The following is a 56,334-nucleotide window of genomic DNA, read 5'->3' on the forward strand; positions in this document are numbered from 1 at the left end:
AGCAGCTCATGGATCGGGATGCCAAACAGCTGCAACTGCCAGCAACGCAGGGGACGCCCTTGATAGGTGGGGTCGGCGCGTTCGGCACACAGGCCATGCAACGCGAGAGCGCCGGGGGCGCTGAGGTGGCCTTTGCAGCCAGCGATACGGGTTTGCACACGAAACTCGTCACGCCGTGCGTTGATGGCCAGCGCTTGCAGTTCGGTTCTGTTTGGCCCGGCGAAGATTTGGTCAAGGTGCAGCTGGTAGCGCTGACCCAGGTTTAGCGCCCGGCATTGCTCAATGAAGCCTGTCAACGTCAGACCAGCCATGGCCCTGATGTCCTGCCGGCTGTGCTGCAGGCGACTGAACCGCGTGGTGTCGGCAGTGCCTTCGAAGTTGTGCAGGGCCGCTTCGAGCAGGCTGCGGTACTGCGGGGCCCCCTTGGCAACGATCTCGCCCTGCTCATGGGGCACTGCCGGACCCGTGGGCAGCCCGACGGGTTGCTTGACCGTGGTCGCTTGATAAACGTATTGCGCCTGGGTGACCGGGGTGTCGATGTTCAGCTGCTTTTGCAGCAAAGGGGCGCAGAACTCGGTGACGCCCTGCAAGTTGCCGAGCGCTGCCTGCAAGGCCCTGCTGCTTGCATCGCGTTTGGCGATGGCGCGCTGCAGGGCTTGGCGGGTAGCTTCGTCTGCCTGTTGATACCAGGCGTAGGTATTGCCCTGGCCGTCCTGGTAGTCCTTGTGCAAGCGCGCCGTGATCTGGCGGGCATGCTCGCCATGCAATGCCTTGCTCCAGCCGGGCAGGGTACGCGCCATTTGCGCGTGGTGATAAGGGGTGTGGCTCATGTCGGCACTCCGTGTACGGGAGCCGCTATGGGGCCGCATACGCGGGCGCACTGTGCGGTAGATAATTGCCTGCCCAGGGCGCTCATGCGTATGCGGGTGTTGCGTGCGTTCTGTCAGGCAGGTGGCCGGCAGGCCTTACTTGAAGGCTTGCGCGGCCAATGACTGCGGGTTAACTGCCCATTGTCTGCGTCTGGCGAGTGAGGCTTGTCAGCAGGCCGTGTTCCACCTGCTGCTGCTCGGCAGTCAGCAAGTCCACGCCTTGACGGTACTGCTGCTCGGTGATCGCCACGCGATGCAGAACACCCCGAGCATCCAAGGGGTTTTCCGGCATGACGCTGGTCAATGCTCGTAGCACAGAGTTGTCCAGGGACGTTACCGGGTCGGCGGTTTCATCCAGGCAGTAGTAGAGGTAGTCCAGGCCTGGCCGCCAAAAATCGGTTATCAGGCTGAACTGTGCCGCATGCTCCCGTTTCAGGTACTCCACCCAGCCCGGCTGCTGGTTTAACCATTGCTCCCGGGCTGTGGCGTCTGTATCAAGTGCCACGACTGCTGCTTTCACACGGTTGATGATTGTCTGGTTGACCCTGGCCGTGTCGCGATACAGCATGCCTCGGCTCGGCTCAGGGTAATCCAGCGCAGTCGCCAAGGACTGGCGCAAGGCCAGGCGCAGCTCGATATCGTCCACCAGCCCCGTTTCAAGGTCGATGTCTGGAAAGGCTGAGGGGTCGTCGAGCTCGTCGTATGGGGGGAGGTCGCCGTTAAAGACGCCATCGAGCAGTGCCTGTTTGCGCACGGACCTTTTCAAGCTGATACGGTCGGCCAGTTGGTTGACCTGATCGCGTCGATACAACTTGCAATACAGGTTCAGCAGATCGGCCGCTCGGCTACCGGCCTGGCCTGCAGCTTCGTGGGCCAGCACTTCTATCTCCAAGGCACTGAAAGCGTCGGCACCTGCATCGCCACAGGTTGGCGGGAAATCGCCGGCCACTGTGGCCAGGCGTTCGCGCAGCACGGTGTCCTGGGCAGCGTTCTCCAGCAAGCTCCAGACACGCTCCCTCAACGCCACGGCATCGCGCCGCGCTTCTGCCGACTGGGCAAGCCGCTCCAGCACCCCAAGCACCGCCGCATTCTCACCTTGGTCGAACAGGTCGCGCCACAGTTGCTCTTCGGCACTGCTCGCCTGGCCACGGTACAGGCCTTGCCACTGCGGCATGTCGCCAGCGTGCTCGAATACGTTGACGCCACTGCTGCCCAGGCGTGCGCGTGTTTGGGCTTCCAAGGTGTTGTAGTTGAACAGCCAGCGGCGCTCCGGCAAGCGCGCCGCGACATCGCGGGCGAACGGGGTTCGCAGCACACCTGGCAAATCTGTCAGGGTACGAATGCGGTTGAAGGAGAGGTTCAGATAGCGCAGCTGATACTGCGGCTGGCTCATCAGGATTGTCAGGCTGTCCGGCCACTGCTGCAGTTGGCAACCCTCGAGGTCCAGATGGCTCAGGCGGGCCATGAAGCGCAGGTCTGGCGCCAGCCGCAGGGGGTTGCCCGACAGGTGCAGCACCCTGGGGTGGATCATGTCCTGAAACTGGGCGGCCAGGCTTTCATCAAGTGTGATCTGGTTGCTGCTCAGGCCAAGTCCATCCAGGGGTAAACGCGTCAGGAAGGCCAGGCTGGCAGTATCGAGCCGTAGCCGATTACGGCTGAGGATCAGTACCCTCAGGCCGGGCATCGCCCCGATGGCCTGTCGGGCAGTGGCTGAAAGGCTGGTCAAGCCATTGTCTGTCAGGGCCAGTTCGCGTAGCCGTGGCGCAGACTTGAGTGCCTCGAACAATGTTTCGGCGTCCATATCCGGGTTGCCGATGATTTCCAGGGTTTCCAGGTTAGGGAAGTTTGGCAAAAAACCGCTTTCCAGGCGCCGCATCTGCAGCCCATCAACTACCAGTTGCCGGATATGCGGCATAGGGGCAGTGAACGGTGGCAGCGCTTCCATGTGCATATGGTTCAGCACAAGTGCTGCGCGTTGCGTGCCGCCTTCTCGGCGCGAAGCACTCAGCAGTCGCGCCGTGCACCGCTGCCGATCAAAGCGTTCGTCAAGGGTGGCTGAGGTGTTAATCCAGCGATTGAGATCTCGGTTGAGGGTGCGTTGCTCTACTTCAAGCCGACTGATCACGCTGCCCAGGTCGCCTCCCAAGGCAAGTTCGGTTTGCAGTGCGCTGATCTGCTGGCCGCTGAGCTCGGGGTACAGTGCCCGAAGCCGGCGCGCGGCTGGCAAGGCGCGCCCTTGGGAGCCTCGGCCGCTCAGGGGATAGCCAAGCTGGCCGCTGGCCAATCGCAAGGGGGAGCGGAATCTGGGGTTGATCGGTTGCTGGCCGAGCAGTGAGGCGCAGTGCTGGCGATCGCCCAGGGCGAGTTGCAGCAACTGGGCCGAGTCGGCCTGTGGGTGCTCAGCTTGCAGCGCTTGTATCAGGCGCTGGCTGTCGTCATTAGCCAGGCTGGGCCTGAAGATGCCAAGGATGGCGCGGTCAAGCCGCCCCCGTGCTTGCAGAAGGCGGGCTTCCTCGGCAATGCGAAGAGGCACACGTCCGTTTGCCAGGCGTTCCTGCTCCACGGTGCTGATGTTGGCCAGCAATGCTTCGAGCGCGCTGTCCGGCAGGCCGGGAAACTGCCGGGCGAGAGGTTGTACGGTGGGGGGGAGGGTGGGCCGGTGACTTTGTTGCAGGCTGCTCAACAGAGCCTCGCGATGTTGTTCAAGGCGTTGTGCGAGTTTATGGTTCAGGGTAGATGATCTGTGCTCGGTCGGCGTGTCACCGAGCAACTGCAGAATGGCTTCTTCATCCAGCTGAGCCAACACGGTCTGGCTCAGCTGGCCATTGTCCAGATCACTACGGGTAACCTCGATTTCTACCTGGCCAACCGTGTCGATAGCGCCGTAGCGCACCGATTCGCCCCAAGGTTCTGGCCCTTGGTAAACCTTGATCACGTTCCCCTCAGGCCAGCCCGGCAGGCGCAGCAACTCGGGTAAGGCAAAGTTCTCGTGCGCAGCCAGCGGTAGCCCATGGCGTACGCGGGTGATGATGTGTTGTGCCTGGTTATCCAGTTGCAGGCGCAGTAGCGTGTCGAGCAACAAGGCAGGTGGACGCACGCCGGCAGCGTGGGTGCGGCGCAACACGGTTTGATCAGTACCGGTAATGCGCATGGCGTTTTCCAGTTCGCTGTCGTCCAGGCCTGTGCTATAGCTGCCGAGGCGGCGCATGAGTTGTGCGCCGTCCCATTCCAGAGGCTGTTCATGTGCCAGTTGCCAGCGAGCGTTACCATGATGCAGCAGGGGTGGGGCATAGGCCTGCGCGTCATCGGGGTGGCGAACGCGCCATTGTTGTGCTGCGTCCTGAAACACTTCGTACAGCGTGCCGTCCAGTTTGAGAAAGGTCTTCCCACCGACGTGCACATGGCCGAGCGAATCGGGTTGAGCCTGATCAGGGATGGGCGCTGTGCTCGCGTATGGCTTCATGTCGGGGTGCCAGAGCACTTCTTTGTCTTCATGCCACACACTGGTCAGCGCATCGACAAAGCCTGATGCCTGGACGATCTTGGCACCCGTGGCAAAGCCGGCAATCACTGCCGCATTGACGGCCAACGATTCCAGTTGCGCCAGTGCTTGCCGGGTATCACCTTCTTCCCACGCCTCGAACCCGGTGAACACCGAGCTCATCAGATCGTATGCGCAAACGCCCAGCATGACCGTGTTCAACCCCGGCACAAAAAAGGCGGCGACGTTGAGGACATTCATACCCCAGTCGAGCCAGTGCTTCAGGCGCTTGTCACGGGCTCTGGCGTCGACCTCAGCGGTAGGGACTGCAATGGTTTTTGCGTCGGCCTTCATGCGCGCAAGGTGTGCGTTGTACAAGGTCGTCCAAGGGTCGGTTCGGATGGGCGAGGGCGTGAAACGGAGGACGGGGGTGCTTCTGGGTGTGCGTCTGCCGGCTTCATCCTGTTCGAACAGCGCATGTTCCAGTGCTTCGGCCAGTTCCTTTTGCCTGTCCTTGTAGGCGCATTGCACCAGGGCTCGGCGAAACCCGCTTTGCAATAGCCGGCTGCGCAGGTGCTTGCCCGCGTCCTGACGAGAAGCAAACTCCCTTACCGGGTGCTCGCTGTCGCCAGGTATGTACACGATACAGGGGTTTTGCCGGTCCGGATCGTCTGGCCCCATGAACAGCACGTCGTGAACGGGGATCTCGAACAGGCTGAAGTTCCAGCAATGCAATGGCTGGTTTTCATAGGTGGGCTGAGGCTGGCCGTTGCACAGCTGCATAAGCGCCTCGAGCCCAGGTCTGCTCAACAGGCCTTTGAGCTTTGCCATCAGTGCCTGGACCCTGAGGGATTCACGATTTGCTGCTATCGACAGGTGCTGGATTTCGGCGCGATTGGCGCCTTCGTGGGTGGCAAGCAAATGCGCTTGATAGCGTTCGCCAAGGTCCAGCGCCCGACAATGGTTGACGAAGTCCGCCATCGTCAGGCCAGGCAGGGGCGTATCGCTGCCAGCAGCGCTGGTGAGCCTGCTGTACGCACCGACTTCGTCCAGGCCCTCGAAGTTGTGCAGGGCAGCCTCCAGCAAACTGCGGGTTTGCGGCTCGCCCACGGGGCGAGTGGCAAGGACGTCCACCTCAAGGTCCGGGACCAAGGGCGTTTCTACAGCGGGTACGCCGACCCAGATGTTGGCTGTGGGTTCGAAGGGCTGGAAGACATATTGCGCCCTGTCTACGGGCACGCTTACCTGCAACTGCCGGGTCAGCAGAGGGGTGCAGAAGTCGATGATGTCCTTGAAACCCGCCAAGGCCTGCCGGACTTGCGCTAGGTATTTGTCCCGCGTTTCGATAGCGCTGTGCAACTGCTCACGCGCTTGCTCATCGGCAGTGGCGTACCACGAGTAAGGGGTGCCATCTTCAGCCAGGTATTCCTTGCGCAGGCTTTGCAGCACGGTACGCGTATGTGCGGGGTGCAGCGCCTTGCTCCATTTCGGCAGTGTTCGGGTTATCTGGCTTTGATGTAAGGGCGTGGGGTGGGTCATGGCAACGATCTCTTGCGTTGGGGGGTGAATAGTCCACGCTGATGAAGGCGCCATGGTGCGGTAGATAGATGTCGGCACCGGTCGGTCCTGCGCATGCACGGGTCGGTGAGGGGCTAGCAGCGAGGGGGCATCTGCGAGAGGGTGAAGCAGGCCATGGCGCAGGCTTCAGCCAAGGAGAATTGCAATGCGTTCGCTGTGCAGTCCGAAAGATCATCTGCTTGACCTCGATGGTATTGAAATAGCGGTGCGTACCTGGGGGGCCGAAGACGGTATCCCGGTGCTGGCCTTGCATGGCTGGCTGGACAACGCTGCCTCGTTCGAACGCCTGGCACCGATGCTGGACGGCTGCTTCGTTGTGGCCCCCGACCTGGTCGGTCATGGCCGTTCGGACCATCGCCGGCATGACAGCGGCTACTACCTGTGGGAGCACGCCGAAGATATGTTGGCGGTGACCGACAGCCTGGGCCTGTCACAGTTTCATGTGCTGGCCCATGGCATGGGCACCGGTGTTGCATCGTTGCTGGCGGCCATGACCAGTGGCATCGTCAGCATGACCTTCCTCGACGGCATGGGTGCACCGTTCACGGTGGCCGAGGATGACCGCGTGCAGCACCTGGCGCGGGCCTATCGGCTCAAGCGCATGGTGCAGCGCAGCCAGCTGCCGGGTTTCGCCGAGCCGGACGTTGGCCGCTTCGAAGACCTGGACATTGCCCTGGCGCAACGCCGCGAGCGCCTCGACACCGAACTGTCGGAAGGTGCCGCACGGCTGCTGGCATTGCGCGACCTGCTGCAACTGGGTGATGGCTATTGCTGGCGCCACGACCCGCGCCTGGTGTTGCCCGAACCCATGCCGCTGACCGAGCGCGACGCCTGCGACCTGCTCAACCAGATCCGCTGCCCGTTGTACCTGCTGTTCGGCCGGCAGGGTGCATTCACCGGTGAGGCTTTTACCCGGCGTCAGGCGGCCTTGCCCAGCCAGGCGAAGGTCTCCTGGCACCCGGGTGGGCACCACTTCCACCTGGATGCCCCGGACCGGGCGCTGGTCGACCAACTGTTGCGAATACTCGCGCAGCATGAAGGCGGCGTGCTGCAACGGTTGGTGAATGAGTAGCTGATTCTGGTCACGCTCCAGCGACCTGGGCTAAGGTGGCCAACGTCATTGCGTAAAACGCCAAAGGGAGCCCAGGCATGCGACCGTTCACCATCAAGCACATCGATCACCTTGTGTTGCGCGTCAGCGACCTGCCGCGCAGCGTTGCTTTCTACACCGGGTTGCTCGGCTGCCATGTGAGCCGCGTACGGGAAGACCTGGGCATGGTGCACCTGGCCACGGGTACGGCGATGATCGACCTGGTAACCCTGGACGGCCCGTTGGGGCGGCCAGGCGGGGCGGCGCCGGGGGTGGAGGGGCGCAACCTGCACCATTTCTGCCTGCGGATCGAGCCGTTCGACGAGGCCGCATTGACCGCCTACCTGGAAGCCGCCGGGGTAACGGTCGAGCCCGCAGAACAGCGTTATGGCGCCGAAGGCGAGGGGCTGTCCCTGTACTGCTACGACCCGGATGGCAACCAGGTGGAGTTGAAGGGGCCAGTCGCGGAGGCGATATGAGCGACCTGTGCATTCGCGAGCACTGGATCGAACGTTTTTCTCGACTTTGACGCGGCCCCTGTGGAAACAGGCTTGGCCCGCGAACACCGGCAAAGCCCGCTCCCACAAGACCACTGTCTCTGTGTGGCAGCAGAACCCAAGGGGGCATTCATCCCCGATTCAGCGGCTGTGCATGCGCCGTTCTTTCAAGCGCCTACCTGGCCTCAGGCCCGACACTGGTGGCTCCTGACAAACTGGAGTCACCCATGCGCACCCTCTACGCCCCGCTATTTTTCTTCGGTTACATTGCCGCGGCACTGTCATTGGCAGACCACCCGTTGTGGCTGCTGCCACTGCTGGCCAGTGCGGTGTTGCTGTCATTCACCTGCGAACGACTCATCCCCTACAAGGCCGCCTGGAACCAGACACAAGGCGATGGCCGCCGCGACCTTTGCCACGCACTGATTAACGAATGCCTGACCCTCTGCAGTGTGGCGGGCATCCCGCTACTTGCCCACTGGCTGCCGGGAGCAGGGTTTTGGCCTGATCAGTGGCCGTTGGCCTTGCAGTTGCTGCTGGCCATTGCGTTGGCCGACCTGGGCATCACCCTGGTGCATTACGCCAGCCACCGTAGCCCGCTGCTGTGGCGGCTGCATGCGGTGCACCACAGTGTCACCCGCTTGTACGGCTTCAATGGGTTGATGAAACACCCTCTTCACCAGTTGCTCGAAACCTTGGGCGGCACCTTGCCGCTGCTACTGCTCGGCTTACCCGTGGATGTGGCAGCGTTGCTGGCATTCAGTGTGTCTATCCAGCTGTTGTTACAGCACAGTAATGTGGACATGCGCATCGGCGGCTTGCGCCATGTGTTTGCCTGGGCGCCGGTGCATCGCCTGCATCACCTGAAGTACGGCCGCACCGGCGACGTCAACTTTGCGCTGTTCTTTCCGCTCTGGGACCGCCTGCTTGGCACGCTACTGTACTTGCCAGGCTATGCGCTGGCGGATGACGACATGGGCATCGGTGATCGGCCTGACTACCCGCAGGCGTACCTGGCGCAATTGCGTGAGCCGTGGGTGAGCGGGGAGTTTCACCCACCTGCGCTATTGCCGGTCGGACTGCGCCAGGCTTTAGCCGAGCGTACGGAGGCGCAAGTGACGCAAAACTGACCCGGGGCTGAGGCCGAACTGGTGGCGAACGCTGCGGGTGAAATGCGCCGAGTCGGCAAACCCCGCCGCCAATGCCGCTTCGGTCAGGCTGGCGCCGCCCAGCGCCCGTTGCAGGGCCACGCGCAAGCGCTGCCACAGCACCAGCCGGCGCACTGACAGTTTCAGTGAGCCGCTGAACAGGCGTTCCAGCTGGCTGATCGACAGCGCTGCAGTGCTGGCCAGTTCCTGGGCCGGCAATGTCTTGTGGTCGAGTGCGCGAATTCGCTCGAGGGCTTTTTCCAGTCGCGGGTCGAGCGGGCGACGCGGCCAGCGCCCCAGGCTCTCAGCCAGAAGCTCTGCGCTGTTGCCGGCTTGCTCGCAGGCCTGGGCAAGGTCTGCCAGGTCGAACGCCAGCGGTTCGGCGAACAGGGTAAGGCAGGGTACGCCATGACTGAGGATGGCATGGGGTTGCCGCGACGCGATCAGCACCTGCGGGCCGCTGCAGATCTGCTCGCCCAGGCGCACCTCGACATCCGCACCGAGGCCGACAAGTATCTGATGCGCGTAGTGCACGTGGCTGTCGGTCCTGCCGAGCGTAGATCGCAGCAGGCAGTAATCGTCAGCCAACCAGATGTCGCCCTGCCAGCCCGGTGTTGCCTTGTCGTTCATGCCGCCCTCTTGTGTAGCGCCAGGCGGGTGGATATCCCGGCAAAGCCGATTATGCTTCATTTACCTTGCTGCGATCCGAGGCGGCCCGCCTCGTCGTGCTTCGCGCAACCAAAGCAAGCCCTAGGGCCTGGGTGCGACGGTGAAAGGGATGTGACTCACTCCCTGTGAGGTGCTCCGGCCTGCATGACGACAAGACGGAGGCAACCCATGGCGGTTATCGACAGCGCATCCACGGGCAGTAGCGCGCCCCAACGCGGCATTACCAAGGAGGAGCGCAAGGTCATCTTCGCCTCGTCTCTGGGCACGGTGTTCGAATGGTACGACTTCTACCTGTATGGTTCACTGGCCGCGATCATCGCCAAGCACTTCTTTGCCGGTGTCAATGAAACCACCTCGTTCATCTTCGCCTTGATGGCCTTTGCCGCCGGTTTTGCCGTACGGCCATTCGGGGCTATCGTGTTCGGTCGCCTGGGCGACATGATCGGGCGCAAGCACACCTTCCTCATCACCATTGTGATCATGGGCCTGTCCACGGCACTGGTGGGCCTGCTACCGAGCTACAGCGCGATCGGCGTGGCAGCGCCGATCATCCTCGTGACCTTGCGCTTGCTGCAGGGCCTGGCCCTCGGTGGCGAGTACGGCGGGGCGGCCACCTATGTGGCTGAACATGCGCCGAAGGGCCGACGCGGCTTCTTTACCGCCTGGATCCAGACCACCGCGACCTTGGGGCTGTTCCTGTCGCTGCTGGTCATCATGACCTGCCGCACGGTCATGGGTACCGAGGTGTTCGAGGCCTGGGGCTGGCGGGTACCGTTCCTGCTGTCGATCCTGCTGCTGGCAATCTCGGTGTACATCCGCATGCAGCTCAACGAGTCGCCGGTGTTCCTTAAGATGAAGGCCGAGGGCAAGGCATCCAAGGCACCGCTGACCGAGTCGTTCGCCCGCTGGGACAACCTCAAGGTGGTGATCATGTCGCTGCTGGGCGGCACCGCCGGGCAGGCCGTGGTCTGGTACACCGGGCAGTTCTATGCACTGTTCTTCCTGTTGCAGATGCTCAAGATCGAGCCGCAGACGGCCAACCTGCTGATTGCTGGCTCGTTGCTGATCGGCACGCCGTTCTTCATATTCTTCGGCAGCCTGTCCGACCGCATTGGCCGCAAGAAAATCATCATGGCCGGCTGCATCATCGCTGCGCTGACCTATTTCCCGATCTTCAAGGCGCTGACCGAGTACGGCAACCCGGACGTGTTCGTCGCCCAGGAGCAGAACCCGGTCGTGGTGGTGGCTGACCCTGGCCAGTGCGCGTTCCAGTTCGACCCGGTGGGCAAGGCCAAATTCACCAGCTCCTGCGACATTGCCAAGAGCCTGCTGGCCAAGCGCGCCATTCCTTACACCAACCAGGCGGCCGAACCTGGCAGCGTGGCGCAGATTCGTATCGGTGAGCGGGTACTGCCAAGCTTTGAAGGCAGCAGCATGGCCGCAGCGGATTTCAAAGTGCAGAACGAGGCGTTTACCGCCACCTTGAGTGGTGCGTTGAAAGAAGCAGGCTACCCGGAAAAGGCCGACCCCGCGAAGATCCACTACCCGATGGTGCTGCTGTTGCTGACCATCCTGGTGATCTACGTGACCATGGTCTACGGGCCAATCGCTGCCTGGCTGGTGGAGCTGTTCCCGGCGCGTATCCGCTACACCTCGATGTCGCTGCCTTATCACATCGGTAATGGCTGGTTCGGCGGCTTCTTGCCCACGGTTGCGTTTGCCATGGTGGCGGCTACCGGGGATATCTATTACGGCTTGTGGTACCCGATCGTGATCGCGGTAATGACGGCGGTGTTGGGGATACTGTTCCTGCCAGAGACCAAGGACCGGGATATCAACTGATGGGGCAGCTGTGCCGGCCGCTTCGCGGGCAAGCCCGCTCTCACAGACTGTGTTGTACATGTGGGAGCGGGTTTAGCCGCGAAGCGGCCGGCACAGGCAGTCAATCAGTCGAAGTACCCTCGCAAGCCGAAGGTATACCCCGTATCCACGTCAACTGGCTCACCCCGGCTCCAGCGCTTTTTCAACACGAATTCGAACGCCGGCTCGTACAGCCCGTCGCGCACCAGCGCCCCCGCCAGCACTTCCACGTCATACCAGCCGTTGTCCAGCTCGATGATGGGCCGCCCCGGCACTTGGTAGCGGGCAATCAGGTCACCCAGGGTCTTGGGCGTGAAGTGCTGCAGGATGCGCCAGGTGTACAGCATCAGCGCCCCATGCTCCACGCGCAGCACATAGCCATTGCGCCGGTGCTTGAGCCGGCTGCCGGCTTCGCGCAGGGCCGGGGTATGGCCATCGAGCGTGAACAGGATGCGGTAAGGCAGGTTGTCGACCCCGGCCAGCGGCAGCACGATGCCTTCGCGCACCGCCTTGTCGCCGCTGTCGTCATGGGTGAAGGCGTAGGCCAGGTCATCTGCAAGCTCATGCTCTTGCTTGAAGCGCTCGAGCAGCTGGATATCGCCAAGCAGAAAGTAATCGACCAGGTCGTTGAGTACTTCGCTGAATTCGTGGCGCATCTGTTTTCCTTATTGGTGCGCGTTGGGGTGTCAGTGTTTCTGGGCGATCTGGATCAGGTTGCCACAGGTGTCATCGAATACGGCCACGGTGACGGGGCCCATGTCGGTGGGCGGCCGGGTGAACTGCACGCCCGCTGCACACAGCCGTGTGTATTCGGCCTGGATATCACGTACGCCAAACGAAGTGGCGGGGATCCCGTCCTGCTTTAAGGCGGCCTTGTACACCTTGGCCGCCGGGTGCGCGTCGGGCTCGAGCAGCAGTTCGACGCCACTGGGATCGTTGGGGGAGGTCAGGGTCAGCCAGCGGTGCCGGCCCATGGGAATGTCATGTCTGGGCTCGAAACCGAGTACGTAGTGGTAGAAGGCCAGGGCCTTGGCCTGGTCGTCGACGAGAATGCTGGTGACCACGATCTTCATAAGCGCACACCGTTTACCTGGGGCCGATGACTATCAGTAAAGACGTTAGGGCGTTTTTGACCAGTGGCTGCATTGCCTGTGGGGCTTTTTTCCCGCTGCGTGGCAGTGGATGCGCGACCTATCGTTGGCCTGGCCTTACCTAACCCACCAAGGAGTGCAATGCGTGCAAGATGAACCGATGAAAGACCTGCCAGACACCCGTGATAACGATCAGGCGGATGCCGCCAAGCCGTCTGCAACGCTGTCCCGGCGCAAGCGGAGCGTGGCCCCGGTTTGCGCAATGGGCTGTGAGTCGGGGTACAAGCAGATTGGGGAGGACTGCGTTCCGGAGAACCCGGAATTCGAGTGAAGCAACGGGCCGGGGCAACTCGGCCCATACAAAAAACCTGTGCAAGGCATAGGTAAATCCTTCCGCTCTCAGCACCCACTCGCCGCTGGTCAGGGGTAAAGTGTCAGGCATGATCCCAGTCTGCCCAGACCAGCGTCAGAGAGGTACCCTGTGGCTGCCTATACCTTGCGACAACTGAAGTACTTCGTCACCACCGTGGAGGCCGGCAGCGTGGCTGAGGCCTCGCGCCAGCTGTACATTGCCCAGCCGTCCATCTCCACGGCCATCAAGAGCCTGGAAGAAAGCTTTGGTGTGCAGTTGTTCATCCGCCACCACGCCCAAGGCGTATCACTGACGCCCAGCGGCAAGCGCTTCTACGCCAAGACCCGGTCGCTGCTGCAGATGGCCCATGAATTCGAGCAGAACGCCCTGGCCGACAACGACACCGTGGCGGGGCAGATCGACATTGGCTGTTTCGAAACCGTCGCACCGCTGTATCTGCCGCGGCTGATCGCCGGCTTTCGCCAGCGTTACCCCGGCGTGGATATCCGCCTGCGCGACGGCGAGCAGCAGGAGCTGATCCAGGGCTTGACCGCCGGCACGTTCGATCTGGCGTTTCTTTATGATCATGACCTGGACGGCACCATCGAAGCCGAGCCGTTGATGCCGCCGCAAAAGCCCTACGTGCTGCTGCCGGAAAACCACCGCTTTGCCGGCCAGGCCCACGTGTCGCTCCGCGACCTGTGCCCGGAGCCTATGATCCTGCTGGACGTGGCCCCCAGCCGCACCTACTTCGTCAGCCTGTTCAACGAGATGGGCCTGACGCCGAACATCGTCTTCAGCTCGCCGTCGATCGAGATGGTGCGTGGCATGGTCGGGCAGGGCTTCGGTTTTTCGCTGCTGGTGACCCGGCCGCATTCGGAATACACCTACGACGGCCAGCGTCTGGCCATCCTGGATATCGCCGAGCCGGTGGCGTTGTCGGGGCTGGCGGCGGCGTGGTTGAAGCGGGTGCAACTGACCAAGCCTGCACAGTTGTTTGTGGAGTTTTGCCGGGAAGAACTGGCGAAGTTCTGAGGCGGGCATGCCGTGCGGCACGCACTAGCAGCGCCAGGATCTGATCATCTGTGAGTACTGCGACACGGTGTACCAGCGTGCGCCACTGCTCAAGCACGAGCGCGCCTTTTGCCGGCGATCCCCGGTATCGGCCTGCTGGCCTTGGCCGCGTTGAGCATGCTGATCATCCATATCGCCGGCAAGGATATTCGCGACTTGTGGGTGCAGGTATGAATGACCCGGCCAACGCCGACGAGCTGGGCCTGTGCCTGTGCCATGGCTGCGGCCAGGCCTGTGAGCTGAGTAGCGGCGCTCACAGATGCACCCGCTGCGGTGCAGCCATCCACCGACGCAAAGCCAATGCCATCACTCGGGGCTGGGCGTTTCTGCTGGCGGCGTTGGTGTTCTATATCCCTGCCAACCTACTGCCGGTGATACACACCCAAATGCTTGGCAGTGGCAGTGAAAGCACCATTGGTGGTGGCGTGCTGGAGTTCTGGGAGGCCGGCGCCTGGGACATCGCGCTGATGATCTTCATTGCCAGCTGGGTGGGCCAGCGGGTGGCGGCACTGCGGCACTGCGGGTGGACGTACAGCGCTTCGATACGGTGCCGGGGCGCTATGCCTCGCTGGACGCTGTGTGGCGGCTGAAGCGGGTAGGGCAGGCTGAGCTGACCTGCCGCACCTCGGTGCAGACGGTGGCTGACAACAGCATCACCAGCCTGGTGAATGCGCATCAGGCCAACCTGCGCAAGCTGGCCGAGGCGGTGCGGGGCAGTGCCGGTCGGGGTAGCTGCTTGCAAGCTGCCTGAAGGCCTGTCGTCAACCCTGCGTCGCTTTGCGTAGCGGCACCTCACGCAGCAGCCAGGACAGTGCGAAAGCCACGCTGGTGATCGCTGCGGCCAGCAGGAACACGCCATGCATCGCCCCGGAAAATGCCTGCAGGTAGCTGTGCTGCAGGGCGGCGGGCAGGGCATGGACGGCAGCTGGCGAAAGGCTTGCGGCTCCCCCGGCACTGGCGGCGAAGTCACTGCCCAGGCCACCCAGCAAGGCATGCGAGAACAGGGCGCCGAACAACGACACGCCAATGGCGCCGCCAATCGAGCGGAACAAGGTGGCCCCTGAGGTCGCCACGCCCATGTGGCGCAACTCGACGCTGTTCTGCACGGCCAGGATCAGCACCTGCATGACCATCCCCAGGCCGGCACCCAGCAAGCCCATGTACAGGTTCATCAGCGCCATGGGGGTATCCAGCTCCAGCCGGCTGAGCAGGCCCAGGGCAATGGCTTGCAGCAACGTGCCGAGGATCGGGAACACCCGGTAACGCCCCCAGCGGCTGATCAGCCGCCCGGTAATCGCCGACACCACCAGCAGGCCACCCATCAGCGGCAGCATCTGCAGCCCGGCGCTGGTGGGCGTGGCGTCCTTGACTACCTGCATGTACAGCGGCAGGAAGGTGACCGCGCCGAACAGCGACACCCCGACGATGAAACCTATCAGCCCGGCAAGCACGAAGGTACGGTGACGGAACAGGTGCAGCGGCATGATGGGCTCGGCGGCGCGGCGTTGTTCCAGGACGAAGCCGACCAGGCCGATCAGGGCGAACAGCGAAAGGCAAAGCATGTCCAGCGACTGCCACGCCAGCAAGCTGCCGCCCAGGCTGGTGATGAGTACAAGGGCCGCCAATGCCACGGTAAGAAAGAACGCGCCGATGTAGTCCACCGTATGCCGTACCAGGGCCACGTGCGGGCGGAAAACACTGCCGATAACCAGCAGCGCCAGCAGGCCCAGGGGCAGGTTGATGTAGAAGATCCAGTGCCACGACAGCTGCTCGACCAGAAAACCGCCGATCAGCGGCCCTACCACGGTGGCCAGGCCGAACACGCCACCGAACAGGCCCTGGTAGCGGCCACGTTCGGCAGGCGGGATGACATCACCGATGGCGGCCATCGCCACCACCATCAAGCCGCCGCCACCCAGCCCTTGCAGGGTACGGAAGACGATCAGCTGGGCCATGTCCTGTGCTGCGCCACACAAGGCCGAGCCCAGCAGGAACAGCACGATGGCCACCTGCAGCACGCGCTTGCGGCCGAACTGGTCACCGAACTTGCCATACAGCGGCACCACTACCGTGGAGGCCAGCAGGTAGGCGGTGACCACCCACGACAGCCAGCGCAGCCCACCGAGGTCGCTGACGATGGTTGGCAGTGCGGTCGAGACGATGGTCTGGTCGAGGGCGGCCAGGAACATCACCAGCATCAGCGCTGCCAGCAGCAGTGGCATGGAGGTTTGCGCGTCCGTTGCGGCGGGGGAGGTATCATTGGATACAGGTTGCACGGTGCTTACCTCAGCTGGGTGTGGCGTTGGCCTGGGCATGCTGCTGGCCAGCGTCCTGCAGGCCTGCAAGGGCAAAGCGGTAAAGCTGCGCAGCAACGGCCTCGCTGGGCATCTGCAGAATTTCGTGCAGCGCCCCGGAGCCGCCGCGCGGGCCGATCAGCAGCATTGCCCACGGCGCTGTGACGCACAGGATGCAGCGGGTCAGGGCCGGTTCGTCGACGGGGATGGTGCTGACCTCGCTGAACAGCCCCTTGAGCAGTGACAGGCGCAGGGGGGCGGCCGCCTGCAGATGCGCCTGGCCATGAGGGCTGGGGGCGAGGATTTCTGCGGCCAGTACCCGCAAGTGCCAGTTGTCCCGGGCCTGCGTGGCCTTGTACACCACCAGTTCCACCAGCACGCGCAGCTTTTCGGCCGGTGTCTGGCTGCCTTGGGTGATGCGTTGCAGGTCGCTGAGGTCGAGGAAGCGTTGGCGGGCCTCGTCGAGCACGGCCAGGTACAGGCCATTGCGGCTGCCAAAATGGTAATTGATCGACGCCAGGTCGACCTCGGCCTTGGCCGCGACGGCCTTGTTGCTGGTTTCGGCGTAACCCAGTGCGGCGAACAGTTCGCCGGCGGCTTCGAGGATGCGCGTACGGGTGACGGCGCCGTCCTTGCGGGGTTCGCGGGGGGCTGCGGACATGGTGGGTACTCTGCAAACCAGGAATGTGGGCAGAGCGTGGCTGAGACTTAATCTAAAATCAATTTAAATTTAATTTATACGGCAAACGGCCTATCGCGATTCTTGTAGGAGCAGCCTTGTGCTGCGAAGCGGCCGGTACAGGCCACGCATCCGTATGCCTCCAATACCGGCCTCTTCGCAGCACAAGGCTGCCCCTACACGTGACGATCTACTGGTGATTACTGGCCGTTTCCTGCACCTGCCCGGGCTTGTCCAGTGGCAGGTGGTCGAACTCGCGCAAGCCATCCTTGCGGTACGGGTCACCAATCCAGCGTGGTGCCACGACAAATTCCGTGCTCACCAGGCTCTTGGCCGGCTCAAAGCGGTCGTAGCTCAGCCCGGCCAGGTCGGACAGGGTATGGATCAGGTGCGAACTGCTGTAAGGGCGGCTGGCCATCGCCTGCAGGTCGCGGGGGTGCTCGGCCTGCCAGCGTGGCGAGGTCCACAGCAGGAACGGGATGGTGTACATCGGCCGGGTCGGTGCGCCTTCGTTGCGCCCCAGGCGGTCGTGGTTACCGGAGCTGTACACGTCTTCGCCGTGGTCAGACAGGTACAGCAGGAAGCCATTGGGGCTGCCGGCCGCATAACGCTTGATCAGGCTCGAAACCACGTAGTCGTTGTAGCGCACCGCGTTGTCGTAGAAGTTGTAGGTTTCTACCTGGTCTGGCGTCAGCACTTTCGGTACGCCTTGGCCATCGGTGAAGTGCGCGTAGTCGTTCGGGTAGCGGAAGCGATAGTCCATGTGCGTGCCCAGCAGGTGCACAATGATGAACTTGTTTGGCGCCGGGTCTTGCAGGGCCTTCTCGAACGGCGCCAGCACCACGTCATCGTACTGGCTGGCGTTCTGGTTGCGCTGGTTGTTCAGGTAGACCGGCGCGTCGGTCTGCTGCGAGAAGGTGGTCAGCATGGTGTTGCGCTTGGTCATGGTCTGCTGGTTGGTGATCCAGAAGGTCTTGTAACCTGCCTGTTTCATCAGGTTGATCAGCGAGGGATCGGTAAGGAAGCGGTCCGGGTTTTGCTCGTTGCCAAAGGTGAGGATCTGCTGCATCACCTCAATGGTGTACGGGCGTGGGGATACCACGTCGCGGAACACCGTCAGGCCCTTGTCGCTGGCCGCCAGCGCGTCGAGGTTGGGTGTGGTGTCGCGGTTGTAGCCGTACAGGTGCATGTGCTCGCGGGTGGTGGACTCGCCCAGCACCAGCACCAAGGTGCGTGGCGCCGTACCGCTGCTGTCACGCAGGTTTTGCAGAGGCGGTAACGCGGCATTCTGCGCCAGCAACTCCTGCATGTTGTCCAGTTGCTGGCGGTACTGACGGTAGCCCACCAGCAGTTGCCAGGGCACGGCGGGCTCCATGCGCTGCTGCACCTTCTCGGCGGCATCGGCGAAGTTGCGCTCCTGGGTGACCATCTGCTTGTAGAACGGGTACACCAGGTTGGCCACCAGCAACAGGGCCACCACCGGCAGGCGGCTGCGCAGGGGCAGGCTGACCGGGCGCACGCGCTTCCACAGCAGTACCGCACCCAGCGTGTACAGCAGCAGCGCCAGGCCCAGCCACACACTGAAGTACTGGCTGAAGTATTCACCGGCCTCGGCGGTATTGGATTCGAACATCACGAAGATGACGCTTTGCGAGAACTCCTGGCGATAGATGCCGAAGTAGCTCAAGCCCACCAGCGATGCAGCCCACAGCACCAGGCCGATGACGGCCGCCGTGGCACGGGTGAAGCGGGGCAGCAGCAACACCGGGGCCAGCCACAGGCTGCTGAGGAAGAACGCATCGCGAAAACCGGCGAAGCCGGTAGTACCGCTGAACAACAGCAATGCCTGGGTGACGCCAGAGAAGTACCAGAAGAACAGCAGCAGCCAGCCCAGGCCGGCCCAGTCCACGCGCGTGCGCACGGTGGGGGATGTAGTGTGTGACACGTATGCCTCGTCGTACCTTGACGGCCAGCGGATGTGCCCGTGACCTTAAAGGGCGTGACGCTAATCTGCGGCGTGTGAAAATAACGTCAACGTGGCGACTGACAGGGGCTGGCCGGTTACCCGGCGCCATGTTTACTGGCGCAATACGCCGACCACACAGGTACTATGTGGTCTGCAAAACCGCACTGACAGGCCCTGTGGATTATGAATCGTCGAAAGAAAATCAAGCAGCTATTGGAGGCGCATGCCAAAAAGGCCAATGCCAAACTGGCGCCGCGCAAGCCCAAGTACATCTGCAAGGCAGACCGCTTGAAGATGGAAGCAGAGGCGGCGGGGGATACCCCTGATGCAGCGCAAAGCTGATAGCGGAATTGGAAACTTACCCTGTGGGAGCGGCCTTGCGTCGCGATAGGGCCGCATAGCGGCCCCAGATTTCAGCGTCACGGCAACCCTTGCCGGGGCTGCTTTCACAGGTACTGCATAAGTCTGAAGCTTGCGCTGCACCTGTGGGCGCTGGCCAGGCGGCGATGAGGCCAGATCAAGCAGTACCAGACAGCTGTCCCACAGAGCGTGCGACCCGCATCAGGCGTGATGGTCAACGGCGGTAATAACGGTAGTCGCCATGGTGGCGCTGGTGCATGGCACGCTCATGGCGGCGCTCCCAATCACGGCGCCGTTCCCAGTCACGCCGCCGCTCCCAGTCCCGCCGGGCTTGCTCCCGCCGCCACTGCTCACGGCGCCAGTCGCTTCTGTGGTCATGCCAGCGGTCGTCGTCGTGAGCCAGCAGCGTGGCCGGCTGTGCATTGGCTACACTGGCCACCTTCGACCAGGGGTTGGCGGCAGGCTGTAACGGTGACTGAACCGCAGGCGCCATCGCCACCGGTGCTTTCATTTGAGTTGCGGATGCCGTGCCCACCGCCGCGAACGAGAACAGGCCGAGCAGCACCAACCTTGCGACATGTATTTTCATGAGCGAAGCCAACCTCTGATAACAATTGAGCCATCTGGCCAGCAGGTGTGGACGAACCTTGTCTCGCGTTCCGCTACCTTTCTGTGCCTCCCACATAGACCGGCAAACGGGAAAAAGTTCGCTACAGCAACAACTTGTAGAAATTTATGATGCCTGGTCACTACGTTCCACAAGCCTGACTGTGCGCGTGCAGCGATCTACTGTTCATTGGCTTGCGAACACTTCTCGCAGGTGTGCCCGGTAACTGTCGAACGCGGCAATCGTACCCACAATCACCTCGGCCTCTTGCTCGTCAGTCAGCACCAGGCCATCAAGCCTGGCCACGAACTCGCGCCAGTGCAACGCGCGCCCATCGGGGTGCGGTGCCAGGTGGCGGGCACCCTGATCGCCATCCAGGCCCAGGCGCTGGGTTTGCTTGAACAGGAACGCCGCCCCCAGGTTCGAGCCTTCACTGCAATACAGCCATCCCAGCGCCTGGGCCGGGCTGGCGCTGACTTGTCGAGGCGGCGCTGGCAGCGACAGGCCCAGGTCACGCAAGTCGTCCTCTACTGCCGCGAAGCGTGACAGCGCCACCAGGCCCGGCAGGCGCTGGTTGAGTTGGTCATCCTGGTAAAGCGCCACTAGGCTGCCATGAAAACGGTGCTGCACCTGCAGAAAGCGGCCATAACGCTCGTGGCTCTCGAAGGGCCGGGCCGCCATTACCAGTTGATCAACGCTGTCATGGTCCCGGCTGCTAGCCGCTTTCAGGCGTTGGCAGCGGCTCGGCTGCAAGAGGTCGGAGTGTACAGCTGTCATGGGTGTATCCGTGGCAAGAAGGCAATGTGTCAATCATGCTTGCCAGCAAGGGTAGGCGGCAAGCGCGAGCGAGAGCCCCGCACGTCGGTGGGTCGAAAAAACACCAGCCCTTGGGCTATAGGAGCGGCTTGCCCGCGACTGATTTAACATGGCTGACGCATTCAAGTTCCCCGGGAGCCAGTCATGAGTACCCTACAGTTCCGTACCCCCACCGTTGCAGACGCCGAGCGCTGCTACGCCATTGAAATCGGCGCCTATGAAGGAGATGAAGCGGCCACGCTGGAAAAAATCCGCACCCGCATCGCGCAGTATCCGCACGGCTTCCTCATCCTGGAAAACATGGGTGAAATCGTCGGCTTCATCAATAGCGGTTGCGCCTACGAAGTGGTCATGTCTGATGAAGACTTCAAGGAACTGGTCGGCCATGACCCGGCAGCACCGAACGTGGTGATCATGTCGGTGGTGGTGGACCCTGCGCACCAGGGCAACGGTTACGCCAAGCGGTTGATGGACGAATTCATCGCCCGCATGAAGGCGTCAGGCAAACAGGCCATTCACCTGATGTGCAAGCAGCAGCATGTGGCGCTGTACCAGAAGATGGGATATCAGTACGTCAAACCGTCGCCTTCGGACCATGGCGGCATGGCCTGGCATGAAATGATCCTCGCGCTGTAATCCATGGGCCAGGATCAGGCCGATCGACCGAAAAGACCGTGGATCACTTCCCTGAGCCAGCGGTTGCCACTGTCTTGGTGATAGCGCGCATGCCAGTGCTGTTTCACGGTGAAGCCCTCCACAGCGAATGGGCAGTCGTGCACTTGCAGGTCGTGCATGTCGGCAAGGGTCTGGCCGATATGCCTTGGTAGGGTGGCGACCAGGTCGGTGCTGCCAACGATCATCCCCAGCCCCAGGAACGCCGGTAGATCCAGCACGATCCGGCGCTCTATACCCGCCCGGGCCAGCCCCGCCTCCAGCAACTTCTGGCCGGTGCCTGCGCTGATCTGTACATGGCCTTCGGCTTGGTAGCGGGCCACGTTCATGCCATGGGCGAGGCGCGGGTGCTGGCGATTGCTCAGGCACACCCAGTCCTGATCGAACAATACCTGCTGATACATCCCGCCTCCCAGCCAGGGCACAAAACCAATGGCCAGGTCGGCCTCGCCCGACTCCAGGGCACTTTCGCTATTGCCGTCGATGCGCGCCGCCTCCAGGCGAATGCCGGGGGCATGGCTGCGCAGGTAGTTGAGGATGCTCGGCAGCAAGGTGATATGGCTGGCATCGCTGACACACAGGCGAAAGTGTCTTTGCGCGGTGGCGGGTGTGAATTGCGGTTCCCACGCCGTCAGCCGACGCAGCGATTCGAGTACTTCGCGGCAGGGCCCGATCAACTGGTCGGCGCGCGGAGTCGGGGCCATGCCACCGGGGGTGCGGACAAATAACGGGTCGTTCAGTTGCTGACGCAGGCGGGCCAGCCAGATGCTGATGGTTGGCTGGCTTTGGCCCAGCTGCTCTGCGGCACGCGTAACGCTGCGGCAGTGATACAGCAGGTCGAACAGTTGCAGCAACTTGGGCTCGGGCAGGGCATCGGCGGCACTCATTATTGCAATTCTCAATAGGTGTATTGAGGCCATTGTATAGCCCGATCGGGAGACGCTGCATAAGGTAATCGCAAACCACAGGAGGTCTGCGATTTGAAAATCTGCATTCTGGGTGCCGGTGCCCTGGGCTGCGCTATTGGCGCGGCGTTGAGTGAGGCCGGGCACCAAACCTGGCTGCTCAACCGTGGCCGTGAGCATGTCGAAGCCATCAACCTGCACGGTTTGCAAGTACAGGACGAACACGGCGAGCGGCAAGTACGTGTCAATGCCACCACCGCTGCCAACGACGTGGGCGTGGTTGACCTGGTCGTAGTGTTGGTGAAGTCGTTCCACACCGCTGAAGCGATGGGTGGTGCCACGGCCCTGCTCGGGCCGCAGACGCTGGTACTGTCGCTGCAGAACGGCCTCGGGCATGAAGACATTCTGGCCGAGGTCGTCGGTAGAGCGCGAGTACTGGCGGGCAAAACCTATGTCGGCGGTGTGTTGTTGGCACCGGGTTCGATCCGAGCTGGCGTGGCGGGTAAGCACACTTACATCGGTGAACTGGACGGGCAACTGACGCCTCGCGTGCAGGCCATCGCCGAGGCCTTCAATGCTGCGGGGCTGGCCACCACGGTCAGTGACAATATCCTCGGCACCATGTGGGACAAGTTACTGGTGAATGTCGCAACCGGCGCGCTCAGCGGTATCACCATGCTCAGTTATGGCCAGCTGTACAGCGAACCGTTGCTCGAGAGCACCGCCAAGGCTGCCGTGGCCGAGGCAATGGCCGTTGCACAACGGGCCGGTATCAGGCTGGGCCTTACCAGCCCAGATGCGGCATGGGCACTGGCCGCCGAGGGCCTGCCGGCAAGCTTCCGTACCTCGATGCTGCAGAGCCTGGAAAAAGGCTCGATCACCGAAATCGACTTCATCAACGGCTCCGTCGTGCGCTGGGGCCAGCGCCATGGCGTTGCCACCCCCGTCAACGCGACCTTGGTGGCCTGTATCAAGGGCATTGAACGCGCGATGGCCGATCACCAGAAAAGGGATAACCCATGAGCCAGCCGAAAGCCTACCTCGAACACGTTGCCTTCTGGGTGCGCGACATTCAGTGGCATATCCGTTTCTTCAACGAAGTGTGCGGTATGGCCCTGCGAGAAGCGCAGGGCGATGTCGAGCAGCGCACGCAATACTGGACGCTGGGCGGCCTGCAGTTCATTCACCAGCCTGACTTCGCCGGGCCGGAGGGGCGCATGGCCCACCTGGGCATCATGTGCGAGGACCTCGAAGCAGCCCTTGCCGCAGCCCAGCGCTTCGGCGTCAGCGAAATGCCTCAGGGCCGCAACTGGCTGCGCCTGCCGGACGGTCTGGCGGTTGAGTTCATCCAGGCCTCGCCGGCCACTTGCGTCGCCCAGGCACTGGCCATCGACCCGCGTGCGGAGGTATCGGCATGAGCGTAGTGGAGAAATTCTGGGACGATGCCCGCGAAGGCGATGAATGCCTCAGCCCCACCTACACGGTAACCCGCGAGCGCATCCTGGCTTACGCCGCCCTTACCGGCGACCACACCCCGGTCCATGTCGATGAGGAATACGCCAATGCCAGCCATTTCGGCTGCCTGGTCGCCCACGGCTTGTTCGGGTTGTCGATCGCCGATGGCTTGAAGACCCAATGCCAATACCGCTTCGTGCCAGGCATGTCGCTGGGTTGGATGTGGGATTTCGTACTGCCGATCAAGGTCAACGATGTGCTGCAGGTACGCATGCGCGTGGGGTCGATGCGTCCCAGCAAAAGTCGCCCGGGCTGGGGCATCGTGGTTCTGCCGTCGGAACTGATCAACCAGAATGGCGAAGTCGTGCAGCGCGGTGAGCACCGCCTGATGGTGCCAAGGAGGGCAGAGGCATGAGCCAGGCGTTGCCTTTGGCGGGTATCCGCGTCATCGACTACAGCCACTTCCTCGCCGGCCCTTATGTGGGCCGCTGCCTGGCCGCGCTGGGTGCCGAGGTGATCAAGGTCGAACGGCCGGGCAGCGGCGATGCCGGGCGCCAGCATGCGTTTACCCTGGACGAGCAGCAGAGCGGCTACTTCCTGCAGTTGAACATGGGCAAGCTGGGCGTCAGCGTCAACATGAAGGACCCGCGTGGCAAAGCCTTCATGCAACGCCTGACCGATTCGGCCGACGTGTTCATCGAGAACTATCGTCCAGGTGCCCTGGACAAGCTTGGCCTTGGTTATGCCGAGCTGTCGGCGCGTAACCCGCGTCTGGTTTACTGCTCGATCTCCGCCTACGGCCACACCGGGCCTGATGCCCACCGCGCCGGCTTCGGGCTGATCGCCGAAGCCAAGAGCGGCATCATGCAGATGGTTGGCGTGCCGGGCGAAGCGCCGCCGTTGCTGCGCATTTCCCTTGGCGACATGTACACCGGTATCCATGCTGTAGCGGCGATCAACGCGGCGCTGCTGGGCAGGGTCAGCTCTGGACGCGGACAACATATCGACATGGCCCTGTACGACACGCTGGTGTCGATGCACGAGTATGCGGTGCAGTGCTACACGTTGTCGCAGGGCACAGTGCTACCCGAGCAGACCGGCCATGACATGCCGACCTCGACCCTGTATGGCGTCTTCCGCGCAGCCGATGGCGACCTGGTCATCGCCGCTCAGGTCGACGACGCCTGGCAGCGCTTCGCCGCCATGGTCGAGGCCAATGGCGGCCCGCCTGGGTTCGGTAGCGATGGCCGCTACCATAAGCTCAATGGCCGCAATGCACACCGCGAGGCGATTCTGGCGGTAGTCCGGGATTGGGTCGGTGTGCGTCGGGTCGCCGACATCTTGCAGCTGCTCGATGGCATCGACATTCCCAGCGCCAAAGTGCAACGCATTGATGAAGTGCTGGCCGATCCGCAGATTCAGGCTCGCAACATGGTCATCGAACAGCAGCACCCGCGCTACGGCACCTTGCGCCTGCCCAATCTGCCGTTCCGCTTTTCTGACTGCGATACCACGATCCATCAGGTTGCCCCGGACCTTGGCCAGCACAATGCCGAGGTCGCTGCGGGGCTTGGCTTCAGTCCCGAAGAAATCACCGCCATGCAAGCGGCCGGTGTGCTGTTCACCCACGGAGATGCACGATGAGCGACCGCTATGCAGTGATTGGCCGACCGATCAACCACACTAAATCCCCGTTGATCCACGGCCTGTTTGCCCAGGCCAGCGGTCAGACCCTGGAGTACGGCGCGATCGAGGGCGAGCTCGAGGGTTTCGAGACCCAGGTGCTGCAATTTTGCAGTGCTGGCGGGCGGGGCATGAATATCACAGCGCCATTCAAGCTGCGCGCCTTCGAGCTTGCCGACCGGCGCAGCGAGCGGGCTGAGCTGGCGCGGGCGGCCAATGCGCTAAAGTTCGAGGATGGCCATATCTTCGCCGAGAACTTCGATGGCATCGGCTTGCTGCGGGATATCGAAGAGAACCTCGGTGAGCCGCTGCGCAACCGGCGGGTGCTGATGCTCGGCGCCGGTGGTGCGGTTCGTGGCGCGTTACTGCCCTTCCTGCAGGCTGGGCCCAGCGAGCTGGTACTTGCCAATCGCGACATGAGCAAAGCCCTGGCGCTGCGCAACGAGCTGGATCACCCAAGGTTGCGTATCAGCCGTTACGAAGCGCTGGAAGGGCAAACGTTCGACATCGTGATCAATGCCACTTCTGCCAGCCTTGTCGGTGAACAGCCGCCGTTACCTGGCGGGGTACTTGGCGGCACGCGGCTGGCCTACGCACTGGCGTATGGCAAAGGCCTCACGCCTTTCCTGCGCCTGGCCGGGGAGCGGGGTGTGACACACCTGGCCGACGGCGTGGGCATGCTGGTCGAACAGGCGGCAGAAGCGTTTGCCTGGTGGCGCGGGGTGCGGCCCGATACGCGTGCGGTGATTGATCGCCTGACGATCCCGCTGGAGTAAGGCATGGTCGCCAATGTCCTGATGCTGCACGGCATCAACCACAACATGTTCGGCAAACGCGACCCGCGCCAGTACGGTACGGCCACGCTGGCCGATGTCGACCAGGCCTTGCGGGCGCTGGGCGAGGAACTGGGGGCGCGGGTCGAGAGCTTCCAGACCAACTTTGAAGGCGCCATGTGCGAGCGAATCCACCAGGCGTTTGTAGAACGGGTGGATGCGGTGCTGATCAATGCCGGGGCGTGGACGCATTACAGCTATGGTATTCGCGACGCACTGGCCATTCTCGAAGCGCCGGTGGTAGAAGTACACATGTCCAACATCCATGCCAGGGAGCCGTTCCGGCACCATTCGGTGTTTGCCGACGTGGTGCGGGGGCAGATCTGTGGCTTTGGCGTAGAGACCTACCTGCTGGCGTTGCGTGCGGCCATGCGCATGCTTTGAGCCAAGGCATCGACTTTTGTGGGCGTGGGCATGTCCGTGCCCACAGGGTGCGCTCAAAAGCCCATGATGCATCACCGACCCGAAGGAGCTCTACCGTGTCTAGCCCGGCAGTGACCAATACCTCCCGCCACGCTACCTGCATTGCCTTGCTGGTCGCTATCACCTTCTTCATGGAAAACCTCGACGCCACCGTGATTGCCACGGCACTGCCGCAAATGGCCAGTGACTTCGGTGAAAGCGCGGTCAGCCTGAATATCGGCATCAGTGCCTACTTGCTGGCCGTTGCGGTGTTCATCCCACTCAGTGGCTGGGTGGCCGACCGTTATGGCCCGCGACGGGTTTTTGCTGGCGCCATCGGGCTGTTTACCGTGGCTTCGTTGCTGTGCGGTATGGCCCCCAGCCTGGAAACCTTTGTCGGGGCTCGGGTACTGCAGGGCATTGGAGGTGCGCTGATGGTGCCGGTGGGCCGGTTGGTGGTGCTGCGCACAACCGAGAAAAAAGACCTGGTGAGAATGCTCGCGGTAATCACCTGGCCTGGCCTGGTGGCGCCAGTATTGGGCCCACCGCTTGGCGGCCTGATCGTCACGCATTGGTCGTGGCCCTGGATCTTTTACCTGAACATCCCCCTCGGGTTGCTGGCCATTGCGGCGGCCTGGCTACTGATTCCTGATGCGCGGTCAGCTGAAAAGCGCCGCTTCGACACGCTGGGGTTCGTTTGCCTGGCGTCGGCATGTGCAGCGTGGCTGGTCGGCCTGGAAATGCTTGGCTCTCTGGCGGGGGGTAGCCTGGGCGCCGGGCTGGCACTGGTGTCGCTGGGCGGCTTGCTTACCTGGTTGGCGATTCGCCATTGTCAGCGGCATCCATCGCCGCTTTTGCCACTGGATACCTTGTCTATCCCCACGTTCAGGGTCAGCATCGTGGGTGGGACCTTGTTCCGCCTCTCGATCAGTGCCTTGCCGTTCCTTATCCCGTTGCTGCTGCAGATTGGTTTCGGCTTGTCGCCGGTGGATGCCGGGCTGCTGGTACTGGCGATCTTCGCTGGCAACCTGGCGATGAAGCCGTTTACCACCGGCTTGCTGCGCCGCTATGGTTTCCGCCGCGTGTTGCTGGTCAACGGGCTGATTGGCGTTGGTTGCATTCTGGCTTGCCTGGGCTTGCAGCAAGGCATGCCGTGGTACGGGATGGCCGTGGTGTTGTTCGTGGGCGGGCTTTCGCGCTCGATGCAGTTCACCACCTACAACGCCGTCGGCTTTGCCGAAGTGCCCAAGCAGCAGATGGGCGAGGCGTCGACGTTATTCAGCATGTGCTTCCAGCTGGCGATGGCGTTGGGTGTTGCGGTGGTGGCATTGCTGCTGCGTGTGGCGATGATGGTGCGGGGCGGCGAAGGCGGGTTGACGGTCAGCGACTTCCACTGGGCGTTGATTGGCGTTGCCTTGATTGCCTGTGTGGCGTTGGCCGATGCCATTCGCTTGCCGCGCAACGCCGGGGAACAGGTGCTGCGCACCTGAGACCAGCGACAGGGCCGGTACCGGTCACTCAACCCTGCAAGGCATCGCGCAACTGAATGACGCCGTCAAGCGTCAGCGCCTGGGCCGAGTAGCACAGGCCGATACGCCGGCGCAGGTCGAGCTGCGGCATTGGCTCGATGCGCACACCGCGGTGTTCGGTGGCAAGTGACTCCGGCACGATCGCGGCACCCACGCCTGCGGCAACCAGCTCCAAAGCCAGGGCAAAGGTGTCTGCTTCTGCGACCAGAATACCGCTGTAGAAAGGTTGCAGGCGCTGATGGCTGGGCTGTGCAGGGCAGGTGACCCAGCGCGCTTGAGTAGTTGTTGTTTGGTGCGCAACCGCGAGCACGAACGGGTCGCTGTGCAGCGGCAGAAACAACTCATCTTCACAGCGCAGTTCTTCGCTGGCCAGCCGCACCTCGCCCATGCAGCCGCTCACCAGTTGCAGGCGCACCGGGGGCTGAATGCCCGCCGCTGCCAGCACCACCTGGCCCAGCACAGCGGCACTCACGTCCTGCTCCACACCGATCTGCAACGGCGCACGTTCACGATCGCCTTTGAAACGGCCGAGCAGGCGGTTGGCGTCGGCGACCATGCGCTGCGCTTCGGGGTACAGCGCGCGGGCATCCTCGGTCACCTCGACGCCGCGGGCCTGGCGCACGAACAGCGTGGTGCCCAGCGCCTGCTCCAGTGCCCTGATGCTACCGGAAAGCGCCGGTTGGCTGAGGTGTATCGAACGCGCGGCGGCGGTGATGTTGCGTTCTTCGAACACGGCGATGAAGGCGCGAAGCTGGCGATAATCCATGAGGTACCCATAAGTGATGCCGATGGCTGCGAAAAGAATTTCCCATTTTTCGCAAGAAAAAGCAGCTTTTATACTCGCTCTACTTCTAACCCATAGGCAAATCGGATAACAGGATGGCGACCATGACCCACACCCATAAACCTTTGGTAGTCATTACCGGTGCCAGCTCCGGCATCGGCCTGGCCACCGCCAAGCTGCTGTCCAGCCGTGGCCACGCCCTGTTGCTGCTGTCCCGCCGTCTGGCACCCATGCAACAACTGCAGCTGCCCAACAGCCTGGCGCTGGCGGTCGATGTCACCGACCGCGCGGCTGTGCTGGCAGCCGTTGCTGAAGCCGAGACGCGCTTCGGCCCGGTAGACGCGATCATCAACAATGCCGGCGTGATGCTGCTGGGCAATATCGCTACCCAGGACCCAGAGCAGTGGGACCGTATGCTCGACGTCAACGTGCGTGGCCTGCTCAACGGGATCCATGCGGTCGCCAGTGGCATGGTCGAGCGCGGGCAGGGCACCATCATCAACGTGAGTTCCGTGGCCGGGCGCAAGGCCTTCCCCAACCATGTCGCCTATGTCGGGACCAAGTTCGCCGTTACCGGCCTGTCGGAAAACCTGCGTGAAGAACTGGCCCCGAGCAACGTGCGGGTAATCACCATCGAGCCGGGCGCAGTCGACACCGAACTGCTCAGCCACACGACCGATGCCGCCATCAAGGCAGGCTACAACGACTGGAAGCAGGAGATGGGCGGGGTGCTCACGGCCGAGACCATTGCCGAGACCATCGGTTTCGCCTATGGCCAGCCACAGTCCGTGTGCATCCGCGAAATCGTGGTGTGCGCTACCCGCCAGCAGCAATGACTGGCCCGATCGCGACATAAGGCCGCGCCAGGCTTTAGAGATGTGCTGTCAGTGCATGTGCGCCACTGGCACCTTGAACGGTTTCAAATGCCCCTCATCAGGCTCCATGATCGGCACCTCGTTGCCATGGCGGTCATACAGCTTGCCATCACGGAACACATCACCTTCATTCAGCCCGGCGATATCCCGGTAGCGCAGGGTGCGTTCGCTGGCAGCGACAAAGACCGACTGTTGGTCGGAGTTGCCGGCGCGCAGGTGGTTGAACAGCAAGTTGAGCAGAATCGCCATGATCGCCGCCGAGCTGATGCCGGAGTGGAAAATGGTCTCGAACCAGGTCGGGAAGTGGTGATAGAAGCCCGGCGCCGCGATCGGGATCATGCCAAAGCCGATCGAGGTGGCGACAATGATCAGGTTCATGTTGTTGCGGTAGTCCACTTGGGCCAGGGTGCGGATGCCGCTGGCTGCGACCGTGCCGAACAGCACCAGCCCGGCACCACCGAGTACGGCGGTAGGTACCGCGGCCACCAGTCTGCCCATGACCGGCAGCAGCCCCAGCGTGACCAGGATCAGGCCGGCGCTGGCCACCACGTAGCGGCTCTTGACCCCTGTCACGGCGACCAGGCCGACGTTCTGCGCGAAGGCACTTTGCGTGAACGAGCCGAACAACGGTGCCAAGGCGCTGGAGATCATGTCGGCCCGCAGGCCATTGCCCAGCCGCTTGGAGTCCACCGGGGTGCCGATGATTTCACCTACGGCCAGGATGTCTGCCGAAGTCTCCACCATGGTCACCACAATGACGATAAGCATCGACAGTATCGCTGCTACCTGGAACTGCGGGGTGCCAAAGTGCAGCACTTCGGGCATGGCCACCCACGGCCCTTGCAGCGCCTGGGAGAAATCGGCCATGCCGGTGGCCATCGCGGCCAGCGTGCCGATCACGATTGCCAGCAAGATCGACAGGCGCGACAGGCTGGCACTGCCCAGCTTGCTCAGCAGCAGTACCGAGGCCAGGGTGAACGCCGCCAGGCCGATGTTTGCCGGGCTGCCGAAGTCGGCGGCCTGGCTGTTGCCGCCCATGGCCCAGCGCGCGGTAACCGGCATCAGGGTCAGGCCGATGGTGGTGATGACGATGCCTGTCACCAGCGGTGGGAAGTACTTGATGATGCGCGAGAACAGCGGCGTGATCAGCAGGCCGACCAGTGATGACACGATTACCGCGCCGAACACCACCTGCATGCCGCCGGTGCCGTCATTGCCGATGATCGCAACCATGGTGGCGACGCTGGCAAAGGAAACCCCCTGCACCAGCGGCAAGCGGCAGCCGAAGAAGGGAATGCCCAAGGTCTGCAGCAATGTCGCCAGGCCACCGGCGAACAACGAGGCGGCAATCAGCAGGCCGACATCGCCAGCGCTGAGGCCTGCGGCCTGGCCGATGATCAGCGGTACGGCGATCATGCCGCCGTACATGGTCAGCACATGTTGCAGGCCATAGGCCAGGTTGGCGCCCACGCCGAGGTTCTCGTCTTCGGGACGAGGGGAAGCGGGAGAAGTCATGGTGAGTAGCTCGCTTTATTGTTTTATGCGTCTAACAGCACGGTCTCAGTCGCATTCGTTGAGTTTTGAGTGGGAGGCGTGGGCTACTGCAACCGGTCTTGGCCGCAGCAGCCCGGGTCCATCAGTTGCCGCTGACCAACTGGTGTGCCAGCTGGTTGTGGCGCTCCAGCACGCGTGGCAGGTCGACGGTGGCCAACTGGCCGTCTTTCACCACGACGCGGCCGTTGATCACGCTGGTGTGCACCTGGGTCGGGGTGCAGAACACCAGTGCCGCCAGCGGGTCGTGGTGGCCACCGGCATAGGCGACGTGGCCGAGGTCGAAGGCGACGAAGTCGGCGACCATGCCCGGGGCCAGGGCGCCGATGTCGTTGCGGTTGAGCACCTTGGCGCCGCCGAGGGTGGCGATTTCCAGTGCTTCGCGGGCGGTCATGGCGTCGGGGCCGAAGCCTACCCGCTGCAGCAGCAGGGCCTGGCGCACTTCACCGATCATGCTGGCGCCGTCGTTGGAGGCAGAGCCGTCGACCCCAAGGCCCACCGGTACGCCGTGGTCGCGCATCTTGCGTATCGGGGCAATGCCCGAGGCCAGGCGCATGTTCGAGCATGGGCAGTGGGCGACGCCGGTGCCGGTGCGGGCGAACAGCTCGATGCCGTGCTGGTCGAGCTGCACGCAGTGGGCATGCCATACGTCGTGACCGACCCAGCCGAGGTCCTCGGCGTACTCGGCAGGGGTCATGCCGAACTTTTCGCGGCTGTAGGCGATGTCGTTCACGTTCTCAGCCAAGTGAGTGTGCAGCGACACGCCATAGTGGCGTGCCAGCACGGCGGCTTCGCGCATCAGGTCACGGCTGACCGAGAAGGGTGAGCAGGGTGCTACCACGATGCGGCGCATCGAGCCGTGGCTGGCATCGTGGTAGTCCTCGATCAGGCGTTGGGATTCCTTGAGGATGTCAGCTTCCTTTTCCACCACCGCGTCCGGCGGCAGGCCGCCCTGGCTCTGGCCCACGCTCATGCTGCCGCGCGCGGCGTGGAAGCGCATGCCGATCTCGGCGGCGGCGTGGATGCTGTCGTCCAGCTTGCAGCCGTTGGGGTAGATGTACAGGTGGTCGCTGGAGGTGGTGCAGCCCGACAGGATCAGTTCGGCCATGGCGGTCTGGGTCGACACCGCGATCATCTCAGGGGTCAGGCGCGCCCAGATCGGGTACAGGTTGGTCAGCCAGTTGAACAGCTCACCGTCCTGGGCTGCCGGCACCACGCGAGTGAGGCTCTGATACATGTGGTGGTGGGTGTTGACCAGGCCTGGGATGACCACTTTGCCGGCCATGTCGAGGACCACGTCGGCCTGTTGTGGCAGGGTGTCGGTGGGGCCGACCTGGGTGATCAGGTTGTCTTCGATGTACAGGCCGCCGTTCTTGATCTCGCGGCGTTCGCCGTCCATGGTGACCAGAAGTGCGGCGTTTTTGACGAGGAGGGTTTGCTTACCGGTTGCAGATAACATGGCTTAAGCCCGTTGCAATACGCCTTGGCGATTACCGAGGTCGTAGGCGAGGGATAATGTAATCAGGAAACCTGTAAGTTGTATACATTCAACTGCAATTGATGATCTTGATTCATTCAATTCGTGAAAAATAACCAAAAATAGGAATTTTATTTACCAATAGACTGGCAGCATCTTTTCTGGAGCCTGTTTTGATGTCTGCTTTTGAACCCCGCCTTGGGGCTACTGCCACTGGCCGTACTGCTGCAATCAGCGTCGCGATCCTTGCCTTTTCGGCCTTTTTGATCGTCACCACCGAGTTCCTGATTGTCGGCTTGTTGCCCGCGCTCAGCCAGGACCTGGGGGTTTCCATTTCGATGGCGGGCCAGTTGGTCACGCTGTTTGCCTTTACTGTGATGCTAGCCGGCCCATTCCTGACGGCGGCATTGGCGCACCTGGACCGCAAGCGGTTATTCATCACCATTCTGCTGGTATTTGCCGCAGCCAATGCATTGGCTGCGGCCTCGACCAGTTTCTGGGTGCTGGCCATCGCGCGGGTCGTGCCGGCACTGGCGTTGCCGGTGTTCTGGGGCACGGCCAGTGAAACGGCCGGCCAGTTGGCCGAGCCTGATAAAGCAGGGCAAGCCATTTCCAAGGTGTACCTGGGCATCTCGGCGGCGATGTTGCTGGGTATTCCGCTGGGCACCGTGGCGTCCAATGCCGTGGGTTGGCGTGGCGCATTCTGGGTACTGGCCGCCCTGTCGTTGCTGATGGCACTGGCCATGTGGGTGTGGATGCCGCACGTTGCACGCGCGGCAAAAGTCGACTTCATGCAGCAGGCACGCATTTTCAAAGAGCGCTTTTTCCTCGCCAATGTGCTGCTTTCGGTGGTGGTGTTCACCGCGATGTTCACAGGTTACAGCTACCTGGCCGAGCTGCTGCAGCGGGTGGCGGGTGTACCACCCGCGCACACCGGTTGGTGGCTGATGGGCTTTGGCGCGGTGGGCCTGCTCGGCAACTGGATGGGTGGGCGGGCGGTGGACCGTTCACCGCTCAGGGCGACGGCGCTGTTTCTGGTGCTGCTGGCCATCGGCATGGCGGCAATCGTGCCGTTGGCCCATGCAGGTCTGGTGTTCTGCCTGGCACTGGGGGTGTGGGGTGTGGCCAACACGGCGCTGTACCCCGTCAGCCAGGTGCGGGTGATGGGTGCTGTGACGCATGCCCAAGCTTTGGCCGGTAGCACCAATGTGTCCGCGGCCAATGCGGGGATTGGCTTGGGCGCTGTACTCGGTGGCTTGACCATCCCTGGCCTGGGTATCGAATACCTGGGCTATGTTGCCGCAGGCGTGGCGCTGGTAGCGCTGGGGCTTGTGCCGCTGGTCGCCAGCCTTGCGCATCAGCGCGCATCGCTTGCCCGCGTACCATGAGGCGTCAGCCGAGGCAGCAGGTAGTCCAGCAGCGCGCGGACCTTGGGTAGCCCCTCGCGGCTTTTGAGCCACACCAGGTTCATCGGCAGGCCGTCGGTGGCCAGCGCGGGCAACACTTCGACCAGGCGCCCTTGATCGAGGTGTTGCTGGGTCAGCCAGGTAGGTAGCTGGCCAATGCCATGACCGGCCAGCACCGCTGCAACTTCCCCTTCGCCGTCGCCTACCGCGATGCGCGGCTGTACGGTGCGGCGTTCCATTTCGCCAGCTTGGCGGCCCTTGAAGAACCAGGGGCTGACCCTGCCGTCGGTATGCCCGTAGCCGACGCAGTGGTGGTGTTCAAGGTCGCGTTCGTCTTGCGGTACGCCGTGCTTTTCCAGGTAGGCGGGTGCGGCACAGAACATCAGGCGCTGGGCGCCAAAATACTGGTGGCCGAGCGCCGCCGGCCAGGCATCCGGGCCACCGATGCGCACCACGATATCGATGCCCTCGTGTACCGGGTCGACAAAGCGGTCAGAAAACGACACGTGCGGCTGCAGCAAAGGGTGCAGGCGAATGAAGTCAAGGATCAGCGGCAGCACATGCAGGCGGCCGTATGAGGCTGGCAGTTCTATGCGGACTTTGCCATGGGGTTCGTTGTCGCGGTTGACCAGCGCGTGCTCGACCTCTTCCAGGTCGGCCAGGACCGAGGTGCAGGTGCGGTAGAAGATGACGCCAGCCTCGCTGAGCGACAAGGTGCGTGTGGTGCGGTTGAACAGGCGTGCCCCCAGGCGGGCCTCGAGCCGGGCCACGCTTTTGCTGATGGCCGAACTGGTGAGGCTGAGCCGCTCTGCGGCTGCCGTGAAGCTGCCCAGATCAGCGACGGCAACGAATACATCAATGCCTTTGAGGCGTTCGGAGGAGTGCATGACCGGCCTTTTTGATGAATTTATTTCCATTGTCAGTGGAGCATATTGAATGCTGACAAGGAAATTTCATCAATGGCGTATGTGTATCAGCCCTTCGTGCAGCAGCAGGTTTGCCCGCGAAACAGATGACGCGTTGTTCGCAGGCAAACCGGGCCATGCCGTCAGGTTCAACTGCCCTGCGGCATTTCTCCACGCGCCAGCCCGGTTAACCATGGCCAGAATCGGGTAGTTGCGGTAAAGCCGGGTGTTCAGGCGCAGGTTGAACTCCAACAGGGCCAAGATGGCCAGGTCGATGTCGAAGTTGTACACCCGCTCCAGTGTCCCGGCTTCGCTGCCCAACGACGTCTCCAGTTCGATTTGCGGGTAGCGCGCCATTGCGCGAGGCGAAACGGCATTGTGCTGGGCAGCGCGCCAGTCAGGGTTTGTGCACGGTTCATGACGGTTTCCTTTTGTTCTCTGGCGCCGGCCCACGGGGCACGGCGAGTCGGCACTCTTGAAAGGTGCTACAGGAAAAACGCGAAATGTCCGGCGGCTTGCGCGCCGATGAAATTGCGCCCGCGGGCGCCCTGCATTGCGGCGTCGATCATCGCCTCGGCCTCGGCGGCTGTCACGCCATAGTCTGCAAATTCAGTGCGCACGCCCAGCTGATGGAGAAATGCTCGCAAGCGCTGTTGGGCCGCTGCCAGGTCGCGGCCGAAGGCCTTCTGCAAGGTCTGGTCACGCTCGGCATCACGGCCCCAGGCCAGGCCCAGCACCAACGGCAGGGTGAAGGAGCAGGCGATGCCGTGGGGCAGGCCATGGCGCAAGGTCATTTCGTAGGAAATGGAGTGAGCCAAAGCGGTCTTGGTGTTGGAAAAGGCCAGCCCGGCCTTCAGTGCAGCCAACGCCATGCGTGCCCGCAGCTCGCGGTTGCCCAGGTCCTGCTGCAGGCGTGGCAGGCAGTCGAGAATATCGTCGATGGCCGACAGGGCGAAGGTGTCGGAAAGCGGATTGGCGTTGTGGTTCCAGATCGATTCCAGCGCGTGGGACAAGGCATCCAGCCCGGTGGATACCGTCACCCCGGCCGGGACGCTGAGCATCAGTTCCGGGTCGATCAGCGCCACGCTGGGCCATGTACAGGTCAGGTGCAGCGAGTACTTCTTCTGCTGGCCGGCGTCCCACAAGGTGGCCCATGGCGTCACCTCGCTGCCGGTGCCAGCGGTGGTGGGTGCTGCTACCAGGGTCTTGTGTCGCGCCGGGGTGAACGGTTTGCCGCTGGCCAGCAGCTCGAGCAGTTCATCGAAGTGGCCAGAAGCGGTACCGACGATCAGCGCCTTTGCGGTATCGATGGCGCTGCCTCCGCCCAGCGCCAGCACCGTATCGCAGTCGCCGTGCCGTGCCCAGAACGCTTCGTGCACACCCCGCAGCCAGGCGACATCCGGGTTGGGTTGCACCTTGTCGATCACACACACCAGTCGCTCGCCCAGCAGGCTGCGTACCCGCGCGACCAGTCCGAGCTGTTCGGCCTCGGGGAAGGTGACCAGGGCGACCTTGCCGGGGCAGTGTTGGGCGATCTGATCCAGGCTGCCACCGCCAAAAATGGTGGTGACCGGGTTGTGGAAGCAGGCAGGCATGGGCAGTTCCTTATTGTTGTTGGAAGGTGCAGCCATGCTCGTCGGCGGGCAGGTTTCGATCCAATCGATTGATTGCAGGGGGCTATCGGTTGAGCCGATAGCTGGTGCAAGGGGCATGGGCTTGAACTCCAGGCATGGTCTGCCCGTCGCGCGCCAACCGGGCGCACGCGGCAAGGGGTGGTTGGGCGACGCGTCAGTGGCGGGCGTTGCCCTGAATGGCGTGCCGCAGGCGGTTGGAGAGCAGATCGGCGAGCACCACCATCAGGGTGATGACCAAGATGCAAGTGGCGGTTTCCTGGTACTTGAACAGCTTCAGGCTGCTGACCAGTTCGAAGCCCAGGCCACCGGCACCGACCATGCCCAGCACCGTAGCCGAACGCAGGTTCACCTCGAAGCGATACAGCACCACGGCGATCCAGGCGGTGATCACTTGCGGCAGCACGCCAAAGGCGATCACCTGCAGTGGCCGCGCACCGGTGGCCTGTAGCGCTTCAATGGGCCCTTGGTCGATTTCCTCGATGCTTTCGGCAAAGAACTTGCCGAGCATGCCCACACCATGCAGCGCCAGGGCCAGCACGCCAGGAAAGGGCCCCAGGCCTACCGCCGAGACAAACACCAGGGCCAGGATCAGCTCGTTGATGCTGCGAATCACGTTCAGCAGCTGCCGGGTGCCCTGGTACAGCCAGCGGTTGCCATGCAGGTTACGCGCGGCCAGAAAGCCCAGCGGCACGGCGAGCACGATCCCCAGCAGGGTGCCCCACAGCGCGATCTGCAGGGTTTCCAGGGCCGGGCGCCACAGACTGGGCATTATGCTCAGGTCTGGCGGCAGCGAGCGGCCAAGGAAATCCCCGATCTGTGGCAGCCCGTTGGCCAGCTCGCCCCAGCTTAGCTGTGCCCCTTCAGCGCTCCACTGCAGCACCAGGACGATCGCCACTAACAGCGCGCCAGTGCCCAGCCAGCCACGGGCGCGAGTGGGTGTGTTGACCAGCCATTGATGGCTCTGCGTGTTCATGCCGAGGCTCCTGTGCCCGTGGCCAGCATTGGCCGTGGTGCAGCCATTGCCTGCGCAGACTCATTGGCTGATGGGGTGTGATAGATGTGCTGCAGTGCGGCTTCGTCCAACTGACCGGGTTGGCCGTCGAATACCAGGCGCCCGTTGGCCAGGCCGACGATGCGGTCGGCGAATGCCCGCGCCAGTTCCACCTGGTGCAGGTTGCACACCACGGTAATGCCGAGCGTGCGGCTGGTTTCGCGCAGGTACTGCATCACCACATGTGCGGTGTTCGGGTCGAGGCTGGCCACCGGTTCGTCGGCCAAAATCACCTGTGGTCGCTGGGCGAGCGCACGGGCGATACCCACCCGCTGCATCTGCCCGCCAGACAGCGCATCGGTGCGCGACCCGGCCTTGTGCTCAAGCTCGACCCGGCGCAGGCAATCAAGGACCAGTGTCACGTCGTCACGGCGGAACAGCTGCAACAGCGAGGCGAGGGTGCTGCAGTGGCCAAGACGGCCGGTCAGCACGTTCTTGAGCACCGACAGCCGCGGCACCACGTTGTGATGCTGGAAGATCATCGCGACCTGCCGGCGCAGCGCGCGTTGGTCGGCTGCACGCATGGCGTTTACCCCGGCCACTTGCAGCTCCCCGGTGTCGGCCTGGGCCAGCCGGTTCATGCAGCGCAGCAGGGTCGACTTGCCGGCGCCGGACTGGCCGAGGATCACCACGAATTCACCGGCCTGAACATCCAGATCGATGCCGCGCAGTACCGGGTTGTCGGCGTAGCCCTTGGTCAGCTGGCGGATGCGGATCATTTCAGGCTCCGCAGGTCGAGGTCGAGCACTTTGGCGGTGTCACGAACCACGTTGTAGGCCGCGTCAGTGGTCGGCTGGAAGCCATTGAGCATGCCTTGGTCGCCCCATGGCACGTCCTTGATCCCGGCAAAGGCGGTGCGCAGTTTGGCCTGCAGTTCGGGGTCGAGGTTGTTGCGCCAGACCATCGGTGACTCGGGAATGTCCGGTGAGGTCCACACCACCTGGAAGTCCTGTTGCTGAACCTGCCCGTTGTTCACAGCCCCGGCCAGGATACGGTCGGCCACGGCCGCCGCATCAACTTTGCGGTTTGCCACGGCGAGAATGCTGGCATCGTGCGAGCCGGAGAAGATCACCCGTGAGAACAGGGTTTTCGGATCATGGCCAGCGTGCTCCAGGCCGGCCTTGGGGAACAGGTGGCCGGAGGCCGAGCTGGGGTCGACGAAGGCGAAGGTGTGGCCCTTGAGGTCGTCGAGCGTACGAATGCCGCTGTCCCGGCGGGCGATGATCAGGCTGTGGTAGGCGCTGCTGGCGGTCTTTTTGGTCACCGCCACGGCAAAGGCTTCGGCCCCCGCGACCTGGTTGGCCAGTACGTAGGAAAACGGGCCGAGATAGGCCACGTCCAGCTTGCCGGCGCGCAGGGCTTCGATCACCCCGTTGTAGTCAGTCGCGACGAATGGCTTGACCGGCATGCCCAGGCGCGCCTGCAACTGGTCGAGCACCTGCTGGCTGCTCTTGATCATGGCCTGGGAGTCTTCCGACGGGATCAGGCCGACGGTCAGCACCTGCTGCGCCTGCACGGCGGGGGCGAGCAGCAGTGGCAGCAGGGCGAGGCGGGCACAGCGCAACAGTTTCGGGAAGGGCGTCATGGCAGTACCGGAGTGGTTGTTGTCGGTAGCGCCAACGTTAGGGCTGTCATGTGACAGTCACAGCATCAATTCAATATGCGTTTGGCCAGCCAACCATTCAAAGGATCTATGGATGTCTACCGCTCGCCTGCGCACCTTTCTTGCCGTGGCCCGGCACGCCAGCTTCAGCGCTGGGGCCAGGGCCATCGGCCTCAGCCAGCCGACCGCGACCAACCAGATCCAGGGGCTGGAACGCGAATTTGATGTCGAGTTGTTCCACCGCCGCGGTCGGCGCATCGAGCTGACCGCAGTTGGCCGTGCCTTGCTGCCCATTGCCCAGCAGATGTCGATGCTCGAAGCCGAGGCGACCAGCCTGCTGCGCGACAGTGGCCAGCTCAACCGGGGTGAGCTGAAGATCGGTGCAGTGGGGCCGTTTCATGTGATCGAAATGGTCGACCGCTACCGGCAGGCGTACCCACAGATCGACGTGTCCATCCGCGTGGGCAACTCTGCGTCAGTGCTGGCCGACCTGCAGGGCTATGTGACCGATATCGGTGTGTTGGCGGGGCTGCACCATGACCCGGCGTTTGTCGCACAACGTTATGCCAGGCACCCGGTCATCCTGTTCGCCCGCGCCGATCACCCCTTCGCCCGCCACGATCAGGTGCCGCTGCAAGCGCTGCAGGGGCAGCCGTTGCTGCGCCGTGAGCAGGGTTCGACTACGCGGCTGGCGCTGGACAACGCGCTGGAAGCGGCGCAGGTAACACCGCGCATCGCCATGGAAATCGGCAGCCGCGAGGCGCTGCGCGAGGCGGTGATCCGTGGCATCGGCATTGGTGCGGTGTCCGAGGCGGAATACATTGCCGACCCGCGCTTGAAGGTGATCCGCATTGCGCACGACCCGGTGTACACAGAGACTTACCTGTATTGCCTGGCGGATCGGCAGTGCAGCCAGGTCATTGCGTCGTTTCAGCGTTGCCTGCAAGCCTGGCACGGCTAGGTTGCACCGTGCCTGCTCAGCATCCGCCGTGTCACACCGCGTCGCGGCTGTTCACGCCATCGAGCAAGCGCGCAATCCCCAGCGGGTTACCGTTTTTCAACGCATCCGGCAGCAGTGCATCGGGGTAGTTCTGGAAGCACACCGGGCGCAGGAAGCGGTCGATGGCCAAGGTACCGACCGAGGTGCCGCGTGCGTCGGAGGTGGCCGGGTAAGGCCCGCCATGCACCATCGCATCCGACACCTCCACCCCGGTCGGGTAGCCGTTGAGCAGCAGGCGCCCGGCCTTGCGCTCCAGCAGCGGCACCAGCGAGGCATAGGCCGCCAGGTCGTCAGGCTCGGCAATCAGGGTGGCGGTCAGCTGGCCCTGCAGGTGGTTCAGCGCTTCGGCCAGTTGCTTGGCATCGGCGACCTCCACCACTACGGTGGTGGGGCCGAACACTTCTTCCTGCAGCAGCGGGTCGCCGTTCAGCAGCAGGCTTACGTCTGCCTTGAACAGCTGCGGCTGGGCCTGGTTGCCGGTGTGTGGCTGCCCGGCCAGGTGCTGGATACCCGGGTGCGCCAGCAGATGCTGTACACCGCTCTGGTAGCTGCGCAGGGTGCCGGCGTTGAGCATGGTCTGCGGGCCTTGGTCGGCCATGCGTGCAGCCAGCGTTTGCACGAAATGCTCGAACTGCGGCGACCGGATGCCCACCACCAGGCCTGGGTTGGTGCAGAACTGCCCGCAGCCCATCACCACCGAGGCGGCCAGTTCGCCGGCTACTTGCTCGCCACGGGCTTGCAGCGCCTGGGGCAGTACGATCACCGGGTTGATGCTGCTCATTTCGGCAAACACCGGAATTGGCTGCGGGCGTGCTGCCGCCATGTCGCACAGGGCGCGGCCACCGCGCAGCGAGCCGGTAAAACCGACCGCCTGAATGGCCGGGTGCTTGACCAGCGCCTCGCCCACACCGGCACCGTAGATCAGGTTGAACACGCCTGCCGGCACGCCGCTGCTGGCTACTGCGCGGTCAATGGCGGCAGCCACATGGGCGGCAGTGAGCATGTGCCCGCTGTGTGCCTTGAATACCACCGGGCAGCCAGCGGCCAGCGCCGAGGCGGTGTCACCGCCAGCGGTGGAGAACGCCAGCGGGAAGTTGCTAGCGCCGAACACGGCCACCGGGCCCACGCCGATTCGGTACTGGCGCAAGTCCGGGCGCGGCAGCGGGGTACGCTGGGGCAGGGCACGGTCGATGCGTGCGGCGTAGAAATCGCCACGGCGAACCACCTCGGCAAACAGCCGCAGCTGGTTGCTGGTGCGGCTGCGTTCGCCACGGATGCGGGCTTCGGGCAGCGCGGTTTCGCGCATCACATGCTGGATGAAATCGTCACCCAGTGCGTCCAGCTCGTTGGCAATGGCGTCGAGGAAGGCGGAACGCTGGGCCGGGCTGGTGCTGCGGTAAGCCGGGTAGGCGGCCTCGGCGGCCTGCACGGCGGCCTCTACTTCGTCGCCGGTCGCCTGGTGGAAGGCGTATGGCAGCGGCTCACCGGTGCGGGCGTCGACGCTGTTCAGCAGTACGTCACCGTTGCCGCTGAGTTGGCCGGCGATATGGTTCAGGCGATGTTCGAAGGACATTTCGTTTCCCGTTGGCAATGACAGTCTTTGCGCTGAGACTGTAGGGCGCGAACGGGGGGCTGAATAATGATTAATGCGGATCGGGTGATAACGACCAGTTATCACCCCGAGTTTTGCGTCACTCCGCCATCTGCAACTCCGGCAGCTTCACCCGGAACGCGCGAGTCAGCCCCATCAGCACCACCAGGCCCATGCCCATCCAGCACAGGCCGATAGTGAACGACAGGCTGGTCAGGCTGCTCCACAGCCACAGCGTGCTGAGAAAGCCCAGACCAGGAATGGCACCATATAGCAGGTAGTTGCGGCCACCGCGCAGTTTCTGGTCGACCAGATAGTGCTTGACCACCGCCAGGTTCACCGCCGAGAAGGCGAACAGCGCGCCAAAGCTGATCATGTTGGCCACGGTGTCGAGGGTGATCACCAAGGCGATCAGCGACAGCAGGCTGACCACCAGGATGGCGGTGGCCGGCACGCGCTTTTTCGTCATCAGTTGGCCGAACGCCCGCGGCAATGCGCCGTCGCGGCCCATGGCGAACAGCACGCGTGACACGCTGGCCTGGGACACCATGGCCGAGGCGAAGCAGCCGGCCACGTAGGTGGCAGTGAAGGCGGTTACCAGCAGTTCGCCGCCGACACGGCGCATCACATCCACAGAGGCCGAATCCGGGTCAACGAAGCTGCCCCAGTCTGGGAACACCATCTGCGCGCAGTACGACACCACCAGGAACAGCAAGCCACCGATCAGCGAAACGGCCAGGATCGCCACCGGTATGCGGTAGGTCGGGTTGGTCGTTTCTTCGGCCATGGTCGAGACGGCGTCGAACCCCAGGAAAGACAGGCACAGCACCGCGGCGCCGGTCATGATCAGCGGCGCGCTGAAGCCTTCGTGGTGGAAGGGCGCCAGCAGCGATACCGGCTCCGCCTGTCCGCTGAGCTTCAGAATGGACAGGGCAACAAACACAATGATGAACACCAGTTGCATGACCACCAGGATCCAGTTCACCCGGGTGATGGACTCGATGCCGATCAGGTTGAGGAAAGTGACCAGGGCGATGGAGCCTGCCACCCACACCCAGGCGTGGATGGCCGGAAAGTACTCCGACATGTAGATGCCGATCAGCAGGTAGCTGAGCAGCGGCAGGAATATATAGTCGAGCAGCAGTGTCCAGCCGGTAATGAAGCCGATATGGCTGCCGAAGGCCTTGCGCGTGTAGGTGTAGACCGAGCCGGAGTAGGGGTGGGCCTGGACCATGCGGCCATAGCTGTAGGCGGTCAGCAGCATGGCGGCAAGGGTGAGCAGGTAGGCGGTGGGCAGGTGCCCTTTGGTCATCTGGGTGACCAGCCCGTACGTGGTGAATACGGCCAGGGGCACCATGTAGGCCAGGCCGAACAGTACCAGGGCAGTCAGCCCCATGGACTTGCGGAAACGGCCGGTATTGGCGCCGGGGTGCGCGGCGGTGTCATGGGCGGGGCTATGGGCTGTACTTGTTGTTGTATGCATTGCTAACTCCTGGAAAAGGATGCAGGACACCGCAGTACGCGAGCAGGCTCGTTACCGGTGGGTGAAGTGCAAGGAGGTCGAGCGGAAGGCTCGCAGCGCTGGGGCGGGTTGATGCTCCCACACCCTGCAGGTACCCGGAATCACCCTTTGGGGTGAGCGGGAACAGCCCTTGCCCGGCTCACCCCAAAGGGTGATTTCGGCGGCGGCGGTGGCGTGGGAGTATCTGGTCAACAACGCACCGCACTGGCGGCGGTGTCACTGAATAGGAACGGCAGGCCCACAGTGACTAATCAATTGCTTTCAGAACAGTGGTTCGAGCACCTGGCCAAGGTCACCGAGGCAATCGGCCGGCCGGGCTTTGCCGCCAACCTGTTTGCCGCACTTGGCGTGATCCGGCCGATCCAGGCGACCACGGTGTACCTGTACCCGCACGACGGCATGCCTTGTGCGCTGTTCGAGCAGGACGACAAGGCACCCTGGCAGCCCGAGGGCAATGTCAGCCGCTACTTGTCTGGCTTTTACTTGCTCGACCCGTTCTACGGTGCCTGTGTGGAGCAGGTAGCGTCGGGGTGCTATGGGTTGTTCGAAGTGGCACCCGACCATTTCGAGGTCAGCGAGTACTACCAGTCGTTCTACCGCCACTCGCACCTGGAGGATGAGCTCAACTACATCTTGCAGATCGCGCCGGGGCAGAGCCTGGCGGTGTCGCTGGCGTTTACCGACAAGCTGGATGCGCACACCCGCGAGCTGTTCGGGCGTATCACGCCCTGGGTGCTGGCGGTGCTGAGCAAGCACTTCGCCGGCCTGGACAGCCGTACCGGGCGCTTCGAGAACATCCTCGAACAACGCATCCACGCCGCGCTGAACAACTTCGGCAGCTCGCTGCTGACCGAGCGTGAATGCCGTATCGCCCAGCTGATCCTGCGTGGCCACTCGACCAGGTCGCTGGCCGAGCGCCTGGGGGTGTCGGAAGACACCATCAAGTCGCACCGCAAGAACGTCTACGCCAAGCTCGACATCGGCACCCAGTCCGAGCTGTTCTCCCTGTTCATCGACGCGCTGGCCAATGCCCAGGGCGTGCTGGGCAAGGACCCGCTGGAAAGCTACATGGGCAAGCTGCGCTGAGCGCCAGCCACCCTGCAACCCCACCGCAAAGGAAAACCAACAATGAATGCGCCTTTCGCCCCGCAACGCCAGACCCGCGACTACCAGGCAGCCGATGCCGCGCACCATATCCATGCCTTCCTCGACCAGAAAGCGCTGAATGCCGAAGGGCCGCGGGTGATCGTCGGTGGCGAACGCCTGCACCTGTGGGACAGCGAGGGCAAGCGCTACCTGGATGGCATGTCTGGCCTGTGGTGCACCCAGCTCGGCTATGGCCGTCGCGACCTGACTGTCGCCGCGGCCACGCAGATGGACCAGCTGGCCTACTACAACATGTTCTTCCACACCACCCACCCGGCGGTGATCGAACTGTCCGAGCTGCTGTTCAGCCTGCTGCCCGGGCACTACAGCCACGCCATTTACACCAACTCCGGCTCCGAGGCCAACGAAGTGCTGATCCGCACGGTGCGCCGCTATTGGCAGGTGGTCGGCCAGCCGAACAAGAAGGTCATGATCGGCCGCTGGAACGGTTACCACGGCTCGACCCTGGCGGCTACGGCGCTGGGCGGCATGAAGTTCATGCACGAAATGGGCGGGCTGATCCCGGATGTTGCGCACATCGATGAGCCGTACTGGTACGCAGAGGGTGGCGAGCTGACCCCTTCCGAGTTCGGCCGCCGCTGTGCCTTGCAGCTGGAAGAAAAGATCCTGGAACTGGGGGCCGAGAATGTCGCCGGCTTTATCGCCGAGCCGTTCCAGGGCGCAGGCGGCATGATTTTCCCGCCGGAAAGCTACTGGCCGGAAATCCAGCGCATCTGCCGCCAGTACGATGTGCTGTTGTGCGCCGATGAGGTGATTGGCGGCTTTGGCCGCACCGGGGAGTGGTTCGCTCACGAATACTTCGGCTTCGAGCCCGACACCCTGTCGATTGCCAAGGGCCTGACCAGCGGCTATGTGCCGATGGGTGGCCTGGTGCTGAGCAAGCGCATTGCCGAGGCACTGGTGGAACGCGGCGGGGTGTTTGCCCACGGCCTGACCTATTCCGGCCACCCGGTGGCGGCGGCGGTGGCGATTGCCAACCTGAAGGCGCTGCGCGACGAAGGTATCGTGGCCCAGGTGAAGGATGACACCGGGCCGTACCTGCAGCGCATCCTGCGCGAAGTGTTCGCCGACCATCCATTGATTGGCCAGGTACAGGGCGCCGGCTTGGTGGCGGCGTTGCAATTCGCCGAGCACAAACCGACGCGCAAACGCTTTGCCAACGAGAATGACCTGGCCTGGCAATGTCGCACCTTTGGTTTCGAGGAGGGGGTGATCATTCGCTCAACCTTGGGCCGGATGATCATGGCGCCGGCCCTGATCGCCAACCACAGCGAGCTGGATGAGCTGGTGGAGAAAACCCGCATTGCCGTGGACCGCACCGCTCGGTTGGTTGGCAAGCTCTAAGCCGTTGCCAAGGGCAACTGGTTTCCCCTGTGGGAGCTGGCATGCCCGCGAACACCGGCCAAGCCGGTGCCATCCTCCGTGTCGCCTGATTCGCGGGCACGCCCGCTCCCACAAGGGGGAGCACGGCGCGCTTGCGGACTGTGCGGTACCTGTTACTTCCGCAAAATGATCGCCACTGCGGTCGCCTGGAGTACAAATGCACACCCTCGAATGCTGGCAACAACGTGCCTCTGACCTCTACCTGCCATCCAAAGCGCTGATCAATGGCAAACCCGTCGACGCACAGGATCGCAACACCTTCGCCGCCATCAACCCCGCCACCAACACCGTACTGGCCCAGGTCGCCGCCTGCGGCCAGGCCGAGGTCGATCTTGCAGTGGCCAGCGCCCGGCGCGCGTTCGAACATGGCCCCTGGCCGCGCATGGCCCCCGGCGAGCGCAAGAAGGTGCTGCTGCGCCTGGCCGAGCTGATCATGGCCCATCGCGAAGAACTGGCGTTGCTGGACTCGCTGAACATGGGCAAGCCGGTGATGGACGCCTACAACATCGACGTGCCGGGCTCGGCCCATGTGTTTGCCTGGTACGGCGAGGCACTGGACAAGCTCTACGATCAGGTGGCACCCACTGCGCCCAATGCACTCGCCACCATCACCCGGGAAGCACTCGGCGTGGTTGCCGCCGTGGTGCCATGGAACTTCCCGCTCGACATGGCCGCCTGGAAGCTTGCTCCGGCGCTGGCAGCTGGCAACAGCGTGGTGCTCAAACCTGCCGAACAATCACCATTCTCGGCGCTGCGCCTGGCCCAGCTGGCGCTGGAAGCCGGCGTGCCGGAAGGGGTGCTGAACGTGGTGCCGGGCCTGGGCGAGCAGGCCGGGCAGGCGCTGGGCCTGCACCCGGATGTGGACTGCCTGGTGTTCACCGGTTCCACCCAGGTGGGCAAGTACTTCATGCAGTACTCGGCGCAGTCCAACCTCAAGCAGGTGTGGCTGGAGTGCGGCGGCAAGAGCCCCAACCTGGTGTTCGAAAACTGCCAGGACCTGGACCTGGCGGCGGAAAAGGCCGCATTCGGTATTTTCTTCAACCAGGGCGAGGTGTGTTCGGCCAACTCACGGCTGTACGTGCAGCGCTCCATCCATGACGAATTTGTCGAGCGCCTGCAAGCCAAAGCCCGCCAGTGGTTGCCCGGCAACCCGCTGGACCCGGCGAGCCGTGCTGGTGCCATTGTCGATGCCGAACAAACCGGCCGCATCGAAGCCGCCATTGCGCGCGCCGGGCAAGAGGGCGCACGGTTGGTGTGTGGCGGTCGGCGCCTGAGCATCGAAGGCTCTGACAACTACATCGAGCCGACCATTTTTGCTGGTGTGGATGCCCGCATCAGCCTGGCGCAGGAGGAAGTGTTCGGGCCAGTGCTGGCAGTCAGCGCCTTCGACACGGAAGAAGAAGCGGTGCGCCTGGCCAACGACAGCATCTATGGGCTGGCGGCATCGGTGTGGAGCGATGACTTCAACCAGGTGCACCGGGTAGCGAGGGCGTTGAAAGCCGGCACCGTGTCGGTGAACACGGTCGATGCGCTGGATGTGACGGTGCCCTTCGGCGGTGGCAAGCAGTCGGGGTTCGGGCGCGACCTGTCGCTGCATTCGTTCGACAAGTATTCGCAGCTAAAGACTACCTGGTACCAGTTGCGCGGCTGAGGTTCGCAGAGCACCCGGCATTGCCGAACGGGTGATGGCGATTGCCGACAACTTCGAGCGCAGGAATGCCTGCCACCTGATGCAAGCATCGGGCGACAAAAAATCAGATCAGGCTGACAGTTATGTCCGCCGCAGCAGTTTCAGCGCCTGTGAGATCGAGCGCCGCCCGCGCGGCGCTCGATCTTGCAAACGCTGCAAACCTTTCGGCGTACCTCACTCGTACCCTTGCACCCCGGCAATGTGCCGTCCGGCCACATAACCAAAGGTAAGCGCCGGGCCCAGGTTGATGCCACCCGACGGGTACCAGCCACCAAACACGCTGGCCATGTCTGTACCCGCCGCATACAGCCCCGGGATCGGCTGCCCGGCCTCATCCAGCACGCGGGCACTGCCATCGGTGCGCAGCCCGGCAAAGGTGCCAAAGCAGCCAGGCTTCACCTTCACCGCATAGAACGGACCATGCTCGATGGGCGCTACACAAGGGTTGGGCCCTTTGTACAGCGGGTCGCCCTGTTTGCGGTTGAACGGTGTAGAGCCACGGCCAAATGCCGGGTCCTGGCCTTTGCGGGCATGGGTGTTGAAGTCATCCACCGTGGCGCGTAACCCGGACGGGTCGATGCCACAGGCCTGGGCAAGTTGTTCCAGCGTGGCGCCACGTTTGAGGTAGCCATTGCGCACATGCGGCCATACCGGCAGCGGTGCCGGGCGGGCATGGCCCAGGCCATAGCGGCGCAAGAAGCGATGGTCGCAGACCAGCCATGAGCACACTTCCTCATCCGGCGGCACCGCTGCGACCATGGCAGACACATAGTCGTAATAGCCATGCGCTTCATTGACAAAACGCTTGCCGTTGGCCAACACGCCTATGATGCCGGGCTTGCCGCGCTCGATGATGTGCGGGAAGTGGCCGACGCTGCCATCGCGGTGCGGCACTTGCGAAACCGGTGCCCAGGCCACAGGCGATTTGAGGTCGGTGGCGACCACGCCACCGGCCGACTCACCCAGGCGCAGCCCGTCACCGGAACAACCCTGTGGCGGCAGGGCGAGGTTGTCGTAGCCGCTGGCATCACGCGGGAAAAGCTGCCGGCGCCGGACGTTGTCGTTGGGGAAGCCACCTGCCGCGAGTACCACGGCCCTGGCCCGGATCTGCCGATCACCTTTCGGTGTGCTCACCAGCACCCCTCGCACCTGGCCATCTTCGACCAGCAGGCGTTTGGCCGGCGCCGATTCCTGCAGGTGCACGCCCAGGTCTTGTGCCGACTTGGCCAGGCGCGCCACCAGCGCCACACCATTGACCAGGTGCATCGCCCGGCCATACCGGGCCAGGTGATACAGGTGCCGGCCAAAACGTTTGCACACGTGCAGCAAGGCCTTGGGCGACCGGGTCATGTTGAGGAAGGCGGCAAGGTCGGCGCCGGCCATGATCGGCATGCCCATGAACGAGGTTTCGCGAAGGGTCTTGCGCAGGCGTGGCAGCAAGGCGCCAACCTGGCGGGCATCGTACGGCGCAGCGATCACCTGGTGCCCGCCCTGGGCGGCACCTGGCGTGTCGCCATGCATGTCCGGAATACCGTTGCCGTCGGCAAACTGCAGGGCTGTGTGCTTCTCGAAGAACGCCACCATATGCGGGCAGGCCTCGAGGAAGGCATCCACGCGCTCGGCGTTGTAATACGCCCCCAGCTCATTGCGCAGGTAGGTGCGTGGCTGCTCGATGTCTTCCACAATGCCCGCCCGCTGTGCCAAGGGGTTGCGTGGCACCCATGCCCAGCCGCCAGACCAGGCGGTGGCACCGCCAAACACGGGCTCCTTCTCTAGCACAATCACCTTCTGCCCATGCCACGCAGCCGTCACGGCCGCAGCCAGCCCGGCGGCGCCGGAGCCTATGACCAGTACATCGTATTCGGTATCAAGAGCAGCAGAAGGCATTGCGGCGTTCCTGTTTTGTTATTAGAACAAGGTTCCATATTTTTGTCCGCAGCGCCTGTGCCTGCAAGGGCATAGCCGCTTGGTAAGGCAACTACTGGGCGATAACCGGACATTTCACCGCGTCCTGGCTGCGCCCTCTACCGCTGATGTGGAATCATCTTCTAGAATCCGCAAAAAATTCAGGGACCTGTGTCATGGCTGGTAGTCAGATCGAACGCGCCTTCAGTCTTGTAGAAAGCCTTACCGGTGAACCTCAGGGGCTGCCATTGCAAACCCTGGCCGAGCGCCTGGACATTCCCAAGAGCGCAGCCCACCGCATGCTCACCGAGCTGGTGCGGCTGGGCTATGTGCGGCAGAACCGCGACAACAGCCGCTACCAGTTAACGGCAAAGCTGGTGGCGCTTGGGTTTCGTTACCTGTCCAGCAACGGCGCCGACATCATCCAGCCGATTCTCGACCGCCTGGCCCAGGACAGCGGTGAGCTGGTGCGCCTTGGGGTGATCGACGGTGCCCGGCAGACCTGGATCGCCAAGTCCCAAGGCGCCCGCTCCGGGCTGCGCTACGACCCGGACATGGGCCGCGATGCGCCGCTGTTCTACACCGCCTCCGGGCACGCCTGGCTGGCCAGCCTGGACGATGAGCAGGCGCTGCAGATGGTGTTGCGCCAGGGCATTGCCGACCCTTCACAGTTCGGCCCGAACGCGCCACGCTCCACCGACGCGCTGCTCGCCTACCTGCACCGTGCCCGGGAGCTGGGATATGCCTGGGTGGAGGAAACCTCGGCCGTCGGGACCTCGGCCTTGGCGGCGGTGGTGCGTCGCCCGCAAACTGACGAGGTGATCGGCGTATTAAGCATTGCCGGCCCCAGCGCACGGATGGCGCAAAGCCGCCTGGCAGAACTGGCGCCACTGTTGCTGGCGGCGGCGCAAGAGCTGTCCGCTGCTAGCCGGGCAAGCGAATTATTCGCCTGAAGGCACATTACTGGTCGATTACCGCACAGTCTGTTCTGCCGGTTCTTTTGAAAAACTGAACATGGTTCTAAATTGTCGAGTACTGATTCTGGAATCTGGTTTCAGAATCAGCACAACAACAATCACAAGAGGACAGGCTGTTGAACGCACCCCTTCGTATTGCCCTGATCGGCGCCGGCATCATGGGCCGCCAGCACTACCAGCACTTGCGTAATGTGCCGCAAGCCCAACTGTGTGCGATAGCCGACCCCGGTCCGCAGGCCGAAGTTTTTGCCGCCGAATGGGGTGTGCCCTGTTTTGCCGACCACCGACAGATGTTGGAGCGTGTGCGCCCCGAGGCAGTGATCGTTGCCAACCCGAACAACCTGCATGTGGCGACCGCGCTGGATTGCATCGAGGCTGGCGTGCCAGTGCTGGTCGAGAAACCGGTGGGTGTGCACCTGGATGAAGTCCGTGCGTTGGTAGAGGCATCGCGCAGCCGGGGTGTACCGGTGCTGGTTGGCCATCACCGGCGGCACAATCCACTGATCGCCAAGGCGCACCAGGTGATTGCAGACGGCAAGCTGGGCCGGCTGATCAACGTCACCGCACTGTGGCAGCTGCAAAAACCTGACAGCTACTTCGACACCCCATGGCGTCGCGAGCCGGGGGCTGGCTTCTTGCTGACCAACCTGATCCATGACCTCGACCTGCTGCGCCATCTGTGCGGCGAGGTGGTGCAGGTGCAGGCATTCACCCGTAACGACGTACGCGGTTTTGCCAACGAAGACAGCGCGGCGGTGCTTTTGCAGTTCGCCAACGGTGCGCTGGGCAGCCTCACCGGCTCCGATGCGGTAGCCGCGCCCTGGAGCTGGGAGCTGGACTCTGGCGAAAGCCCGATGTACCCGCGCCAGGATGGCCAGCCATGCTACCTGCTGGCCGGCACCCAAGGGGCGCTCAGCATCCCCCAGCTCAAGCGCTGGCACTACGCCGAGGCGGGGGCGGGCTGGCACACGCCGCTGCTGCAGAGCGAAGAAACCATTCCTGGCGGCGAGGCATTGACCTTGCAGTTGCAGCATTTCGTGCGGGTAGCCCGGGGTGAGCAGGCGCCGCTGATCGACGCTGCCGACGCTGGCCGCACCCTGGCGCTGGTCGAAGCCATTCGCCAGGCCTCACAAAGCGGCCGAGCCTGTGCGCCCGAGCAGATTGCCTAAGCCGACCTTGACTTATTTTTGGTGACGAACAATGACTGATCGAATTTTCTCCCTCGCCGCCCTGACGGTCCTCGAACTGTCCCCGCCGGACATGGTCGAGGCAGCTGCCCGCGCCGGTTACAGCCACGTTGGCCTGCGCCTGGTGCCGGCCACCGAACAGGAGCAGCATTTCCCGCTGGTGGCCGACGCCGACCTGCGCCGGCACACCCAGGCGCGCCTGCGCGACACCGGTATCAAGGTGCTCGACCTGGAGATACTGCGCCTGAAGCCCGAAACCTGCGTGGCCGATTTCGAGCCTATTCTGGCGGTAGGCGCCGAGCTGGGTGGCACAGAGCTGCTGGTGGCTGGCAACGACCCGGATGAAGCCCGTCTGACCGAGCGCTTTGCCGCGTTGTGTGACCTGGCAGCGGGGTATGGCATTTACCCGCATCTGGAGTTCATGCCCTGGACTGATGTGCGCGACCTGAGCCAGGCCATGCGGGTGGTGGCCAACGCCGACCGCAGCAATGGCTGCGTACTGGTGGATGCCTTCCACTTCAATCGCTCCCGGTCTTCGCTGGACGACCTGGCACAACTGGCGCCGCAGCGCATGCGCTACGCCCAGCTGTGCGACGTCGCCGGCCCGGTACCGGCCGACATGGACGAAATCCTGCGCCAGGCGCGTAACGAGCGGCGCTTCCCTGGTGACGGCGATGCCGACCTGGTCAGCTTGCTGCGCGGCTTGCCGCCAACCGTGCCGCTAAGCCTGGAAATCCCCACTCGGCAGTTGCTTGAGCAGGGCATCAGCGGCGAACAGCGCGCGCGTATGGCGCTGGAGAAAGCCATGGCGGTATTGGCCACAGCCTGATTCGACCGGCAATGTGGCTTTGCGGGAGCAACCGTCTTGCTCACACGATGAAGTTTGCACGATCACAGTGGGACCGGGCTTACCCGCGAACACCGGCGGAGCCGGTGCCATTCACCGTGTTGGATTCTTCGCGGGTAAACCCGCTCCCACAGGTAATCGCGCAGGCTTCAGGCTTATGCAGTACCTGTGGGGACAACTGTCTTGCACAACACCTGAGAGCTAGCGCGATCATTGTGGGAGCGGGCTTGCCCCGCGAACACCGGCGGAGCCGGTGCCATTCACCGTGTTGGATTCTTCGCGGGTAAACCCGCTCCCACAGGTAATCGCGCAGGCTTCAGGCTTATGCAGTACCTGTGGGGACAACTGTCTTGCACAACGCCTAAACGCCAGCGCGATCACTGTGGGAGCGGGCTTGCCCCGCGAACACCGGCAAAGCCGGTGCCATCCACCGCGCTAGATTCTTCGCGGGCACGCCCGCTCCCACAGGTAATCGCGCAGGCTTCAGGCATATGCAGTACTTGTGGTGACAACTGTCTTGCACAACACCTGAGAGCTAGCGTGATCATGGTGGGAGCGGGCTTGCCCCGCGAAAACCGGCGGAGCCGGTGCCATTCACCGTGTTGGATTCTTCGCGGGCACGCCCGCTTCCACAGGTACCGAGCAGGCTTCAGGCTTATGCAGTACCTGTGGTGACAACTGTCTTGCACAACACCCGAGAGCTAGCGCGGTCACTGTGGGAGCGGGCTTGCCCCGCGAACACCGGCGGAGCCGGTGCCATTCTCCGTGTGATCACCGAAAAAAAAGGGCCCGCAAGGGCCCCGTAGAGGTAAGTGGCTAGCGCCCTCAGGCGCTCTCGACCTTGCGTGGTGCCATGAAGTACATCCACACCAGCGCCAGGAAATACATGGCCGGGATCATCGTGAACAACACGGCATAGTTGTTGTTGGTGGCGGTCAGCACGCTGCCGACGATCTGCGTCATGAACATCCCGCCAATCGCCGCGCACATGCTGCCGAAGCCGAACACCGTGCTCACCAGGTGCTTGGGTGTGTAGTCCATCACCAGGCTCCAGATATTTGCCGTCCACGCCTGGTGGGCGCCTACCGCCAGCGAAATGGCTGCCACGGCGACCCATAGGCCACTGGCGTTGGCGGCAAAGACGACGCTGACCATGGTGCAGGCAAAGATCAGCATCGACACCAGTCGCGCGGTGGTGGCCCGCACGCCTCGGCCAATCAGCCAGGACGACAGGATGCCGCCACCGATGCTGCCGAAGTCCGCCGTCAGCCAGATGATGATCAGCGGGATGCCCATCTGGGTCACGTTGATGCCCAGGCTGTATTGCTGGTTGAGAAACGGCGGCAGCCAGTACAGGTAGAACCAGAACACCGGCGCCGTAATCGCATAGGCCACCGCAAAAGCCCAGGTGCCGCGCAGGCGCAGAATACGGCTGAACGGCACGCGGGTCGGCTCTGGCTCGTCATCCTGCTGGATGTACTGCACCTCGCTCTGGCGCACGCTGGGATGGTCTTCAGGGTTGTAGTACTTCAACACCCACAGCACCACCCACACCAGGCCCAGGCAGCCCATGGCGATAAACGCGGCCTGCCAGCCCCACACAGCGAGGATCAGCGGCAGCAGGGCCGGCGTGACCATGGCGCCGACGTTGGTGCCGGCGTTGAACAGGCCGGTAGCGATCGCCCGCTCACCCGCCGGGAACCACAACCGCACGGTCTTCACGCAGGCCGGGTAGTTGGCGGCCTCGGTCAGGCCCAGGATGAACCGGCAGACCATGAAGCCGGCTGCTGAAGTGGCCAGGCCATGGGCGCCGGTGGCCAGGCTCCACAGCAGCACGGCGAAGAAGAAGGCGCGTTTTACGCCAACCTTGTCGATCAGCCGGCCCTGCAGCAGAAAGCCGATGGCATAGCCAACCTGGAACCAGAAGTTGATGTTGGCGTAGTCCATCGCCGTCCAGCTCATCTCCTTGGCCAGCACGGGCTGCATGATGCCAAGGGCGGCGCGGTCGATGTAGTTCAGGGTGGTGGCGAAGAACACCAGGGCGAGCATGCCCCAGCGGGTCTTGCCGACGCCGAAGGCGCCGCGAAGCTTGTCGCCAATCGAACCCTGGTGCATCCGGGGCGCGGCGGGGGTGGTCTTGGTGTGGTTCATAAACTGCTCGTTTCTTGAAATTGTATTCAGCTGCGGTGCTACGGTACGTGACCAAGTCCCAGGCAGGGGGGGCACGCAAGGCCGGTGCATGGTGAGCAGTGAAGGCGGCAGCGTCAATTCGAGAGACGGGCTACTGTTCGGTTACCGAACGGTTGCGTTGGCTTGCGGGCGCGGCAGGGATTCACGCCAATAAAGGGTAGAAGGCTTTCAACCTGGTTGCCTGATGGGGCGCAGGTCCAGAAGGGAAGGACAGGCTGTGGTGGTCGTGCCTGGCAGGGTCAGGGGGGCTACTGGTCAGATTTGGGCGTGTTCACAGACCATGCAGTTGCCCAGCTTTCGACCTCCTCCCGGCCGTACTGCTGAATCCACAACCGCACGGTTTTGTGCAGGGTGCTCTTTGCTTCAACTTCCTGCCCTGTGTGTGGGTTTATATAGTATTTGCTTTGCCGGGCTCTATAAAGTCGGGGCGGTGCGACAGGACGGCATTGCTGATAGACCTCGTCAATGTTGGTCGTGCATTCGCTCTCGATGATGGCCAGGACATGGGACAGATTGAATTGATATTCGGCAAGCAGCATGTGGAGTTTGCTTTCAAATTCGAAGTCACGGATGAGGTTGGGGTCGATTTTAATGAAGGAAAGTTCGGGCTTTGCCGTAAGCAGTCGTTCGAGGGCACGGAATTCGGCGAGGCGGGACATGGCTTATCTCCATCGGGCGATGAGATAAGTGTTAGTGGTTGTCGGGCGTAAATGCAAGCGGTGAAATAATTTGATGGATTTTTCTTGATAACCCATGGGGCTGTGTTGAGCGTGGGCTGTTTAGTTCTAAGTGCCCTGTGTAAGAATATTCCCACGCTGGAGGCTATTATAATATCATCAATTACCATGGGGTACTGTGCCTGTGAGCGCATCCTCGTTATTTGGACCGAAGAACGGCCCAATCAATTGATTGACCGGCTTCAAAACCGAGGGAGAGGTTTGGTTTTAACGCTGGGGTTTACCGCATTCGGCTCAGTGCCGGTTTTGCTTTCAATCAATGAGCCAACCCTGGTCCCCCTCGATCAGAGCCCCTCCGTGGCTGGTAGTGTCTCCCTCCCTCGCTGCGGGTTGGCCCTCGATAATCGTGCATGCAGCGCCGGTTTCGATGACTGCGCCACAACTGATGCGGTCGCCCACGCGTGCGACGGCCCTGAGATGTTATTTTGGTTGGCTAGCGTGTTCTCGAAATGCAGAACCAAACCAGCACCTACGATGTGGCCGGTCGGGGCGATTGGGAATACGTCCATTCCTTGAACGTCACGGAGAGTGCTCAAGCTTCCTGACCACTCGCTTATCCCGAGTACAAAGCCAGGCAGCAGCACCGCGAACTCAACGGTTGGTTGAGGTGTGGGTACTTCGTTATGGGTGATGGCAATCCAGTTGGGCGGAGACCAGTGATCGTTCCGATGCCATTTAGTGTCAACTTTAGTTATGCCGAGTGACAGGGCCTGTTCAAGCTCGGCATGCCCTTCGACCTGCTGCTCAAGGTTGCCGCCAATGCGGGTGTGGTGATTGGCTGTGATCTGGTCGTGGCGGTGATTGCCGATGGTTTCCACACGATCCTTGGCGATCTTGATTGTGTGGTTTTGACCGATGTCGAGCGTGGCGTCATGCCCGAGACGTCCTGGCAGGTGATGGAGAACGGGCAGGTGCTCGATGCCGGGCGGGGCCTGCCAGCCA

Annotated in this window: 49 protein-coding genes and 6 pseudogenes (2 of these 55 cut by a window edge); 28 read left to right on the forward strand and 27 right to left on the reverse strand. The window is 63.0% G+C overall.

Going from position 1 to position 56,334, the window contains the following annotated elements:
• Positions 1-830 carry the start of a dermonecrotic toxin domain-containing protein gene (locus CKW35_RS01585; protein ID WP_095114861.1) on the reverse strand. The gene continues 3,649 nt to the left of window position 1, outside the view, so 830 of the gene's 4,479 nt are visible here — the first part of the coding sequence; its start codon is at positions 828-830; its stop codon lies off the left edge, out of view.
• A gap of 169 nt (positions 831-999) precedes the next feature.
• Positions 1,000-5,889 (reverse strand): NEL-type E3 ubiquitin ligase domain-containing protein, encoded by a 4,890-nt coding sequence (locus tag CKW35_RS01590; protein ID WP_371855213.1) that lies wholly within the window; start codon positions 5,887-5,889, stop codon positions 1,000-1,002.
• A gap of 184 nt (positions 5,890-6,073) precedes the next feature.
• On the opposite strand from CKW35_RS01590, the gene CKW35_RS01595 reads away from it, so the two are divergent.
• From CKW35_RS01595 to CKW35_RS01605, 3 genes are all read left to right on the forward strand, one after another.
• Positions 6,074-7,000: an alpha/beta fold hydrolase gene (locus CKW35_RS01595; RefSeq protein ID WP_016486069.1), complete on the forward strand. Its 927-nt coding sequence runs from the start codon at positions 6,074-6,076 to the stop codon at positions 6,998-7,000.
• A 77-nt stretch (positions 7,001-7,077) separates the two neighbouring features.
• Positions 7,078-7,497, forward strand: coding sequence for a VOC family protein (locus CKW35_RS01600; RefSeq protein ID WP_095114863.1), 420 nt, complete (start codon positions 7,078-7,080; stop codon positions 7,495-7,497).
• 245 nt (positions 7,498-7,742) lie between these two features.
• Positions 7,743-8,645 (forward strand): sterol desaturase family protein, encoded by a 903-nt coding sequence (locus CKW35_RS01605; RefSeq protein ID WP_095114864.1) that lies wholly within the window; start codon positions 7,743-7,745, stop codon positions 8,643-8,645.
• Here CKW35_RS01605 and CKW35_RS01610 read toward each other — a convergent pair.
• A complete protein-coding gene (locus CKW35_RS01610; RefSeq protein ID WP_023047283.1) occupies positions 8,607-9,293 on the reverse strand; it encodes a helix-turn-helix domain-containing protein in 687 nt (228 codons plus the stop codon). The genes CKW35_RS01605 and CKW35_RS01610 overlap by 39 nt on opposite strands.
• Positions 9,294-9,500: 207 nt before the next feature.
• On the opposite strand from CKW35_RS01610, the gene CKW35_RS01615 reads away from it, so the two are divergent.
• Positions 9,501-11,174, forward strand: coding sequence for an MFS transporter (locus CKW35_RS01615; RefSeq protein ID WP_016486073.1), 1,674 nt, complete (start codon positions 9,501-9,503; stop codon positions 11,172-11,174).
• Positions 11,175-11,278: 104 nt separating this feature from the next.
• On the opposite strand, the gene CKW35_RS01620 is transcribed toward CKW35_RS01615, so the two are convergent.
• Complete coding sequence (locus tag CKW35_RS01620; RefSeq protein ID WP_016486074.1) at positions 11,279-11,848, reverse strand: hypothetical protein; 570 nt, start codon at positions 11,846-11,848, stop codon at positions 11,279-11,281.
• Between the two features lie 30 nt (positions 11,849-11,878).
• On the reverse strand, positions 11,879-12,265 hold the full coding sequence (locus tag CKW35_RS01625; RefSeq protein WP_016486075.1) for a VOC family protein: 387 nt from the start codon (positions 12,263-12,265) through the stop codon (positions 11,879-11,881).
• Between the two features lie 163 nt (positions 12,266-12,428).
• Here CKW35_RS01625 and CKW35_RS27680 point away from each other — a divergent pair, with 163 nt between their 5' ends.
• The 5 genes and pseudogenes from CKW35_RS27680 to CKW35_RS01645 all read left to right on the forward strand — a co-directional run.
• Positions 12,429-12,614, forward strand: a complete 186-nt coding sequence (locus CKW35_RS27680; protein WP_143499713.1) for a hypothetical protein — start codon at positions 12,429-12,431, stop codon at positions 12,612-12,614.
• Positions 12,615-12,764: 150 nt separating this feature from the next.
• Complete coding sequence (locus tag CKW35_RS01630; RefSeq protein ID WP_095114865.1) at positions 12,765-13,670, forward strand: LysR family transcriptional regulator; 906 nt, start codon at positions 12,765-12,767, stop codon at positions 13,668-13,670.
• A 99-nt stretch (positions 13,671-13,769) separates the two neighbouring features.
• Positions 13,770-13,883, forward strand: a pseudogene (locus CKW35_RS01635) (paraquat-inducible protein A); the annotation flags it as partial.
• Positions 13,880-14,194 (forward strand): annotated as a pseudogene (locus CKW35_RS01640) (paraquat-inducible protein A); the annotation flags it as partial. The pseudogenes CKW35_RS01635 and CKW35_RS01640, both read left to right, overlap by 4 nt.
• Positions 14,188-14,460: pseudogene (locus CKW35_RS01645) on the forward strand (ABC-type transport auxiliary lipoprotein family protein); the annotation flags it as partial. The pseudogenes CKW35_RS01640 and CKW35_RS01645, both read left to right, overlap by 7 nt.
• A gap of 10 nt (positions 14,461-14,470) precedes the next feature.
• Here the strand turns inward: CKW35_RS01645 and CKW35_RS01650 are convergent.
• From CKW35_RS01650 to CKW35_RS01660, 3 genes are all read right to left on the reverse strand, one after another.
• Positions 14,471-15,931 carry an MDR family MFS transporter gene (locus CKW35_RS01650; protein WP_232895889.1) on the reverse strand — a complete coding sequence of 487 codons (1,461 nt, stop codon included), beginning with the start codon at positions 15,929-15,931 and terminating at the stop codon, positions 14,471-14,473.
• 64 nt (positions 15,932-15,995) lie between these two features.
• The gene (locus CKW35_RS01655; protein WP_016486082.1) at positions 15,996-16,664 is read right to left on the reverse strand and encodes a TetR/AcrR family transcriptional regulator; all 669 of its coding nucleotides are present in this window, start codon (positions 16,662-16,664) and stop codon (positions 15,996-15,998) included.
• A 208-nt stretch (positions 16,665-16,872) separates the two neighbouring features.
• A complete protein-coding gene (locus CKW35_RS01660) occupies positions 16,873-18,627 on the reverse strand; it encodes a phosphoethanolamine transferase CptA (protein ID WP_080641008.1) in 1,755 nt (584 codons plus the stop codon).
• A gap of 204 nt (positions 18,628-18,831) precedes the next feature.
• On the opposite strand from CKW35_RS01660, the gene CKW35_RS01665 reads away from it, so the two are divergent.
• Positions 18,832-18,990: a DUF2986 domain-containing protein gene (locus CKW35_RS01665; RefSeq protein ID WP_016486084.1), complete on the forward strand. Its 159-nt coding sequence runs from the start codon at positions 18,832-18,834 to the stop codon at positions 18,988-18,990.
• A gap of 232 nt (positions 18,991-19,222) precedes the next feature.
• Here CKW35_RS01665 and CKW35_RS01670 read toward each other — a convergent pair whose 3' ends face one another.
• Both CKW35_RS01670 and CKW35_RS01675 read right to left on the reverse strand, forming a co-directional pair.
• A complete protein-coding gene (locus tag CKW35_RS01670) occupies positions 19,223-19,597 on the reverse strand; it encodes a hypothetical protein (protein ID WP_095114866.1) in 375 nt (124 codons plus the stop codon).
• Positions 19,598-19,801: 204 nt separating this feature from the next.
• Entirely contained in the window at positions 19,802-20,392 is a 591-nt protein-coding gene (locus CKW35_RS01675; RefSeq protein ID WP_016486086.1) for a biliverdin-producing heme oxygenase, read from the reverse strand.
• A gap of 183 nt (positions 20,393-20,575) precedes the next feature.
• On the opposite strand from CKW35_RS01675, the gene CKW35_RS01680 reads away from it, so the two are divergent.
• Positions 20,576-21,067: a GNAT family N-acetyltransferase gene (locus tag CKW35_RS01680; RefSeq protein ID WP_023047290.1), complete on the forward strand. Its 492-nt coding sequence runs from the start codon at positions 20,576-20,578 to the stop codon at positions 21,065-21,067.
• Positions 21,068-21,081: 14 nt separating this feature from the next.
• Here the strand turns inward: CKW35_RS01680 and CKW35_RS01685 are convergent, their stop codons facing one another.
• On the reverse strand, positions 21,082-21,990 hold the full coding sequence (locus tag CKW35_RS01685; RefSeq protein WP_016486088.1) for a LysR family transcriptional regulator: 909 nt from the start codon (positions 21,988-21,990) through the stop codon (positions 21,082-21,084).
• Between the two features lie 93 nt (positions 21,991-22,083).
• Between CKW35_RS01685 and CKW35_RS01690 the strand changes: the two genes are divergently transcribed.
• From CKW35_RS01690 to CKW35_RS01720, 7 genes are all read left to right on the forward strand, one after another.
• Positions 22,084-23,031 (forward strand): ketopantoate reductase family protein, encoded by a 948-nt coding sequence (locus CKW35_RS01690; RefSeq protein ID WP_016486089.1) that lies wholly within the window; start codon positions 22,084-22,086, stop codon positions 23,029-23,031.
• Positions 23,028-23,426 (forward strand): VOC family protein, encoded by a 399-nt coding sequence (locus CKW35_RS01695; RefSeq protein ID WP_095114867.1) that lies wholly within the window; start codon positions 23,028-23,030, stop codon positions 23,424-23,426. The genes CKW35_RS01690 and CKW35_RS01695 overlap by 4 nt, the downstream gene beginning before the upstream one ends.
• Entirely contained in the window at positions 23,423-23,878 is a 456-nt protein-coding gene (locus CKW35_RS01700; RefSeq protein WP_095114868.1) for a MaoC family dehydratase, read from the forward strand. The genes CKW35_RS01695 and CKW35_RS01700 overlap by 4 nt, the downstream gene beginning before the upstream one ends.
• Positions 23,875-25,107, forward strand: a complete 1,233-nt coding sequence (locus CKW35_RS01705; protein WP_095114869.1) for a CaiB/BaiF CoA-transferase family protein — start codon at positions 23,875-23,877, stop codon at positions 25,105-25,107. Before CKW35_RS01700 ends, CKW35_RS01705 begins: the two co-directional genes overlap by 4 nt.
• Entirely contained in the window at positions 25,104-25,922 is an 819-nt protein-coding gene (gene aroE / locus CKW35_RS01710) for a shikimate dehydrogenase (protein ID WP_095114870.1), read from the forward strand. The genes CKW35_RS01705 and aroE overlap by 4 nt, the downstream gene beginning before the upstream one ends.
• A gap of 3 nt (positions 25,923-25,925) precedes the next feature.
• Positions 25,926-26,363: a type II 3-dehydroquinate dehydratase gene (gene aroQ / locus CKW35_RS01715; RefSeq protein WP_095114871.1), complete on the forward strand. Its 438-nt coding sequence runs from the start codon at positions 25,926-25,928 to the stop codon at positions 26,361-26,363.
• A 95-nt stretch (positions 26,364-26,458) separates the two neighbouring features.
• Positions 26,459-27,871, forward strand: a complete 1,413-nt coding sequence (locus CKW35_RS01720; protein WP_024717939.1) for an MFS transporter — start codon at positions 26,459-26,461, stop codon at positions 27,869-27,871.
• A gap of 28 nt (positions 27,872-27,899) precedes the next feature.
• Here CKW35_RS01720 and CKW35_RS01725 read toward each other — a convergent pair whose 3' ends face one another.
• The gene (locus CKW35_RS01725) at positions 27,900-28,676 is read right to left on the reverse strand and encodes a LysR family transcriptional regulator (protein WP_016486095.1); all 777 of its coding nucleotides are present in this window, start codon (positions 28,674-28,676) and stop codon (positions 27,900-27,902) included.
• Between the two features lie 122 nt (positions 28,677-28,798).
• On the opposite strand from CKW35_RS01725, the gene CKW35_RS01730 reads away from it, so the two are divergent.
• Positions 28,799-29,530, forward strand: coding sequence for an SDR family oxidoreductase (locus tag CKW35_RS01730; RefSeq protein WP_095114872.1), 732 nt, complete (start codon positions 28,799-28,801; stop codon positions 29,528-29,530).
• Positions 29,531-29,578: 48 nt separating this feature from the next.
• Here CKW35_RS01730 and CKW35_RS01735 read toward each other — a convergent pair whose 3' ends face one another.
• Positions 29,579-31,084: a nucleobase:cation symporter-2 family protein gene (locus tag CKW35_RS01735; RefSeq protein WP_095114873.1), complete on the reverse strand. Its 1,506-nt coding sequence runs from the start codon at positions 31,082-31,084 to the stop codon at positions 29,579-29,581.
• A 121-nt stretch (positions 31,085-31,205) separates the two neighbouring features.
• Positions 31,206-32,579, reverse strand: coding sequence for an 8-oxoguanine deaminase (locus CKW35_RS01740; protein ID WP_070086755.1), 1,374 nt, complete (start codon positions 32,577-32,579; stop codon positions 31,206-31,208).
• Positions 32,580-32,773: 194 nt separating this feature from the next.
• On the opposite strand from CKW35_RS01740, the gene CKW35_RS01745 reads away from it, so the two are divergent.
• Complete coding sequence (locus CKW35_RS01745) at positions 32,774-33,985, forward strand: MFS transporter (protein ID WP_095114874.1); 1,212 nt, start codon at positions 32,774-32,776, stop codon at positions 33,983-33,985.
• On the opposite strand, the gene CKW35_RS01750 is transcribed toward CKW35_RS01745, so the two are convergent.
• The 6 genes from CKW35_RS01750 to phnD form a co-directional block, all read right to left on the reverse strand.
• Positions 33,955-34,890, reverse strand: a complete 936-nt coding sequence (locus tag CKW35_RS01750) for a LysR family transcriptional regulator (RefSeq protein WP_095114875.1) — start codon at positions 34,888-34,890, stop codon at positions 33,955-33,957. The two genes, CKW35_RS01745 and CKW35_RS01750, sit on opposite strands and share 31 nt — an antisense overlap.
• Positions 34,891-34,959: 69 nt before the next feature.
• Entirely contained in the window at positions 34,960-35,265 is a 306-nt protein-coding gene (locus CKW35_RS28785; protein WP_371855214.1) for a hypothetical protein, read from the reverse strand.
• Positions 35,266-35,393: 128 nt separating this feature from the next.
• The gene (gene psrA, locus CKW35_RS01760; RefSeq protein ID WP_023047304.1) at positions 35,394-36,503 is read right to left on the reverse strand and encodes an iron-containing alcohol dehydrogenase PsrA; all 1,110 of its coding nucleotides are present in this window, start codon (positions 36,501-36,503) and stop codon (positions 35,394-35,396) included.
• Positions 36,504-36,696: 193 nt separating this feature from the next.
• Positions 36,697-37,515: a phosphonate ABC transporter, permease protein PhnE gene (gene phnE / locus CKW35_RS01765; RefSeq protein WP_016486103.1), complete on the reverse strand. Its 819-nt coding sequence runs from the start codon at positions 37,513-37,515 to the stop codon at positions 36,697-36,699.
• Complete coding sequence (gene phnC / locus CKW35_RS01770; protein ID WP_095114876.1) at positions 37,512-38,312, reverse strand: phosphonate ABC transporter ATP-binding protein; 801 nt, start codon at positions 38,310-38,312, stop codon at positions 37,512-37,514. The genes phnE and phnC overlap by 4 nt, the downstream gene beginning before the upstream one ends.
• Positions 38,309-39,178, reverse strand: coding sequence for a phosphonate ABC transporter substrate-binding protein (phnD, locus tag CKW35_RS01775; protein WP_082421969.1), 870 nt, complete (start codon positions 39,176-39,178; stop codon positions 38,309-38,311). The genes phnC and phnD overlap by 4 nt, the downstream gene beginning before the upstream one ends.
• Positions 39,179-39,290: 112 nt before the next feature.
• On the opposite strand from phnD, the gene CKW35_RS01780 reads away from it, so the two are divergent.
• Positions 39,291-40,157 (forward strand): LysR substrate-binding domain-containing protein, encoded by an 867-nt coding sequence (locus tag CKW35_RS01780; protein ID WP_016486106.1) that lies wholly within the window; start codon positions 39,291-39,293, stop codon positions 40,155-40,157.
• 31 nt (positions 40,158-40,188) lie between these two features.
• Here the strand turns inward: CKW35_RS01780 and CKW35_RS01785 are convergent, their stop codons facing one another.
• Complete coding sequence (locus CKW35_RS01785) at positions 40,189-41,769, reverse strand: aldehyde dehydrogenase (NADP(+)) (protein ID WP_095114877.1); 1,581 nt, start codon at positions 41,767-41,769, stop codon at positions 40,189-40,191.
• A gap of 118 nt (positions 41,770-41,887) precedes the next feature.
• The gene (locus CKW35_RS01790) at positions 41,888-43,270 is read right to left on the reverse strand and encodes an APC family permease (protein WP_060516325.1); all 1,383 of its coding nucleotides are present in this window, start codon (positions 43,268-43,270) and stop codon (positions 41,888-41,890) included.
• A gap of 282 nt (positions 43,271-43,552) precedes the next feature.
• Here CKW35_RS01790 and CKW35_RS01795 point away from each other — a divergent pair, with 282 nt between their 5' ends.
• From CKW35_RS01795 to CKW35_RS01810, 3 genes are all read left to right on the forward strand, one after another.
• On the forward strand, positions 43,553-44,395 hold the full coding sequence (locus tag CKW35_RS01795) for a helix-turn-helix transcriptional regulator (protein WP_095114878.1): 843 nt from the start codon (positions 43,553-43,555) through the stop codon (positions 44,393-44,395).
• 42 nt (positions 44,396-44,437) lie between these two features.
• On the forward strand, positions 44,438-45,820 hold the full coding sequence (locus CKW35_RS01800; protein WP_016486110.1) for an aspartate aminotransferase family protein: 1,383 nt from the start codon (positions 44,438-44,440) through the stop codon (positions 45,818-45,820).
• A 196-nt stretch (positions 45,821-46,016) separates the two neighbouring features.
• A complete protein-coding gene (locus CKW35_RS01810) occupies positions 46,017-47,510 on the forward strand; it encodes an aldehyde dehydrogenase (protein WP_095114880.1) in 1,494 nt (497 codons plus the stop codon).
• Between the two features lie 213 nt (positions 47,511-47,723).
• On the opposite strand, the gene CKW35_RS01815 is transcribed toward CKW35_RS01810, so the two are convergent.
• Positions 47,724-49,436, reverse strand: a complete 1,713-nt coding sequence (locus CKW35_RS01815) for an FAD-dependent oxidoreductase (protein WP_016486112.1) — start codon at positions 49,434-49,436, stop codon at positions 47,724-47,726.
• Positions 49,437-49,630: 194 nt separating this feature from the next.
• On the opposite strand from CKW35_RS01815, the gene CKW35_RS01820 reads away from it, so the two are divergent.
• The 3 genes from CKW35_RS01820 to CKW35_RS01830 all read left to right on the forward strand — a co-directional run bounded on the left by CKW35_RS01820 (position 49,631) and on the right by CKW35_RS01830 (position 52,447).
• Complete coding sequence (locus CKW35_RS01820) at positions 49,631-50,407, forward strand: IclR family transcriptional regulator (protein ID WP_016486113.1); 777 nt, start codon at positions 49,631-49,633, stop codon at positions 50,405-50,407.
• Positions 50,408-50,547: 140 nt separating this feature from the next.
• Positions 50,548-51,600, forward strand: a complete 1,053-nt coding sequence (locus tag CKW35_RS01825) for a Gfo/Idh/MocA family protein (protein WP_016486114.1) — start codon at positions 50,548-50,550, stop codon at positions 51,598-51,600.
• Positions 51,601-51,631: 31 nt separating this feature from the next.
• Complete coding sequence (locus CKW35_RS01830) at positions 51,632-52,447, forward strand: sugar phosphate isomerase/epimerase (RefSeq protein WP_016486115.1); 816 nt, start codon at positions 51,632-51,634, stop codon at positions 52,445-52,447.
• 843 nt (positions 52,448-53,290) lie between these two features.
• Here CKW35_RS01830 and CKW35_RS01845 read toward each other — a convergent pair.
• The 4 genes and pseudogenes from CKW35_RS01845 to CKW35_RS28790 form a co-directional block, all read right to left on the reverse strand.
• Positions 53,291-54,580, reverse strand: coding sequence for an MFS transporter (locus CKW35_RS01845; protein WP_371855216.1), 1,290 nt, complete (start codon positions 54,578-54,580; stop codon positions 53,291-53,293).
• 323 nt (positions 54,581-54,903) lie between these two features.
• Positions 54,904-55,314 carry a histone-like nucleoid-structuring protein, MvaT/MvaU family gene (locus CKW35_RS01850; RefSeq protein ID WP_016486117.1) on the reverse strand — a complete coding sequence of 137 codons (411 nt, stop codon included), beginning with the start codon at positions 55,312-55,314 and terminating at the stop codon, positions 54,904-54,906.
• A gap of 330 nt (positions 55,315-55,644) precedes the next feature.
• Positions 55,645-55,806 (reverse strand): annotated as a pseudogene (locus CKW35_RS01855) (PAAR domain-containing protein); the annotation flags it as partial.
• A gap of 299 nt (positions 55,807-56,105) precedes the next feature.
• Positions 56,106-56,273 (reverse strand): annotated as a pseudogene (locus CKW35_RS28790) (hypothetical protein); the annotation flags it as partial.
• On the opposite strand from CKW35_RS28790, the pseudogene CKW35_RS01865 reads away from it, so the two are divergent.
• Positions 56,271-56,334, forward strand: a pseudogene (locus CKW35_RS01865) (type VI secretion system-associated protein TagO); its annotated part runs 137 nt beyond the window's last position; the annotation flags it as partial. The pseudogenes CKW35_RS28790 and CKW35_RS01865 overlap by 3 nt on opposite strands.

The sequence above is a fragment of the Pseudomonas sp. Irchel 3F3 genome (assembly GCF_900187545.1).
Lineage (GTDB): Bacteria > Pseudomonadota > Gammaproteobacteria > Pseudomonadales > Pseudomonadaceae > Aquipseudomonas > Aquipseudomonas fortuita.

Coding starts and splice junctions, on each gene's coding strand:
- CKW35_RS01590 (WP_371855213.1), bottom strand. CDS start 5,889: ATGACCCACCCCACGCCCTTACATCAAAGCCAGATAACCCGAACACTG.
- CKW35_RS01595 (WP_016486069.1), top strand. CDS start 6,074: ATGCGTTCGCTGTGCAGTCCGAAAGATCATCTGCTTGACCTCGATGGT.
- CKW35_RS01600 (WP_095114863.1), top strand. CDS start 7,078: ATGCGACCGTTCACCATCAAGCACATCGATCACCTTGTGTTGCGCGTC.
- CKW35_RS01605 (WP_095114864.1), top strand. CDS start 7,743: ATGCGCACCCTCTACGCCCCGCTATTTTTCTTCGGTTACATTGCCGCG.
- CKW35_RS01610 (WP_023047283.1), bottom strand. CDS start 9,293: ATGAACGACAAGGCAACACCGGGCTGGCAGGGCGACATCTGGTTGGCT.
- CKW35_RS01615 (WP_016486073.1), top strand. CDS start 9,501: ATGGCGGTTATCGACAGCGCATCCACGGGCAGTAGCGCGCCCCAACGC.
- CKW35_RS01620 (WP_016486074.1), bottom strand. CDS start 11,848: ATGCGCCACGAATTCAGCGAAGTACTCAACGACCTGGTCGATTACTTT.
- CKW35_RS01625 (WP_016486075.1), bottom strand. CDS start 12,265: ATGAAGATCGTGGTCACCAGCATTCTCGTCGACGACCAGGCCAAGGCC.
- CKW35_RS01650 (WP_232895889.1), bottom strand. CDS start 15,931: ATGCCACTGCTGCTGGCAGCGCTGATGCTGGTGATGTTCCTGGCCGCC.
- CKW35_RS01655 (WP_016486082.1), bottom strand. CDS start 16,664: ATGTCCGCAGCCCCCCGCGAACCCCGCAAGGACGGCGCCGTCACCCGT.
- CKW35_RS01665 (WP_016486084.1), top strand. CDS start 18,832: ATGAATCGTCGAAAGAAAATCAAGCAGCTATTGGAGGCGCATGCCAAA.
- CKW35_RS01670 (WP_095114866.1), bottom strand. CDS start 19,597: ATGAAAATACATGTCGCAAGGTTGGTGCTGCTCGGCCTGTTCTCGTTC.
- CKW35_RS01675 (WP_016486086.1), bottom strand. CDS start 20,392: ATGACAGCTGTACACTCCGACCTCTTGCAGCCGAGCCGCTGCCAACGC.
- CKW35_RS01680 (WP_023047290.1), top strand. CDS start 20,576: ATGAGTACCCTACAGTTCCGTACCCCCACCGTTGCAGACGCCGAGCGC.
- CKW35_RS01685 (WP_016486088.1), bottom strand. CDS start 21,990: ATGAGTGCCGCCGATGCCCTGCCCGAGCCCAAGTTGCTGCAACTGTTC.
- CKW35_RS01695 (WP_095114867.1), top strand. CDS start 23,028: ATGAGCCAGCCGAAAGCCTACCTCGAACACGTTGCCTTCTGGGTGCGC.
- CKW35_RS01700 (WP_095114868.1), top strand. CDS start 23,423: ATGAGCGTAGTGGAGAAATTCTGGGACGATGCCCGCGAAGGCGATGAA.
- CKW35_RS01705 (WP_095114869.1), top strand. CDS start 23,875: ATGAGCCAGGCGTTGCCTTTGGCGGGTATCCGCGTCATCGACTACAGC.
- aroE (WP_095114870.1), top strand. CDS start 25,104: ATGAGCGACCGCTATGCAGTGATTGGCCGACCGATCAACCACACTAAA.
- aroQ (WP_095114871.1), top strand. CDS start 25,926: ATGGTCGCCAATGTCCTGATGCTGCACGGCATCAACCACAACATGTTC.
- CKW35_RS01725 (WP_016486095.1), bottom strand. CDS start 28,676: ATGGATTATCGCCAGCTTCGCGCCTTCATCGCCGTGTTCGAAGAACGC.
- CKW35_RS01730 (WP_095114872.1), top strand. CDS start 28,799: ATGACCCACACCCATAAACCTTTGGTAGTCATTACCGGTGCCAGCTCC.
- CKW35_RS01735 (WP_095114873.1), bottom strand. CDS start 31,084: ATGACTTCTCCCGCTTCCCCTCGTCCCGAAGACGAGAACCTCGGCGTG.
- CKW35_RS01740 (WP_070086755.1), bottom strand. CDS start 32,579: ATGTTATCTGCAACCGGTAAGCAAACCCTCCTCGTCAAAAACGCCGCA.
- CKW35_RS01745 (WP_095114874.1), top strand. CDS start 32,774: ATGTCTGCTTTTGAACCCCGCCTTGGGGCTACTGCCACTGGCCGTACT.
- CKW35_RS01750 (WP_095114875.1), bottom strand. CDS start 34,890: ATGCACTCCTCCGAACGCCTCAAAGGCATTGATGTATTCGTTGCCGTC.
- CKW35_RS28785 (WP_371855214.1), bottom strand. CDS start 35,265: ATGGCGCGCTACCCGCAAATCGAACTGGAGACGTCGTTGGGCAGCGAA.
- psrA (WP_023047304.1), bottom strand. CDS start 36,503: ATGCCTGCCTGCTTCCACAACCCGGTCACCACCATTTTTGGCGGTGGC.
- phnE (WP_016486103.1), bottom strand. CDS start 37,515: ATGAACACGCAGAGCCATCAATGGCTGGTCAACACACCCACTCGCGCC.
- phnC (WP_095114876.1), bottom strand. CDS start 38,312: ATGATCCGCATCCGCCAGCTGACCAAGGGCTACGCCGACAACCCGGTA.
- phnD (WP_082421969.1), bottom strand. CDS start 39,178: ATGACGCCCTTCCCGAAACTGTTGCGCTGTGCCCGCCTCGCCCTGCTG.
- CKW35_RS01780 (WP_016486106.1), top strand. CDS start 39,291: ATGTCTACCGCTCGCCTGCGCACCTTTCTTGCCGTGGCCCGGCACGCC.
- CKW35_RS01785 (WP_095114877.1), bottom strand. CDS start 41,769: ATGTCCTTCGAACATCGCCTGAACCATATCGCCGGCCAACTCAGCGGC.
- CKW35_RS01790 (WP_060516325.1), bottom strand. CDS start 43,270: ATGCATACAACAACAAGTACAGCCCATAGCCCCGCCCATGACACCGCC.
- CKW35_RS01800 (WP_016486110.1), top strand. CDS start 44,438: ATGAATGCGCCTTTCGCCCCGCAACGCCAGACCCGCGACTACCAGGCA.
- CKW35_RS01810 (WP_095114880.1), top strand. CDS start 46,017: ATGCACACCCTCGAATGCTGGCAACAACGTGCCTCTGACCTCTACCTG.
- CKW35_RS01815 (WP_016486112.1), bottom strand. CDS start 49,436: ATGCCTTCTGCTGCTCTTGATACCGAATACGATGTACTGGTCATAGGC.
- CKW35_RS01820 (WP_016486113.1), top strand. CDS start 49,631: ATGGCTGGTAGTCAGATCGAACGCGCCTTCAGTCTTGTAGAAAGCCTT.
- CKW35_RS01830 (WP_016486115.1), top strand. CDS start 51,632: ATGACTGATCGAATTTTCTCCCTCGCCGCCCTGACGGTCCTCGAACTG.
- CKW35_RS01845 (WP_371855216.1), bottom strand. CDS start 54,580: ATGCACCAGGGTTCGATTGGCGACAAGCTTCGCGGCGCCTTCGGCGTC.
- CKW35_RS01850 (WP_016486117.1), bottom strand. CDS start 55,314: ATGTCCCGCCTCGCCGAATTCCGTGCCCTCGAACGACTGCTTACGGCA.